This window comes from Pirellulales bacterium, assembly GCA_035533075.1.
Lineage (GTDB): Bacteria > Planctomycetota > Planctomycetia > Pirellulales > JAICIG01 > DASSFG01.
Window position 1 is genome coordinate 1 of the sequence record DATLUO010000063.1, and the last position, 57,671, is coordinate 57,671.

General features: G+C 63.3%; 50 protein-coding genes and 1 tRNA gene. 28 read left to right on the forward strand and 23 right to left on the reverse strand.

Going from position 1 to position 57,671, the window contains the following annotated elements; translation table 11 throughout:
* Positions 1-196 precede the first annotated feature (196 nt).
* Together VNH11_07905 and VNH11_07910 are read left to right on the forward strand one after the other, a co-directional pair.
* On the forward strand, positions 197-1,048 hold the full coding sequence (locus VNH11_07905; GenBank protein ID HVA46282.1) for an NAD(P)H-hydrate dehydratase: 852 nt from the start codon (positions 197-199) through the stop codon (positions 1,046-1,048).
* Between the two features lie 304 nt (positions 1,049-1,352).
* On the forward strand, positions 1,353-2,531 hold the full coding sequence (locus VNH11_07910; protein HVA46283.1) for an LptF/LptG family permease: 1,179 nt from the start codon (positions 1,353-1,355) through the stop codon (positions 2,529-2,531).
* A 77-nt stretch (positions 2,532-2,608) separates the two neighbouring features.
* Here VNH11_07910 and VNH11_07915 read toward each other — a convergent pair whose 3' ends face one another.
* The 8 genes from VNH11_07915 to VNH11_07950 form a co-directional block, all read right to left on the reverse strand.
* Positions 2,609-3,259, reverse strand: a complete 651-nt coding sequence (locus VNH11_07915; protein ID HVA46284.1) for a Swt1 family HEPN domain-containing protein — start codon at positions 3,257-3,259, stop codon at positions 2,609-2,611.
* Between the two features lie 9 nt (positions 3,260-3,268).
* Positions 3,269-3,757, reverse strand: a complete 489-nt coding sequence (locus VNH11_07920; GenBank protein HVA46285.1) for a hypothetical protein — start codon at positions 3,755-3,757, stop codon at positions 3,269-3,271.
* Complete coding sequence (locus tag VNH11_07925) at positions 3,757-5,121, reverse strand: DUF3696 domain-containing protein (protein ID HVA46286.1); 1,365 nt, start codon at positions 5,119-5,121, stop codon at positions 3,757-3,759. The genes VNH11_07920 and VNH11_07925 overlap by 1 nt, the downstream gene beginning before the upstream one ends.
* A 14-nt stretch (positions 5,122-5,135) precedes the next feature.
* The gene (locus tag VNH11_07930) at positions 5,136-5,537 is read right to left on the reverse strand and encodes a PIN domain-containing protein (GenBank protein ID HVA46287.1); all 402 of its coding nucleotides are present in this window, start codon (positions 5,535-5,537) and stop codon (positions 5,136-5,138) included.
* Positions 5,534-5,887 (reverse strand): hypothetical protein, encoded by a 354-nt coding sequence (locus tag VNH11_07935; protein ID HVA46288.1) that lies wholly within the window; start codon positions 5,885-5,887, stop codon positions 5,534-5,536. Before VNH11_07935 ends, VNH11_07930 begins: the two co-directional genes overlap by 4 nt.
* Positions 5,888-5,903: 16 nt before the next feature.
* Positions 5,904-6,851 carry a hypothetical protein gene (locus VNH11_07940; protein HVA46289.1) on the reverse strand — a complete coding sequence of 316 codons (948 nt, stop codon included), beginning with the start codon at positions 6,849-6,851 and terminating at the stop codon, positions 5,904-5,906.
* A 178-nt stretch (positions 6,852-7,029) separates the two neighbouring features.
* Positions 7,030-7,221: a hypothetical protein gene (locus VNH11_07945; protein HVA46290.1), complete on the reverse strand. Its 192-nt coding sequence runs from the start codon at positions 7,219-7,221 to the stop codon at positions 7,030-7,032.
* A 71-nt stretch (positions 7,222-7,292) separates the two neighbouring features.
* Positions 7,293-7,730, reverse strand: coding sequence for a hypothetical protein (locus VNH11_07950; protein ID HVA46291.1), 438 nt, complete (start codon positions 7,728-7,730; stop codon positions 7,293-7,295).
* Positions 7,731-8,270: 540 nt separating this feature from the next.
* On the opposite strand from VNH11_07950, the gene VNH11_07955 reads away from it, so the two are divergent.
* The 3 genes from VNH11_07955 (at position 8,271) to VNH11_07965 (ending at position 15,471) form a co-directional block, all read left to right on the forward strand.
* Positions 8,271-12,734, forward strand: a complete 4,464-nt coding sequence (locus VNH11_07955) for an SUMF1/EgtB/PvdO family nonheme iron enzyme (GenBank protein ID HVA46292.1) — start codon at positions 8,271-8,273, stop codon at positions 12,732-12,734.
* 465 nt (positions 12,735-13,199) lie between these two features.
* Positions 13,200-13,469: a hypothetical protein gene (locus VNH11_07960; protein ID HVA46293.1), complete on the forward strand. Its 270-nt coding sequence runs from the start codon at positions 13,200-13,202 to the stop codon at positions 13,467-13,469.
* 7 nt (positions 13,470-13,476) lie between these two features.
* Positions 13,477-15,471: a hypothetical protein gene (locus tag VNH11_07965; protein HVA46294.1), complete on the forward strand. Its 1,995-nt coding sequence runs from the start codon at positions 13,477-13,479 to the stop codon at positions 15,469-15,471.
* A 337-nt stretch (positions 15,472-15,808) separates the two neighbouring features.
* On the opposite strand, the gene VNH11_07970 is transcribed toward VNH11_07965, so the two are convergent.
* Positions 15,809-16,570 carry a hypothetical protein gene (locus VNH11_07970; protein ID HVA46295.1) on the reverse strand — a complete coding sequence of 254 codons (762 nt, stop codon included), beginning with the start codon at positions 16,568-16,570 and terminating at the stop codon, positions 15,809-15,811.
* Between the two features lie 66 nt (positions 16,571-16,636).
* On the opposite strand from VNH11_07970, the gene VNH11_07975 reads away from it, so the two are divergent.
* The 4 genes from VNH11_07975 (at position 16,637) to VNH11_07990 (ending at position 21,479) form a co-directional block, all read left to right on the forward strand.
* Entirely contained in the window at positions 16,637-18,529 is a 1,893-nt protein-coding gene (locus VNH11_07975; GenBank protein HVA46296.1) for a prenyltransferase/squalene oxidase repeat-containing protein, read from the forward strand.
* A gap of 112 nt (positions 18,530-18,641) precedes the next feature.
* The gene (locus tag VNH11_07980; protein HVA46297.1) at positions 18,642-20,381 is read left to right on the forward strand and encodes a polyprenyl synthetase family protein; all 1,740 of its coding nucleotides are present in this window, start codon (positions 18,642-18,644) and stop codon (positions 20,379-20,381) included.
* Positions 20,378-20,932, forward strand: coding sequence for a hypothetical protein (locus VNH11_07985; GenBank protein ID HVA46298.1), 555 nt, complete (start codon positions 20,378-20,380; stop codon positions 20,930-20,932). Before VNH11_07980 ends, VNH11_07985 begins: the two co-directional genes overlap by 4 nt.
* A 145-nt stretch (positions 20,933-21,077) precedes the next feature.
* Positions 21,078-21,479: a thioesterase family protein gene (locus tag VNH11_07990; protein HVA46299.1), complete on the forward strand. Its 402-nt coding sequence runs from the start codon at positions 21,078-21,080 to the stop codon at positions 21,477-21,479.
* A gap of 21 nt (positions 21,480-21,500) precedes the next feature.
* On the opposite strand, the gene VNH11_07995 is transcribed toward VNH11_07990, so the two are convergent.
* Together VNH11_07995 and VNH11_08000 are read right to left on the reverse strand one after the other, a co-directional pair.
* On the reverse strand, positions 21,501-21,929 hold the full coding sequence (locus tag VNH11_07995) for a DUF1801 domain-containing protein (protein ID HVA46300.1): 429 nt from the start codon (positions 21,927-21,929) through the stop codon (positions 21,501-21,503).
* Between the two features lie 216 nt (positions 21,930-22,145).
* Entirely contained in the window at positions 22,146-22,421 is a 276-nt protein-coding gene (locus VNH11_08000) for a DUF1778 domain-containing protein (GenBank protein HVA46301.1), read from the reverse strand.
* Positions 22,422-22,708: 287 nt separating this feature from the next.
* On the opposite strand from VNH11_08000, the gene VNH11_08005 reads away from it, so the two are divergent.
* Together VNH11_08005 and VNH11_08010 are read left to right on the forward strand one after the other, a co-directional pair.
* Positions 22,709-23,035 carry a YciI family protein gene (locus tag VNH11_08005; protein ID HVA46302.1) on the forward strand — a complete coding sequence of 109 codons (327 nt, stop codon included), beginning with the start codon at positions 22,709-22,711 and terminating at the stop codon, positions 23,033-23,035.
* A complete protein-coding gene (locus tag VNH11_08010) occupies positions 23,032-24,291 on the forward strand; it encodes a sigma-70 family RNA polymerase sigma factor (GenBank protein HVA46303.1) in 1,260 nt (419 codons plus the stop codon). Before VNH11_08005 ends, VNH11_08010 begins: the two co-directional genes overlap by 4 nt.
* Positions 24,292-24,345: 54 nt before the next feature.
* Here the strand turns inward: VNH11_08010 and VNH11_08015 are convergent, their stop codons facing one another.
* From VNH11_08015 to VNH11_08030, 4 genes are all read right to left on the reverse strand, one after another.
* Positions 24,346-25,212, reverse strand: coding sequence for a tetratricopeptide repeat protein (locus VNH11_08015; GenBank protein ID HVA46304.1), 867 nt, complete (start codon positions 25,210-25,212; stop codon positions 24,346-24,348).
* A 144-nt stretch (positions 25,213-25,356) separates the two neighbouring features.
* Positions 25,357-25,427: transfer RNA gene (locus tag VNH11_08020), tRNA-Gln, on the reverse strand.
* Positions 25,428-25,500: 73 nt separating this feature from the next.
* On the reverse strand, positions 25,501-26,379 hold the full coding sequence (hemQ, locus tag VNH11_08025; GenBank protein HVA46305.1) for a hydrogen peroxide-dependent heme synthase: 879 nt from the start codon (positions 26,377-26,379) through the stop codon (positions 25,501-25,503).
* A 290-nt stretch (positions 26,380-26,669) separates the two neighbouring features.
* Positions 26,670-28,058: a hypothetical protein gene (locus VNH11_08030; protein HVA46306.1), complete on the reverse strand. Its 1,389-nt coding sequence runs from the start codon at positions 28,056-28,058 to the stop codon at positions 26,670-26,672.
* A gap of 362 nt (positions 28,059-28,420) precedes the next feature.
* Here VNH11_08030 and VNH11_08035 point away from each other — a divergent pair, with 362 nt between their 5' ends.
* From VNH11_08035 to VNH11_08045, 3 genes are all read left to right on the forward strand, one after another.
* On the forward strand, positions 28,421-28,591 hold the full coding sequence (locus VNH11_08035; protein ID HVA46307.1) for a hypothetical protein: 171 nt from the start codon (positions 28,421-28,423) through the stop codon (positions 28,589-28,591).
* Positions 28,592-28,782: 191 nt separating this feature from the next.
* Positions 28,783-31,986, forward strand: a complete 3,204-nt coding sequence (locus tag VNH11_08040; protein ID HVA46308.1) for an efflux RND transporter permease subunit — start codon at positions 28,783-28,785, stop codon at positions 31,984-31,986.
* 181 nt (positions 31,987-32,167) lie between these two features.
* On the forward strand, positions 32,168-33,970 hold the full coding sequence (locus tag VNH11_08045) for a PQQ-binding-like beta-propeller repeat protein (GenBank protein HVA46309.1): 1,803 nt from the start codon (positions 32,168-32,170) through the stop codon (positions 33,968-33,970).
* 33 nt (positions 33,971-34,003) lie between these two features.
* Here VNH11_08045 and VNH11_08050 read toward each other — a convergent pair whose 3' ends face one another.
* From VNH11_08050 to VNH11_08065, 4 genes are all read right to left on the reverse strand, one after another.
* Positions 34,004-34,210, reverse strand: coding sequence for a hypothetical protein (locus VNH11_08050; protein HVA46310.1), 207 nt, complete (start codon positions 34,208-34,210; stop codon positions 34,004-34,006).
* 68 nt (positions 34,211-34,278) lie between these two features.
* Entirely contained in the window at positions 34,279-34,809 is a 531-nt protein-coding gene (locus tag VNH11_08055) for a hypothetical protein (protein ID HVA46311.1), read from the reverse strand.
* Between the two features lie 232 nt (positions 34,810-35,041).
* Positions 35,042-36,046 carry a M28 family peptidase gene (locus VNH11_08060; GenBank protein ID HVA46312.1) on the reverse strand — a complete coding sequence of 335 codons (1,005 nt, stop codon included), beginning with the start codon at positions 36,044-36,046 and terminating at the stop codon, positions 35,042-35,044.
* A 28-nt stretch (positions 36,047-36,074) separates the two neighbouring features.
* The gene (locus tag VNH11_08065; protein ID HVA46313.1) at positions 36,075-36,986 is read right to left on the reverse strand and encodes an endonuclease/exonuclease/phosphatase family protein; all 912 of its coding nucleotides are present in this window, start codon (positions 36,984-36,986) and stop codon (positions 36,075-36,077) included.
* 270 nt (positions 36,987-37,256) lie between these two features.
* On the opposite strand from VNH11_08065, the gene VNH11_08070 reads away from it, so the two are divergent.
* Together VNH11_08070 and VNH11_08075 are read left to right on the forward strand one after the other, a co-directional pair.
* Entirely contained in the window at positions 37,257-38,237 is a 981-nt protein-coding gene (locus VNH11_08070; GenBank protein ID HVA46314.1) for an alpha/beta hydrolase family protein, read from the forward strand.
* Positions 38,234-39,223, forward strand: coding sequence for an outer membrane beta-barrel protein (locus VNH11_08075; protein ID HVA46315.1), 990 nt, complete (start codon positions 38,234-38,236; stop codon positions 39,221-39,223). Before VNH11_08070 ends, VNH11_08075 begins: the two co-directional genes overlap by 4 nt.
* 104 nt (positions 39,224-39,327) lie before the next feature.
* Here the strand turns inward: VNH11_08075 and sthA are convergent, their stop codons facing one another.
* Positions 39,328-40,755, reverse strand: coding sequence for a Si-specific NAD(P)(+) transhydrogenase (sthA, locus tag VNH11_08080; GenBank protein ID HVA46316.1), 1,428 nt, complete (start codon positions 40,753-40,755; stop codon positions 39,328-39,330).
* A gap of 121 nt (positions 40,756-40,876) precedes the next feature.
* On the opposite strand from sthA, the gene VNH11_08085 reads away from it, so the two are divergent.
* The gene (locus tag VNH11_08085) at positions 40,877-42,487 is read left to right on the forward strand and encodes a sodium:proton antiporter (GenBank protein HVA46317.1); all 1,611 of its coding nucleotides are present in this window, start codon (positions 40,877-40,879) and stop codon (positions 42,485-42,487) included.
* A 188-nt stretch (positions 42,488-42,675) separates the two neighbouring features.
* Here the strand turns inward: VNH11_08085 and VNH11_08090 are convergent, their stop codons facing one another.
* Positions 42,676-43,020: a hypothetical protein gene (locus VNH11_08090; GenBank protein ID HVA46318.1), complete on the reverse strand. Its 345-nt coding sequence runs from the start codon at positions 43,018-43,020 to the stop codon at positions 42,676-42,678.
* A 43-nt stretch (positions 43,021-43,063) separates the two neighbouring features.
* Between VNH11_08090 and VNH11_08095 the strand changes: the two genes are divergently transcribed.
* The 3 genes from VNH11_08095 to VNH11_08105 all read left to right on the forward strand — a co-directional run bounded on the left by VNH11_08095 (position 43,064) and on the right by VNH11_08105 (position 45,579).
* On the forward strand, positions 43,064-43,645 hold the full coding sequence (locus tag VNH11_08095) for a PD-(D/E)XK nuclease family transposase (GenBank protein ID HVA46319.1): 582 nt from the start codon (positions 43,064-43,066) through the stop codon (positions 43,643-43,645).
* A 58-nt stretch (positions 43,646-43,703) separates the two neighbouring features.
* Positions 43,704-43,862, forward strand: coding sequence for a hypothetical protein (locus VNH11_08100; GenBank protein ID HVA46320.1), 159 nt, complete (start codon positions 43,704-43,706; stop codon positions 43,860-43,862).
* Between the two features lie 538 nt (positions 43,863-44,400).
* Positions 44,401-45,579: an HRDC domain-containing protein gene (locus VNH11_08105; GenBank protein HVA46321.1), complete on the forward strand. Its 1,179-nt coding sequence runs from the start codon at positions 44,401-44,403 to the stop codon at positions 45,577-45,579.
* Between the two features lie 2 nt (positions 45,580-45,581).
* Here the strand turns inward: VNH11_08105 and VNH11_08110 are convergent, their stop codons facing one another.
* Positions 45,582-46,778 (reverse strand): enolase C-terminal domain-like protein, encoded by a 1,197-nt coding sequence (locus VNH11_08110; GenBank protein ID HVA46322.1) that lies wholly within the window; start codon positions 46,776-46,778, stop codon positions 45,582-45,584.
* A gap of 98 nt (positions 46,779-46,876) precedes the next feature.
* Positions 46,877-47,065 carry a hypothetical protein gene (locus VNH11_08115; GenBank protein ID HVA46323.1) on the reverse strand — a complete coding sequence of 63 codons (189 nt, stop codon included), beginning with the start codon at positions 47,063-47,065 and terminating at the stop codon, positions 46,877-46,879.
* Between the two features lie 186 nt (positions 47,066-47,251).
* Here VNH11_08115 and VNH11_08120 point away from each other — a divergent pair, with 186 nt between their 5' ends.
* From VNH11_08120 to VNH11_08155, 8 genes are all read left to right on the forward strand, one after another.
* Positions 47,252-47,647 carry a twin-arginine translocation signal domain-containing protein gene (locus tag VNH11_08120; protein ID HVA46324.1) on the forward strand — a complete coding sequence of 132 codons (396 nt, stop codon included), beginning with the start codon at positions 47,252-47,254 and terminating at the stop codon, positions 47,645-47,647.
* An 18-nt stretch (positions 47,648-47,665) separates the two neighbouring features.
* On the forward strand, positions 47,666-48,154 hold the full coding sequence (locus VNH11_08125) for an SRPBCC family protein (GenBank protein HVA46325.1): 489 nt from the start codon (positions 47,666-47,668) through the stop codon (positions 48,152-48,154).
* A gap of 130 nt (positions 48,155-48,284) precedes the next feature.
* Entirely contained in the window at positions 48,285-50,645 is a 2,361-nt protein-coding gene (locus VNH11_08130; protein HVA46326.1) for a beta-L-arabinofuranosidase domain-containing protein, read from the forward strand.
* A 12-nt stretch (positions 50,646-50,657) separates the two neighbouring features.
* Positions 50,658-51,902, forward strand: a complete 1,245-nt coding sequence (locus VNH11_08135) for a hypothetical protein (protein HVA46327.1) — start codon at positions 50,658-50,660, stop codon at positions 51,900-51,902.
* A 583-nt stretch (positions 51,903-52,485) separates the two neighbouring features.
* On the forward strand, positions 52,486-54,087 hold the full coding sequence (locus VNH11_08140) for a DUF1549 domain-containing protein (protein HVA46328.1): 1,602 nt from the start codon (positions 52,486-52,488) through the stop codon (positions 54,085-54,087).
* 111 nt (positions 54,088-54,198) lie between these two features.
* A complete protein-coding gene (locus VNH11_08145) occupies positions 54,199-55,434 on the forward strand; it encodes a DUF1501 domain-containing protein (GenBank protein HVA46329.1) in 1,236 nt (411 codons plus the stop codon).
* The gene (locus VNH11_08150; protein ID HVA46330.1) at positions 55,431-56,456 is read left to right on the forward strand and encodes a hypothetical protein; all 1,026 of its coding nucleotides are present in this window, start codon (positions 55,431-55,433) and stop codon (positions 56,454-56,456) included. Before VNH11_08145 ends, VNH11_08150 begins: the two co-directional genes overlap by 4 nt.
* Positions 56,457-56,801: 345 nt before the next feature.
* On the forward strand, positions 56,802-57,272 hold the full coding sequence (locus VNH11_08155; protein ID HVA46331.1) for a hypothetical protein: 471 nt from the start codon (positions 56,802-56,804) through the stop codon (positions 57,270-57,272).
* Positions 57,273-57,671: the final 399 nt, after the last annotated feature.

Consider the following 57,671-nt stretch of genomic DNA (forward strand, 5'->3'; position numbering starts at 1 on the left):
CCTAACCCGGATGATTCACCGGCCCCCGAACTTGGCGCGCAGACTGCGCGAACACCAACCCGAAGCGCAAGCGAGCTAAGTCCTTTGCTGATCCTCGCTTGCGCTTCGGGTTGGTGTGGGCCGGTGAATAATCCGGGCTAAGACCTAAGACCCAAGACCTACAAATTCCTGAACCCCGAACCCCGAACCCCTCCCAGTGTCCGACCTCCCTACACTCCCTGCTCGCGAACCCGACAGCCACAAAGGCGACTTCGGCAGCGCCTTGCTGGTCGGTGGAGCACGGGGCATGACCGGCGCCATTTCTCTGTCGGGCATGGCCGCGCTCCGCGGCGGAGCCGGGTTGGTGAAGCTGGCCGTGCCGTTAAGCTCGCAGGAGGTGGTGGCCGGTTTCGAGCCATCGTACATGACCATCGGTCTGCCTTGCGACGATGCGGGCAGAATCGGTCTTCCGGCCCGAGAAGGGATTGCCGAGTTGGCGCAGAAAGCGACGGCGCTCGGCTGCGGCCCCGGTCTGGCGAGGTCGGCGGAACTGGACGAATTAGTGGCCTGGATGTACACCGAGCTAACGCAGCCGGCGGTGTTCGATGCCGACGCGCTGAACGCCCTGGCTGCGCAGCCCGACCTGCTTGGCAAGCCGGGCGGGCCGCGGATCCTCACGCCGCATCCGGGCGAGTTTCAACGGCTGATCGGAGCGACCGCCCGTCTGCCGCGGCACGAATTGGAGCAGCAGGCAGTCGCCTTGGCCGCCCGCTGCGGAATCGTCGTGCTGCTCAAGGGGCATCGTACCCTGATCGCCGACGGGCGACAGCAGGCCCACAATACAAGCGGCAATCCGGGCATGGCCACCGGCGGTACTGGAGACGTGTTGACCGGACTGGCGACCGCGATGCTCTGCCAGCATCTCTCGCCGTTCGATGCCGCCCGGCTTGCCGCCCACGTTCACGGACTGGCCGGCGACCTGGCTGCCCAGGAGTTGGGCCAGGTGTCCCTGATCGCCAGCGATCTTGTGCGTTGGCTGCCGGCGGCCTTTCGGCGCCTCGCTGGTTGAGTCGCGGACTCTCTGTAGGGAACGGACTCCGTGCCGTTCCGCATCTCTGTAGGTAGCGAACGGACTCCGTGCCGTTCCGCATCTCTGTAGGTAGGGAACGGACTCCGTGCCGTTCCGCCGAACGCCGACAGATCGTCCGCTGCGCGCGGAACGGCACGGAGTCCGTTCCCTACAGACGCCGGGCTGGAGTTGCTCAAAGGCCCGCTGAGGCGCGCGCGGAACGGCACGGAGTCCGTTCCCTACAGAGCCTGACGCCGCAACTGACCTTGACGCCGGTTGGCGCCCTCCACACACTAGCCCAGCCATGCGCCTCTTTACCCGCTACGTCACGGCCGAACTGCTGAAGACCTTCCTGGTCACGCTCACCGTGCTGACCAGCTTTCTGATTGTCTATGGCCTGGTCAAGCAGGCCCGCGACCAAGGGCTGGGGCCGCAGCAGGTGGTGCGGATCATCCCCTATATTCTGCCCGAAATGTTGCGCTACACGATTCCCGCGACGCTGCTGTTCGCGGCCTGCACCGTCTACGGGCGCATGGCCGGTTCGAACGAAGTGGTGGCCATCAAGTCGCTGGGCATCCACCCCATGACCGTGCTTTGGCCCTGTTACATTCTGGCCTTCGTTCTCAGTCTGTTCACGGTGCTGCTGAACGACATGGCCATCACGTGGGGTCAGGCTGGCATCGAGCGGGTCGTGATCGAAGGGGTGGAAGAGATCGTCTATGGCATGCTTCGCACGCAGCGAAACTACACGAACAAGAACATCACCATCCTGGTGAAGGCGGTCGAGGGGCGGCGGCTGATTCAGCCGACCTTCACTTTTTCGGCCACCGAAGGGCAGCCGCCGAAGACCGTCACGGCGCGCGAAGCCCAAATCCGCTGCGACGGCAAAATGCTGACGATTGTGTTCCAGCACGCGACGATCGAAGCGCAGGGTCTCCAGTCGTACCTCGACCACTTCGAGTATGAGATTCCCATCCTCGACGCCAGCCGCAAGACCGACGATTCGCACATACCGACCCGCGTGCCGATGCGGCTGATCGAAACCGAAGTGGCCCAGGTCGAGTTGGAGATGTCGAACTACGAGCGGCGGCAGGCCGGCCAGCTTGGCCTGGCCCTGGCCACCGGCGATTTCGACTCGCTGGTGCAAAAAGACTGGGCCCACGAAGCCATCATCTTGCAGGACTTTCGCAACCATCTCTATCGGTTGTTCACCGAGCCGCCCCGCCGCTGGTCGGCCGGGTTTAGCTGTCTCTGTTTCGTGATGGTCGGAGCGCCGATGGCGATCTGGCTTCGCTCCGCCGATTACCTCACCAGTTTCTTCCTTTGCTTCGGGCCGATCTTGCTGATCTACTATCCGCTCCTGGTGTTCGGCGTAGAACAAGCGAAGAGCGGAACGCTCAGCCCGCAAATCGTCTGGCTCGGCAACGGGGTGCTGGCGGCCTGCGGCGTGTGGCTGCTGCGCAGCAAAGTGCTGCGGTACTGAAGTGCATTTACGTGGGCCACTCCAAGTCGAAGTAATCGCTGTCGTAGCGCGGGGCGCTGCTGCGCCCGTGAGCGGGGCTACTCGGTGTATGGAAGGTTGAGGCTGTTTCCGCCGTTAGCTCTGCTCAAAGCCGTGGCTGGTGAACAAAGGTCGGCGGCGAACTCGGCTTGCTGATACCGGCCACTGGAGACGTCCGGATGGGGCGTCACGACTTCGCGCCACGGGTTAAGGCCACCTTGGGGTTTGCCTTCGGTCGGCTGAAACGACGCCTTGCGCATTTCGCTGCGGCGCTGCTCGTCGAACTGCCCCCGCAGCAGGTCCATTCGCATCTGCTCGACCTCGGCCGCCTCAGGGGCCGAGATCGCGGTCAATAGTCGGCCTGTGCTGTCGAGCGCGCGATAAGCGTCGTTGCCGCTGAAGGCTTCGTTGTGCGCCCAGCGGTTCCGCACCTCGCGCAGCTCGCTGACCAGGCTCCGCTCCGCGTGGCCCAGCGTGCGGGCAAACACATTGTTCCACTGGTTCCAAACCGCGTTCAGCAACAACTGCGGATCGGCCAGATTTGGCTTCGTTGCCTTCTTACCGCGAGCCGCCCTGGGCGCGCCATCCGCCAGCACCTCTTCCCACTTCTCGCCCAGCGCCGCTTTCAATTCACGCTCGTCGAACGGCTGCAAGCCCGCCGCCAAAAGGTCGATCGCCTTGCCGACCCGTTCTCGATTCGTTACCGCCATAGTTGGCCCTCAATCGCTCATGAGTTTGGGACAGAGAAAGTTGACTTCTATACCGTGACGAACGAGTGCCTCACGGTCGTTCCACCAATCGGTGTCGGTGGCATTGTCAATGTTGGCAATCGGGTCACAGCCAAGAGCGACGGCCACCCATTTGCGGTCGGCCGGGTCGAAGCCCGCGAGGTCGGGATCGTCGGAGAATTCGACGAAGTTTGTAGGGTCGTCTTCCCTTGGCGTGATCTCGACTTGAACGCAATGACCTGGATTCGCCTGATTGCTCCAGAGCCATTTGAGAAAAAAGTCGCCCGGCCCCGGTTGGCCCTTCAGTGACGCGTAGGTCCTATATTCGCGTAAAATGCGCATGCCAGTGTCGATGGCGACCACATCCGCATCGTGAATTCGTCGCAATTCTTTGATACAACTCTCGACGCACTCTGGATCTACATGGTCCGCGAACTTGTTGGCCGTTGCCAGCACGTTCGTGTCGACGACTACGGGCATCAGGCGCCCTCCTGCCGCCGTTCGGAAATAGCTTCCGCCATCGCCGCCATCTCGCCAAACTGGTCGCCAAAAAAGTCGTCGGGCCAATTGCTGATGTTCCCGAACGCATCCACTTCGAGCAGGTCGAGCTGCGAAACGCCTTTTTCGAGCCTGCAAAAGTACAGGGCCACGTCGCTGCTGCTGAGCGATTCTTCGGCAATCCGCCGTTGCATGCGCCTGAGCAAGTGTTCGCTGTGGCTTTCCACGATCAGCTGCAGGTTCCTTGCTTTAGCGACCTCGATCAACAGGTCAGCAAGTGCCGCTTGCACGCGAGGATGCAGGTGCGCCTCAGGCTGCTCCAGGAGAATCGTCGATCCGTCCGGCACATAATAGCAGAGGACAAGAACCGGCAAGAGTTGCGAGACGCCAAAGCCAACATCGGTGATGAGCACTTCGGGCGACTCGGCCGTGCGGCGTACCCGAACGCGGTAGAGCCCGCTTCCCCCAGCAATTTCCTGGACCGCGAAGTCATGGATTAATCCAAGCTCCTGGAGCCAATAGGCCACGGATTCTTCGACAGAACGTTCAACGCCCGTGGCTCGATCGCGGATTTGGTGGCCGTTATGACGGCTGGCGAGCAAGGCATCGACGACTCGTTCGCCATGCGGGCCAACGTCGTCCGGCTTTCCTCCCGCCCAGGTGTAATGGCGGGCCGGCACCGCGCGCAGCGGACCGAGGTAAAACAGGCGGCCGAAGAGTTCCTCGACTTGGAGGCTAAGGTCGGAAAGGAAGCCGGCCTTTTGGAAATAGATCTTCACCTGATAGGGAAACCCGTAACATTTCACGGGCGCCGGGAGATCCCAACGGTGTCGTTCCGTTCGCTTTAATCCGGGCGCGGCGGGCCCTTGAGCCCAAAGCGAGTAGTCACCCCGGCCCGGGTCGCGGTTGTAACCGAACGTCGATCCGCCGAAATCGTAAGCCATGCGCTCGACGCGGACCTCGCCCGTTTCTGCGCCGCTTACGGTGCATCGGTACGCGATCTTGTCGTCCTCAATGACAACCGCGTCCGGTCCTTCTTCCAGGTCGACAATCTGCCTCGTGTGGCCAAGCAACCAGCGTAGCTCCCAGCCAATCCGCCCTGGCAGTTCGTGACCATGCACGACATCGCCAAACGAACCAAGTTCAACGAGGCTTCGGCTGTCCCCGAGGTCCAGTGCTTGCGTTCGGTCGGAGGAATCGACGGTTTGCTTGAGCATCAGCAGCCATTGCAGGATGCTCGTTTTGCCCGAGCTATTTGTGCCAAACAAACCCGTGATCGGGGCGAGCCGCATTCGCTCGATCTTCCGCCATGACTTGAAGCTGTCGAGAGAAATCTCAGTAATCATATCGGTCTCGCCTCTTACTTCAGTAATGCCGTAAATCCTGCCTGCTCGTAATGATGGTCACCCGTGAGCGCTTCTCGAATGCCCCGGTCGTGCATAACCACGAACGAAATGCAGTCCGTCAATGACCACTTTTTATCCGGACGGGAGTCGTAAAGCTCCGTGCCACGAACCATCAGTTCTTCGCTGGGCGGTACGATCTCGGTGTCAGGATCCGCCTGAAGGCGGCCGACGAGCTGCGCGAACACATGCCGCTTGTCGGTCGTGGCGAGGCCGTCCGCGAGTTCGGTCAGGACCCATGCGGTCGTGACCACATTCTCATTATGTTGGGTCGCGTAGGCGAGCGCGCGTTGGTGGGCCGCGTCATTCGGATTGAGGACCGCGAAAAAGTAAAAAGCGTCGGCGAACACTTGGTTCATTCCTTTGGCGCTCCGTGCAAGTAGTGGTCATGATGCTCGGCCATGTCTGCCGGCAGATCGGGGACCGAGCCAATAAGGTCTCCGAACTGCTCGGCCAGCGTCATTCTCCGCCCCGAAGGAGCCGACGTTTCCTTAAGACCCATTGCACGGTTCCATATTTTCTCTAGCACGTCACGAGCTTCGCCCGGATCGTTGACCGGCTGGCCCGGCATGCGGGCCTTTCCGTTCTCGTCCTCTACCAAAAAGTTGCCGTGACCGTCCGGGTAGATGTAAAGACGCAGGTCGAGCCGCGCGCCGCTCGGCGTTGGCTGAATTGGGATGCTTGTAAGCCATTTGTCGAATTTCATCATCTTTTCCTTCGCTTCGTTAGCGCCATAATTCGGTTTCGATGGTTTCTATTGCCTCTTCTTCTGATTTTGCGTCGAGAAGAAGGTATGTCTCGCGCGAGCCTCCGCCCACTTGGCGTATCGACTGCTTTCGTAGTCTGGCTAGACAGCGCTTGTTGGTCAGGGCATCAATGCGGTCTAAATCATCTTCGGTTAGATCGTCGGCGACGGTGCCAGTCGTTACGTTACCGTCATCGCCTAACAAGTCAAACACGAGAGACTCTCTGGTTAGTCCGCGGAAGACCCCCTTTGCCAGAAGATCCTCCTCCTCTAGTTCACGTTCCAAGCGATCTGACGCGGACTGGATCCGTTCACTCGTGATCGACTGGGACGGAGCGGCGGAAAATGCGACACGAAGCTCAGCTCCGTGCTGAGCGAGGATGTTGAAGAATTTCTTCATGGAGCGCAGCACGCCGGGCGGGATCTCACCGACGAGTTCGTCAAGCGAGCGATCACTGCTGCTAACCTGCACCAAGGCGTTGGCCACATTTTGGAGCGACCGCGCGTGGAGATTCAGTAAGCCCTCGTCTTCCGCATGCCGCGGCACAAATTCGAGCCCAAATGAGCCACGCGGCGTGCCTGTGAACAATAAACCAGGGAATGGCGAGCCACGCGGCCGACGCTGGCGCCCCGCAATGCGAGCGGCATCTCTCTCGTCGCGCAAAGCCTGCTCAATAAACATCCGCTCATACTGAATGAGCGCTTCTCCGGCCAAGCCGGGGCGAATACCGTGACCCTCCTGGACGCCGCCGCCTTTCAAGAATAGCGCAACCCGAGGTGGGGTTGCGCGTTCCTCACGGAACAGCGTGCCGCTAGGACGCTCGACTTCACGGAGCTGGTAGACGAGCCGACGGGGTGAGGCGCCGAGCGGGACCAAAAAGTGATCGACGCCGAAAACCGATTTCAAGCGGCGCGTGTCGAGAAGCATCGGCTTGCTCATGGATACGGGGAGAGCTGGTTCGGATCTCGTGGGTCACCTAAGTGGGGCGGCAACACGTTCAAAATGCTGTCAAATGCTGGGATCGGCATAGGGGTCGCTTTCCTGCCATTTTAACACGTCTGGGGCCGCGCCGAAGCGCCCGCTACGAGTGGCCGACTGGCTCGGATTAGAACATTTCTTCTTGGTTTTGCCGCCCTTCTGTTCGCCGGGCGTGTGCCAGCTTGCTCAACTCCGGCCAGGCGATGAGCAGGCCGTTGTAGGCCAACGCTTCGTCGGCCCACTTCTTGCGCTCGCAGAGCGTGTAGAGCCGATAGGCCAGCTCTCGGGCAGTCTCGCCGATGCCGCCCAGCCGGGCCAAGAGCGCGGCCGCGCCGGATTCGCCTTGCGTTTCCAGGGCGCGAATCAGGTGCTGGGTGGTTTCCCAGACGGTCAGGCGACCGTCGGCGGCGGGTCCCAGTCGTCGGGCAAGTCGTCGCGGCCGACGAGCTTGACTTTGCCGCCGCGGGCCTTGACGACGCCGGCTTCGACCAGCCCGGCGACGGCGGTGTTCTTGGCTTTGGAGAGCGTTTCGGCGACGCCGTAGGGGCCTTCGTGCATGCCGTATTCGGCGAACCAGGCCAGCGCCCAGCGGGTGTCGGGGTCGAAGTCGCCTTCCTGTTCGGCGAGCACTTCGTCGAGCACCTGGTTGATGATGCCCAGGGCGGTGCGCACGCTCATGGCCGAGCCGTCGGCCTCGACCACTTTGGCATAGCGTGTGAAGACCGCCATGCCCGGCCCAATCGCCGCCTGCGCCAGATCGACCGGCGCGATATTGCAGTGCTGCAAGTTCTTCAGCGCCTCAGGCAACTCCGCCCGCAGGGCGTTCATGAAATCTTTCCGCGTGGCAAGCGGGGCGTTCGGTAGGCCAGCCGAATGCGGTGGGCCTCGGATACTAGCCGGAAGAGCGCGCCGTCGCCGTCGAAGCTCCACGGCTGGCCGGCGACGGCGATTCCGCCAGAGTCGCGATACGTGAGGTTGATGGCAACGCTGCCGATTCAATCGACGGCCACCACCGTGACCAGGCCATCAGGCAAAACGCCTTTGACCGATGTTCCGACGGTGATTTCTTCCAAGCGGGCCATGGTTTCGGCTCAGGGCGTTGGGTGCGCTCAGAGCGCGGATTGGCAATTCGATGCCCAAATTGCGATCCGGTTGCCTGAAGCACGAGCCGGAATTCTACTGCCGCCACGGAGCGAATGCTAGCAGCGGCTGATTCTTAGGCCAGAATCCCACGCACTACCTCCCCGGCCACTTCGGTCAGCCGGTGATAGCGGCCTCTGTTCTGGATGGCCTCCCCGCGGGTTACAATGCGCCGGATACCGCAGGGCTTCACCATGACCGTTGACCCAAAGCCGAAAGCGGCCTTCCGTGATCGATCGTCTGCAAAAAACCGTTGCCGAGACTGGACAGGGCGAAACGCCGCGCGATGTTGGTGTCTCGGCGCCCGTGCCGGAGCGGATCGGTCGCTACCGCGTCGAGGGGCTGCTGGGCAAGGGTGGGTTCGGTCTGGTCTACTTGGCTTACGACGACCAATTGCAGCGGCTCGTCGCCATCAAGGTGCCGCACGCCAAGCTCGTCGCACAGATCGCGGACGCCGAAGCCTATCTTGTTGAAGCTCGCACCGTCGCCAAACTCGACCACCCCAATATCGTGCCGGCGCATGATGTGGGCAGCACCGGGCAGTTCCCCTGTTTTTTTGTCTCGAAGTACGTCGACGGCACCAACCTCTTCACGAGGCTCAAACAGTCCCGACCGTCGCTGCATGAAGCCGTGGAACTGGCGGCGGCCGTGGCCGAAGCATTGCACCACGCCCACAAGCAAGGCGTCGTGCATCGGGACATCAAGCCCGGCAACATCCTGCTCGACAAGACCGGCAAGCCGTTCGTCGGAGATTTTGGCTTGGCGCTTCGCGAGCAGGATGTCGGCAGCGGGCCGCGCTACGCCGGGACCCCGGCCTACATGAGTCCCGAGCAGGCCCGCGGAGAGGGGCACCGGGTTGACGGCCGCAGCGATATTTTCAGCCTGGGTGCGGTCTTGTACGAAATGCTCACGGGCAGGCGTCCCTTTTCCGCGGATGTGGAAGAGGAACTGCTGGAACAAGTTGTTTCGCTCGAGCCGCGACCGCCCCGCCAGATTGACGACGCCATTCCAAAAGAACTCGAACGAATATGTTTGAAAGCGTTGTCGAAGCGTGCCTCGGAGCGATACACCACGGCGAAGGACATGGCTGACGATTTGCGCCATTTCTTGACCGAGCACGGTGGCGACTCTCTGGCGGCGACGATCGACATGCCGGTCGCCGCCGCGGCGGCGGCAATGGACCGGTCTGGCACTCCCTCGACGAAGCCCCAAACTCTGACCTCCGACGCGGCGCCTCTGAGAATTGTCCCGAAAGGATTGCGGTCTTTCGACGCGCACGATGCCGATTTCTTCCTCGACCTGCTTCCCGGCCCTCGCGACCGAAACGGTCTGCCCGATAGCATCCGTTTTTGGAAGACCGCCATTGAAGAATTTGACGCCGACAAGACCTTCCCGGTGGGCTTGATCTATGGGCCAAGCGGCTGCGGCAAGTCGTCGCTCGTGAAAGCCGGCTTGCTGCCGCGCTTGTCCCCCGATGTGATTGCGGTGTACGTCGAGGCCACGGCCGATCGGACGATGACGCGCCTGCTGAACGGCTTGCATAAACGCTTTCCTGGCCTGCCGGGAACTCCGGGTCTGAAGGATACGCTGACGGCACTGCGCCGGGGGATGGGTCTTCCGGCTTGCAAGAAGGCGCTGATCGTCCTCGACCAATTCGAGCAGTGGTTGCACGCCAACAACGAAGACCACAACAACGAGCTGGTGCAGGCCTTGCGGCAGTGCGACGGCGAGCGGGTGCAGTGCATCGTCATGGTCCGCGATGATTTCTGGCTTGCGGTCAGCCGCTTTCTGCGGGATTTGGAAGTCCGACTCGTCGAAGGGCAGAACAGCGCCTTGGTGGATCTTTTTGACTTGGATCATGCCAGGAAGGTGCTGGCCGCACTGGGGCGTGCTTTTGGCAAGCTTCCAGAGCGCCCCAGCGAAATGAGCAAAGAGCAGAAGGAGTTTTTGAAGCAAGCGGTTTCGGGCCTGGCCCAGGACGACAAGGTCATCTCCGTCCGCCTGGCGTTGTTCGCCGAGATGACCAAGGGCAAGTCCTGGACGGCAGCCACCTTGAGGGAAATGGGCGGCACGGCGGGCGTCGGCGTCGCCTTCCTGGAGGAGACTTTCAGCGCGAGCACGGCCCCGCCCGAACATCGTTATCACCAGCAAGCGGCCAGAGCCGTTCTAAAAACGCTCCTGCCGAATGCGGGGACCGATATCAAAGGACACATGCGGTCGCGCCGGAACTTGCTCGAAGCATCGGGCTATGCCAACCGCCCAAGGGACTTCGATAATCTCCTTCGTGTTCTGGACGACGAAGTACGCCTCATCACGCCGACCGAGCAGGAAACCAAAGAGGAAACCGCTCAAAACGCCGTCGAGCGCGGTGCAAGATACTACCAGTTGACCCACGACTACCTTGTTCCTTCCCTGCGCGACTGGTTGACGCGCAAACAGAAAGAAACCAGACGGGGCCGAGCGGAGTTGCTGCTGGCCGATCGCGCCGCGGTATGGAGTTCCCGGCCCGAAAACCGGCAATTGCCGTCGCTGCTGAACTGGCTGCAAATCCGCTGGCTGACGAGAAAGAAGAACTGGACGGCTGCCGAGCGGAAGATGATGGCAAAGGCCACGCGCTGCCATGCGTCGAAGAGCCTGGTGGTCGCGGTGATTCTGGTCCTGATCGGAGGGGGCACGCACGAAACGCTCGGCAGGCTGAAAGCCCAAGCGTTGAAGGACCGTCTTCTCGACGCCCACACCAATGAAGTCCCAACCATCGTCCACGACATGGTTTCTTATCGTCGGTGGCTCGACCCTCTTCTCTACGACGCTTATGCACAGGCCGAAGCGAACAAGGATCCACGGAAGCAACTGCATGCGGGCCTGGCCCTGTTGCCGGTCGATACCGCGTTCGTCGATTACCTTTTTGATCGCCTGCTCGACTCGAACCCGGAAGAAACTCCGGCGATTCGCGACGCGCTCGCGCCGCACAAGGCCGCCCTGCGGGACCGGCTGTGGGCCGTCATGGAATCGTCCGGAAAGGCCCTGGAAAAGCAACGCTTGCCGGCGGCTTCGGCGCTGGCGAGTTATGGCCCGCCCGACGAGGATGACGATGCGGGACGCTGGCAAAGGGCATCGGGCGTCATTGCCGACGAATTGCTGGCCGCGGTGCGGGAAAATCCCAGCCATTTCGCCACGCTCGTCGACCAATTGCGACCTGTCCGGTTCGTCTTGCTGCCTCCACTGAGCGAGATTTTCCGCGAGCGCCGGCGACCGGAGTCTGAGCGGTCGTTTGCGACGATCATTCTGGCCGATTACGCCGCCGACAAGCCGCACTTGCTGGCCGATCTGCTCATGGATGCCGACGCGAAGCAGTTCTCCTTGCTCTATCCCAAGCTGACGGAACACCGTGCCTCCGCGATCGGCATTTTGCGAAATGAATTAGCCAAGCGACGTGAACCGGTCGCCGGCACAGCAGAACGAGACGAGCTGGCGAGTCGACAGGCCAATGCGGCGGTGGCCATTTGGCGGCTCGACGGCCCCGTCTCGGTGCGACAACTGCTCGAACACAGCCGCAATCCGACGATTCGCAGTTACCTGGTTCGTCGGCTCGGACCCTGCGGCGCCGTCGATCCGCAGGACCTGATGAGGCTGGTGACGGCCGAGCCGAACGTCACCATACGCCGAGCGCTGATCTTGAGCATCGGCGAATTCGCGGGCACGCCGTTGCCAGACCGCGGCGAATTGGTTGACTGGTTGCTGAGCATTTTCGAGCGCGATTCGGATGCGGGCATGCACGCGGCGACGGCATACTTGCTGACATGCCTCGGAGAAGACGACAAGATCGAAGCAGCCCTCGAACGACTGCGCCTGAGCGAAGCAGAGATTCAGGAGCGTAACTGGGATGGACCGGCTGGCGGTCCTCTTTGGTTCGTCAATGGCCAGGGCCAGACGATGAGCGTTATTCCTGGCCCGGCGCAGTTTGTCATGGGATCGCCCCCCGGCGAACTCGGCAGGGAGGCAAGTGAGTCGCAGCATACGGTCCGGATCAGCCGAACGTTCGCCATCGCCGCCCACGCGGTGACCGTCGGCGAATTTCGCCGGCTCGGTTTTGGGGCCATCGATCGCCCCCCGCACTATCCGGTGACCTACGTGTCGTGGCATGGGGCGGCGGCCTATTGCAATCGTCTCAGCGAGCAAGAGGGCATTCCGCCGGACCAATGGTGCTACGAGATCGATGAGCAACAGCGCGTGGTGAAGCTGCGGCCGAAGTATCTGAGCCTGACGGGTTATCGCCTGCCGACGGAAGCGGAGATGGAGTTTGCCAGCAGGGCCAATGCCTCGACAAGCCGTTACTTTGGCGATACCGACGAGCTTTTGGCCGGCTATGGCTGGTACGTGCCGAACTCGAACGGCATGGTCCAGCCCGGAGGCCGCTTGCGGCCCAACGACTTTGGACTCTTTGACGCGCTTGGCAACGTCTGGACCTGGTGCCAGGAGAAGAAACGTGATTACCCCCAGACAGGCAGTGACCAGATCGTCGAAGATGTCGAATCCGACCTGGAGATCGGTTCTTGGCCACGCATGCTGCGCGGCGGGTGCTACACAGATCATGCAGCCGGGTTACGCACCGCACATCGCTGGTCGGAACTGCCGACGGCAACGAGCAACATCGTTGGCTTCCGCGTCGCTCGGACCCTCACCGCCCAATAGCCAGCCGCGGGCTACGAGACACAAACCCGAAGCGTAAGCGAGGCAATATCCGGTTGCTGCCTCGCTTACGCTTCGGGTTCGTGCGAGCAACCAGCCGACCTAATAGAATACGGACCGCAGAGGGCCTTTTCCCTTGTTATCAGCCGTTCTTAATCTATAATCCGCAGTTGCCGCCGATGTCTTGCGGGATCGACGTGCGATTCGTCGCTGGTTATTCGCTCGTGCTCCGATTCGAGAGAGATTGTCATGGCCAAAAAGCCCACTCGCCAGGCGCGCCCGCCATCGCGCGCCAAACCGCGCCCCCTCCATTTCCAATTTTGGGGATCGGGTTCAGGAGGAGGGCCGTGGCCCCCTTGCACCTTCTTTCCCGAGGGGTGCCCTGTTCCGGTCGGACTTACTTTGCAGCTCGATGGTCCTCTTGGGGGCGACAACGGATTCGGTCGCGAGCAACTGAGTCGCCCCACTTTGTTGATTTACGCCCAAGACCCCGCCTTCGCGTGTTGCTGGTTCAGCCGGGCCATCGACCTTGGCGACGAAAGCGGGAATCCCGCCTTTTGGATGCTGCAGAAGACCGCCAAGGACAAATGGTCTTTATGTTTGCGGCGTGTCAGCGGTCAATTGGCGGCTTACGAGGTCAAAGCGAAGAGCAATGGTTTTCCCATCAAGCTGAAAAAGGGCAAGACGACGAAGGACTTCAAATGGCCCGCGACGATCACGATCGGCCCGCAGGGATGAAGCTCTCATGATTTCGTTGCCCGTCTGCCGTTGGCGCTGCAATCTCGTCGACGGTCAATACATCTGTACGTCGGCGAAGTACTGCGGGTCGCCGAATGTTATCGCGGCCCGGTTCTGCGCCGATTGCGGTTGCGCCGACCATGAGCCGCCTGCTCCTCTTCCGCATGCCATGCCGTGCGTTCACCTGGGCGTGCTGCTGCGCGAAAATGGCCGGCGGCGCCAGGCGAATGCCGAAAGTGCGCAGCAACACTTTGCTTGCGCGCTATTTGGAAGTTGCCGGACCGAAGCTCCTGACCAGCGCCTTCCGGCGGAGGACCGCAGTTGCCAAACGTGCGCCGATTACCTGGCGCGCGACCCCTTCGGGCCCGACTCGGCCACAATGCGGAATCGGGCCGAGGAGTTTTTAGCGGCCATTCCGGAGTATCCGGCGGAGCGTTACCGCGGCCGGGGCATTGTCATCGCCGCTGGGGGCGACCGCTTTTTTCCCTCGCTTTATGTCACCGTTCGCGCGTTGCGTCATGTGGGCTGCAGGCTGCCGGTCCAGGTCTGGTATCTGGGTCGCCACGACGAGATGCCGGAGAAGCGCCAAAAGCTGCTGGCGACGTATGGAGTTGAGTGCATCGATGCCGATCGGGTGCGCCGCCGCCACCCGGCCCGCCGCCTGGACGGTTGGGAGCTGAAGGTTTTCGCGACACTGCACTCTCCTTTCGAGGAAATCCTTTTTCTCGATGCCGACAGCTATCCGTGTCGCAACCCCGAGTTCCTGTTTGAGCAGAAGGACTACCAAGCGCGCGGAGCGATATTTTGGCCCGATGTGCTGACCATCGATGACCGTCTCAAGTGGCCTGCCTTTGGCGTCGCCGATCCCCGTCGCCTGGGCTCGATCGAGAGCGGGCAGTTCGTGATCGATAAGCGGCTTAGTTGGCGGCCGCTCAACTTGGCATGGTTTTACAACGATCACTCCGATTACTACTACCGCTATTGCCATGGCGACAAGCACACCTTCGAAGTCGCCTGGACCCGCTGCGGCCGGCCGTTTGTCATGTGGCATCCTCAGGCGCCTTGGATCGACGTGGCCATCGTGCAGTCGGGCCCCGACCGCATTCCTTTATTCGTGCATCGCTGCCGCGACAAGTTTCGTCTCGACGACCACGACTACACCACCCCGCAATACAGGGCCCTGCCGACTTATCACTCCTCGTTGCCGATGGAAGAGGAGTGCTGGGGCTGGTTGACCGAACTGGCCCGTCTGATGCGCCGCAAGCCTCCCAGCCGGGGCGCCGTCGAGCACGTAAAGCCGCGGAAAACCCGGGCACGCAAGGCGCAATTCGCTATCGCCACCTTGTATACTCCGGAAATCGCCGACCTAGGAGCACGCACCTCCCAAGTTATCGCTCGTTATGCCGCGCGACATGGTTATCAGGCCCTCATCGCCGAGGAATCTCTCGACGCTGCACGGCACCCTGCCTGGAGCAAACTCCTCTTGACCGAGCAGTTCCTCGTCAATCATCCAAGCTGCACCTGGCTGATGTGGATCGACGCCGACGCGGTGATTATGAACCCGACGCAACGTTTGGAACACCTGGTCGATGAGAACGCCGACTTTGTGGTTGCTCAAGACCGCTCTGCTTGTTCAATCAACACAGGCGTTTTCTTCCTTCGCAACTGCGCGGCGGCGTTGAATATGTTGCGACTCGCCTACTCCAAGGTGCAATACCTGCACCACGCCTGCTGGGAACAGCCTGCTGTGGCGGACGCGATGAGCGAGTGTTCCGACACCTTACGCACCCGCATCGTTTCGCGGCGATTGTTCAATTCCTTTTTCGACGAATACGAACCAGGCGACTTTGTGCTTCATTTCGCGGGTTGCAACCATGAAATGAAGTTGGCCAGCGTGAGAAGCATCGTCGACTCGGCGGGGCCGGTTACGAAACGATCGCCCGGCGGCGCTGCACGTAATCCCACACCACGTAGCGGTCGAGATCGCGCCCGGCGGTGTTAAACACCCGGCCCTTCGCCCTCGCTGGGCTTGCCGGCGGGACGGGGAACAACCGATCAATTGTCGGAATCCGACAGTTGGCCAAGGGTGGGGGTTGTCCGCGACGGCGCCTTAACAAAAGCGACACACGCGTGTCGCTTTTGTTAAGGCACGCGCCGACCGCGGAGTGCGCCACGCGCCGGAGGCGCTCCAGGGCCTCAACGCGCGGCTGACGGACGTGCAACCGAAGTCGCACCAGCTCTTGAACGTTGGACGCGACAAACGTGTCGCCTGCCGCGCAGGCCGGAGACCCTGCGTATACTCCGTCGGAACCTGTTCGGACCCTGCCGCCGCGCGGTTTCTAAACCTCCGCGCTGTCGGGCACGACAAACGGCTTGCGGTAATCGCGCGTCAGCATGCCGTCGGCGGTCGCGTCGTTCACAAACCGCTCTTGGGCCGAATCGAACTCCAACGGCGCCCCGAATTGGACCAGCGCCGTGTCGGACACATGGTTCTCGCCCAAATGCTTGGCGAAACGGTCAAAGTCTTCGGCCGCGTACACGCAGGCGGTCAACTGCTCACGCACTTCGCCCAAGGGCACCGGCTTGCCCAGCCGGTACGAGATGTTGCCCAGATGGCACAGCGCGCTTGAGAGATGCCCCTGCTCGATGTCCGCGTGCAGGTCTTCGCGGCGGCGGCTGCGCACCGCGCCCAAGAAGTTGCCAAAGTGGTCGCCGCCGGCTTTGAAGGTGCTGACGAGCTTGCCGGCGCGATCGAAGGAGGCGCCGGCGTCGTAGCTGGTGAGCACGACGTAGCCCTCGCTTCCCTCGAAGATCACGCCCACATTGGCGCCCTTGAGCGGCCCGGTCTTCAAGCCGCGGACCTCGAACATCAGCGATTTGTCGCCGTAATTGTGGATAATCATCTGCGTGTTGGCCGTCTCGCCGGCGTCTTCATAGCCGAAGCGGCCGCCGTAGCTCAGCACGCTCTTCGACAAGCCGGGCGCGCCCAGGCCCCAGCGGGCAATGTCCATCTGGTGAATGCCCTGATTGCCCAGATCGCCGTTGCCGTAGTCCCAGAACCAGTGCCAGTCGTAATGGAATTGCCTGCACCCGCTCGACACCGGCCGGCCCGCTGCTTACACTTGGAACCTGTGTTTCCGTTCCCGTGGAGAACGCTTCGCGACCCTATGGTCGATTACGAAAGGTTATCAGGTGCCTATCGGGCCGCTCGCCGTGAGCTGCTCGAACGGCGAAATTCGGCGGGGCATTGGGAGGGGCGGCTCTCCAGTTCCGCATTGTCTACGGCCACCGCGGTCAGCGCGCTGGCCATCGTGCGGCGGCAGCTCGAACGAGACGACTCGCCCAGTTCTTTTGAACTGCAGGAACGACTGGAGCGGCTGATCTTCGGCGGCCTCGACTGGCTGGTGCCTGCGCAAAACCGCGACGGCGGCTGGGGCGACACCGACCGCAGCGTATCGAACATTGCCACCACGATGCTGGTCCGGGCGGCGTTTCAGCTCACCTGCCTGCCCGCCGCCGACCCCGAACTGCTCCAGCGGGCCGACCAGTACGTTCGCACTCAGGGCGGCATCGCCGGACTGCGGCGGCGCTACGGCCGCGATAAAACGTTCGCCGTGCCGATCCTCACCAACTGCGCGCTGGCCGGGCTGGTGTCGTGGAAAGAAGTGTCGCCGTTGCCCTTTGAGCTGGCGTGTTTTCCGCAGGCATGGTTTCGCTTCTTGCGGCTGCCGGTGGTGAGCTATGCCATTCCGGCGCTGGTGGCCATCGGCCAGGCGAGGTTTTTTCATCGCCCGCCGTGGAACCCGTTGGTGCGCTGGTGGCGGCGAGCGGCCGTCGAGAAGAGCCTGCGCGTGCTGGAGAAGCTGCAGCCGGCCGGCGGGGGCTTTTTGGAAGCCACGCCGTTGACCAGCTTCGTGGTGATGAGTCTGGCCAGCATCGGGCAAGCGCGGCATCCGGTCGCGCGTCGCGGCCTGGACTTCCTTTTGAACTCGGTCCGCGAAGATGGCTCGTGGCCCATCGACACGAACCTGGCCACGTGGGTCACCACGCTTTCACTCAACGCGCTCGCCACTGGCGACACGGAAACGGCCGTCGAAGCAAGCGAGCGATGCGCCGATTGGTTGCTCGACTGTCAATGCCGTGACGTCCATCCTTATACAGGCGCGACAGCGGGCGGCTGGGGCTGGAGCGACCTGAGCGGCTCCGTGCCCGACGCGGATGATACGTCGGGCGCTCTGTTGGCGTTGGCGTCGTACGATCAGGACGCGCGCGTTGCCGACGCCGCCCGGTTGGGAATTACCTGGCTTCTCGATCTGCAGAACTCCGACGGTGGCTGGCCGACCTTCTGCCGCGGTTGGGGCAAGCTTCCCTTCGACCGCAGTGGCAGCGATCTCACGGCGCACGCCCTGCGGGCCCTGCACGCCTGGCGGGAGGATGGGCTTCCTAGCCCGTCCAGTGGCGGACGGGACGGCCTAGGAAGGCCATCCTCCGCGTCCATCGACCGGGCCATCGATGCCGGTTTCCAATATCTGGCGCGCCAGCAGCAGCCCGACGGAAGTTGGATACCGCTGTGGTTCGGCAACCAGCACCATGCGCGCGAAGAAAACCCGCTCTACGGCACGGCCCGCGTGCTGCTGGCCTATGCCGATTTTGGCAAGCTCGACCATCCGGCTGCGCGCCGGGCCGCCGCCTGGCTTGCCAAGCAGCAACGCTCCGACGGCGGTTGGGGCGCCGAGCCGAGCGTCGAAGAAACCGCTCTGGCGGTCGAGGCGCTGCTGGCCCTCGACGGCGATTCCGCGTATCATCAGCACGTCGAGCGCGGGCTGAGCTGGCTGATCGAGTCAGTCGAAAGCGGCCGGTTTCGCCAATGCTCGCCGATCGGTTTCTACTTTGCCAAGTTGTGGTATTATGAGGCCCTGTACCCTATAGTGTTTAGCGTGTCGGCCTTGGGTCGGGCAGTGCGGCGATGTGAGCCGGCCCCGGCCCGCCGCCGCGTCGACCTGCTGCCCCGCCTGCCCGAGCCGACCTTACTGCGTCCCTCGCCCGCCCCCTTAAGCTAGACACGATCTTTGAGGTTTCAACTTGGCGACCGCACCCGTCGAACCACTGCCTGTTTCGCTCTCCGCACCGCGGGGCAAATCGCGCCGCCGCAACACCAGCCACCTGAAGCTCGTGCCGGAAACGCGCGAGTTGCGCGAAACCATTCGGGCACGTTGCGGCGAAGTGGCCGCCCGGCTCGACAAATCACGCCCGCTCGGCAAAGACGAACTGGAGGCCCTGGCCCGCGGCCTGCTGGACGACGCCGGCTGGCCCGAAGGCTTTTTGGGTTGGACGATGGTCGGCCTGGCCACGCAATTCTGGTCGGCCCAGGTGGCCGCGGTCCCCTTCGAGCGGCGATTGTTCTTGCTGCCGCATTGCTTGAAACACGCCGAAGGTTGTCCGGCCGACTACGACGAGTTCGGCCTCGATTGCCGCAAGTGCGGCGCCTGCCGCATCGCCGACTTCCGCACGCGGGCTGAAGAGCTGGGTTATAAGGTGCTGGTCGCCGAAGGCTCGCCGATCGTGCTCAAGATCATCGTCAGCGGCTACGTCGACGCCATCGTGGGCGTGGCCTGCTTGAACGTGCTGGAAAAGGCGATCGACAAAATCCTGCTGGCCGGAATTCCCTGCCTGGCCGTGCCGCTGCTGTCCAGCGATTGCCGCAATACGTCGGTCGACGAAGATTGGGTCATGGAGATGATCAATCTGCGGCAAGAGCCGCCGCCGGTGCTGACGCGCTCCTACGTGCATCTCATGCGGGCGGCCTCCGGACTGTTCGAGCCGGCCGAACTGGAGCGGCTGTCGCCGCGGCTGCGCGGCGGCCCGACGCTGGCCCAAATGAACGGTCAGGGCGTGAGCGGCCTCGACCCGGTGGCCGGCACCGAGGCCATCGCCTACGACTTTCTGGCCAAAGGCGGCAAGCATTCCCGACCGTTCATCACGCTGGCCGTCTACGACGCTCTCACCGGCGGCAAGGGCACGACGTCTCAGGGCGCAGCGCATCTGGCCACCGTGTCCGACTGGGTGAAGCGGGCCGCCGTGTCGATCGAGACGTTCCACAAAGCGTCGCTGGTGCATGACGACATCGAAGACGACGATCCCTATCGTTACGGCGAAGCCACGCTCCATCGCCGCTTCGGCATTCCCACGGCGATCAACGTGGGCGATTATCTGATCGGCATGGGCTACCGGCTGATCAGCCGCGACGCGGCCCACACCGGCCCTGACGTTGCCGCCGACATCGTCGATCGATTGGCCGACGCGCATTTGAAACTGAGCGAGGGCCAAGGCGCCGAGCTGCTGTGGCGCGATTCGCTGCAGAAGCGCCTGACGCCTCTCGACGCGTTGAAGATCTATGCCTTGAAGACCGCGCCCGCCTTCGAGGCGGCCCTGTTTTCGGGACTGCGCCTGGCCGGACCCGGCGATGCCGCGGCCTGGGTGGGGCAGTTTGCCCGAAATTTGGGTGTCGCCTTTCAAATCCTCAACGACCTGAACGACTGGCGCGGTGACGATCACAACAAGCTGCTGGCCGCGGGCGACATTTTGGGCGGCCGGCCCACGGTGCTTTGGGCATTGGCGCTGGAGGGGCTCGACGACGCGGGCCGGGCCGAACTCGAAGCGTTGGTCGGCACGCAGGACGCCGGGCAAGCGGCGGTCCAGCGCGTCCGCCAGCTTTACACGTCGGCGGGCGTATTCGAAAAGGCCGAGCGATTGGTCGACAAGTATCAGCAGCGGGCCGAGGCGATCGCCGACGAGGTTGGCAACGACGAACTGCGGCGGCTGCTGTACTACTTGGTCGATACGGTGCTGGAGCGTCCGAGCACCGCGGAACCTGATGTGATGATGCCTACTCTGTCGATCGCCGTATCGTGAGCTCTTCGTACCCGCTCATTCCCGACCTGCAAACGCTCACCGAGCTGTTCCACGCCGATCGCGAATCGCTGGGCCGGTTCAGCGAGGTAAGCGTGGAGCAGATGCCGGAAGTATATCGGCGGCTGCTGGCCCACAACGATCACATGACCGTGGCCGTGGAGGCGTTTCACGGCGGGCCGGTCGATGTGCGCGTGCTCAAGCGGCGGGTGAGCGACACGCATTACGCTCGCGAGATTCTGCTGTCGAGGCAATCGGACGGCGAGGTGGTGCAATACGGCATCATGCGCGTGAACTTCGCCTATTTGCCGCCGGAGGTGCAGGGAAAAATTCGCGGCGAGCAAACGCCGCTGGGCCGCATCTTGATCGAGCACAATATATTGCGGCGCGTGCAGTTGTTCTCCCTGCGGCGTGTGGAGCTGGGCGAGGTGCTGGCCGCGCATTTCCAGCGCCCGCCGGGAACCATCACCTACGGCCGCACCGCGCTGATCGAGTGCAACCAGGTGCCCGCGATTGAACTGTTGGAAATCGTCGTGCCGATTGACGAACCGTAGGGTGGGACCAGCGAGCTTGCGAGCGCCGGCCCGCCAATGTTAGGCGTCAGGCAAACATATTTCTGAACCCTGAACCCCGAACCCTGTGATGGTGGGCCGGCGCTCGCAAGCTCGCTGGTCCCACCCTACACGTTCAATCCCGCCCATGCCAACCTACCATAGCCAGCGCCGTGTGGAGTTCCGCGACACCGATGCGGCGGGCATCGCGCATTTCACGGCTTTTTTCAACTACATGGAAGAGGTGGAACACGAGTTTCTGCGCTCGGTGGGCTTGAGCGTCCTCGCGCGCGACGGCGACGGCGTGCTGAGTTGGCCGCGTGTTTCAGCGCAATGCGACTACCGGGGCGCGGTCCGCTTCGAAGACCTGCTCGACATCGAGTTAACGGTCGATCGCGTGGGCGAAAAGAGCGTCACCTACCGTTTCTTATTCCAGCACGACGCTCGGCAGGTGGCTGAAGGTCGTCTGACGGCCGTCTGCTGCCGCATGAACGAGGGCGCCCCGCGATCGGTGCCCATTCCTGCCGAGATCGCCGCCAAGCTGCGATGAGGCCACCGGTTTACTCCGTCCTCAGCTCACCGCTTTCTTCACGAGCGCGGCGATCCTGGCCTCTTCGGCGGCGGTCAACTCCTTCAGGGCGAAGGCGGTCGGCCACATGGCGCCTTCGTCGAGGTTCGCCTTGTGCATGAAGCCGAAGGTCGCGTACCTCGTTTTGAACTTCTGCGCGCTTTGGAAGAAGCAGACGACCTTGCCGTCCTTGGCATACGCGGGCATCCCGTACCAGAGCCTCGGCGTGAGGGCCGGCGCGCTGGCTTTGATGATCGCATGGAGCCGCTCGCCCAGGACGCGGTCCGGTCCCGGCATCGCGGCGACCTGCGCGAGCACGGAGCTTTCCCCGTCCGCCTTGTCCGCGCGCGGCGCGGGGCGCGCGGCCGCCTTCTTCGCGGCTTTCTTGTTGCTGCTCTTGGCGGACTTCTGCATGTCCTTCTTTGCTGTCATGATTCACTTCCTTTCGCTGTCGCTCCAATCTGCCGCGCAAGACTTGCTCCGTCAATTCGCGAGTTCCAAATTCGTCCCAACCACTGGAAAGATTGGGGATCTCGTCAATTTGACACGCCGTTTTCGGCGGCTTATTGGCAGCCTGACGTAGCGAGACCGCTTATGACAATGGACGAATTTCGGAGGCAGCTCGCCACAACCCACTGGCCGGTTTCTCTACGCAGGCTCACGACCGCTCGCAGCTTTTCGCAACTTCGCGTTGGGGGAGGGTGGCTTTTCAAGAAGCTCCAGCACAAGAAGGCTGTCGCGGCGAGTGAGCTTGACTCGTTCGTGTTCTTGGATGACCGACCGGGCTTCCCGCAGCGCGGCGCGAAGAATGAAGTCGGTCATATCCGTCTGTGCCATGGCGACGGCGCGCATGATGACGGCCTTGTCGTCCGCTCGGATGCGTAGCCCAAATCGGGTATTGTCTTTGACGATGGGTCGGGGCATGACTGATCTCCTCTTCCGTACACATTCAAAGCGTACAGCCCACCACGTCGAACTCAAGCCGTCTTCGCCCGACGGAATTCGCCGTATGTTGCTGAGAAACCGGAAGTTCCGTCATTAACGAGCCGATGCCGGCCCTGTATCCTATACGCGAGCTGCGCGAGTCGCATCGGGCGGGTCGATGTTTTTTCCCGCTCAGGTGTCCGAACGGCTGCAGCTTGTTCGTTGTATTCACAGAAGGCGGGGGACAGGCCTCCGCCCGCGTAGGCGAAACCATAAGGAGTGCCAAAATGGCGAAGTTTTTGTTCATCTATCGCGAATCCACGGAGAGCCGCGCCAAGCCGTCTCCTGAGGAAATGCAGGCTTTGCAGGCGGGCTGGTATGCCTGGATGCAGAAGTTCAGCGCGGCGATTGTGCCCGGCGGCGACGGATTGAAGCATACCGGCCGCGTCGTGAAGACCGGACTCGTGACCGACGGTCCCTATGTCGAAGCTAAGGAAATCATCGTCAGCTTCGCGATCATCCAGGCCGACGACTATGACGCGGCCGTGGCCATCGCCCGTGCGTGTCCGCCCGGCCACACGATCGAGATCCGCGAGTTCGCCGGCTACGCATGAGCGAACCGCGGGCGCTGGTGGAGCACTTTTTTCGCCACGAGTTCGGCCGGCTTGTCGCCGTGCTGACCCGGTCGCTCGGCGTGCGCCGGCTCGAGCTCGCGGAGGACGTCGTGCAAGCCGCGCTCGCGCAGGCCCTGGAAACCTGGTCTCGCCGCGGCGTGCCTGAAGACCCGGCTGGCTGGCTCTACCGCACCGCCCGCAACCTGGCGATCGACGCGCTGCGGCGGGAGCGGACCCACGCCCAGGCATTGCCGCGCCTGGCCGAAGATGGCGAGAGGGAATCGGCGCCGCTCGAAGCGCATTTCGCCGACGAGATCGGCGACGAACCGCTGCGCCTGCTCTTCGTCTGCTGCCACGAAGCGGTGCCGGCCGAAAGCCGCGTCGCCCTCGCGCTCAAGACGCTGTGCGGTTTCAGCACCGCGGAGATCGCCCGTGCGTTGCTCACCAGCGAGGCCAACGTCCAGAAGCGGATCGAGCGGGCAAGGGACCGGCTGCGCGAGTTGGGCGTCGATTTCGACACGCCGCCGGCGGCCCAGCTTTGCGCTCGGCTGGAAGCGGTCCTCGCGGTCATTTATCTCCTTTTCAGTCAGGGCTGCCACGTCACGCATGGCGACATGCCGATCCGCCGCGACCTGTGCGATGAGGCCCGCCGGCTGGCGCGGATGCTCGCCGCCCACACGATCGGCGAGGTCCCGGCGGTCCATGCCTTGCTCGCGCTGATGTGCTTCCACGCGGCCCGCTTCGACGCGCGCGTCGCTCTCGACGGCGCCATCGTTCTGCTTGACGAACAGGACCGCTCGGCCTGGAACTTCAGCGACGTGCGTGAAGGCATGGCGTGGCTTGCCAGGTCGGCCGCCGGCGACGAGCTGACGCGCTATCACGTGGAAGCCGGCATCGCCTGGGAGCACTGCCGCGCGCCGACCTTCGCCGACACCGATTGGCGACGGATTGCCGAATTGTACGACACGCTCGATCGCATCGCGCCGTCGCCGCTGTACGCCCTCAACCGCGCGGTCGCCGAAGCCTACTTGCACGGCCCGCAAGCCGGCCTCGATCGCTTGGCCGCCGTTCCTCCGAAAAACGTTCCCGCCCGTTATCCCAGTTGGCACGCGGTGATCGGCGAGCTCCATTTCCGCCTCGGCCGACACTCCGCCGCCGAGCGCGCCTGGCGGGAAGCCCTACGCTTGACCACGGCCCGCGCCGATCGAGAATTCTTGCGTCGCCGCCTCGCCGTCTGCCGGCCCGATCCGGGGTAATTGCCGCGGGTGGTTCCCTCCACCGGCGGTTGCAATCATTCGCGCTTGGCGATGCTACTTCGTGGTTGCTCGCGCGATGCGGAGACGGTCGCGATGGGAGTTGGCGCTGGCGTTGGAGGGATCGAGCTCGATCGCTTTGTCAAAATCCTTGAGGGCGTCGTCGAGCTGGCCGAGCTCCATCTTGCACGCCCCGCGAACGTCGTATGCGGCCGCTCGCCCCGGCTTCGCCCGCAAGGCATAGTTCAGATCGGCCAAGGCGCCGCGGTACTGCTGCAAGTGGAACCGCGTGATGCCGCGCACATAGTGGGCGTCGGTCTCGCGCGGCGAGAGACGCAAGGCGGCGTTGACGTCGGTCAGCGAACGCGGATAATCGCCCAGCTTGAGCCGCGCTCGGCCGCGGTCGAGATAGGCTCCCACCAAGCGCGGGTTCAGCCGCAGCGCGGCATCGTAATCGCGAATCGCGTCCGTAAACCGGCCCTGCTCGGCCCGTGCGGCGGCCCGGTGATAATAGGCCGTGGAGAGACGTGGGTTGATGCGCAGCGCCGCGGCACAGTCCGTAGCGGCGCCTTCGCAATCACCTTGAGCGCAACGCGCCGCGCCGCGACTCAAATAGGCAAAGGCGCTGGGTCGCTGCTCGATTTGAGCGGTAAACCAGGCAACCGCTTCGTCAACCGGCACGACCTCGTTTTCGCGCAACCAACCGTCGCCGACCGACAGCCAATCACCCTTGACCCGCTCGACGGTACGGACGCAGACGATCGACCTAGGTGCGACGCGGCCGCCGACGCGCGGCCGGCAGGTAGCCGACCTAGGCATCACCGCACGGCCGACCCAATGCTGCCGGTCCTCACCGTCAACGCGGCCAGCGGACGCCGCCAGCAACACGAGCCACAATAGCCGAAACACGACCGATCGACGCATGGCCTTCGTCTCCCCGCATATTCTTGCACGCTGCGCTTGACATCGGCAGGCGGGATGCCGCCACCGCAATTTCCAATAAGGCGCCGGCCGGCTCGCAGCCAGCAGCAAAGAATTGCGCAGAATCCCCAGCCTGTGAGGAGAGAGCTGGGGAACTAGGATTTGAACCTAGACTAAATGGTCCAGAGCCATTCGTGCTACCGTTACACTATTCCCCATCACGCGCGTGCTCTCAATCGGCTGCTTTCGCACCGGCCGAGAAGAGACTGCATTATAGTCAGCGTAGGACGGTCACCGGCCGCGGTCAAGGCCAGGGCCCGTGCCCACGCGGCAGTGCCGCAGCATGGCGTCCGGCGACATCACATAACTCACGTAGAACGGGCCGAACTCGGCGTACCGGGCACTCGCTTCGTCGAACCGCATCGTGTAAACGATCTCCTTCAAAAACTCCGGGTTCCGCGCCCAGAGCGTCACGCCCCACTCCCAGTCGTCGAAACCGGTCGAGGCCGTGATGAGCTGCGTCACTTTGCCGCCGAACTTCATGCCCGTGCGGCCGTGCTCGGTCATCAAACGATGGCGCTCCTCCGACGGCAGCAGAAACCAGTTCTCGCCCACCTTGCGCTTTTTGTTCATGGGATAAAAGCAGGTGGTGGGCCATTCTGGCAGTTCGGGCGTGAGCCGCTGCCGCCGCATCATCGCCTCCCGCGCCTCGTAAGCCTTGATCTTCGCCTGATAGGCCGGACTGATCGGGTCTTCGCCTTCCGACACCAACCGCTGGCCATATTGCTCCACCGTCGGTACATATTCCGAGACCTCCGTCAACGAAACGAAGGAATACGTCGGCACCAGCGCCGGGCCGAGCGGACCGGCCATCAACCGCTGATGTACGGCGTCGATTTTGAGCGGGTCGGGGTCGAGCATCATCAGTCCGAAATCGGCCCTGTGGCCGCTGACCACCGAAGTTTGCAACCGGGCGGTCGCGGCCTCTCCGGCCGGGTCGAGGGCGGCGACCAACTCGGCCGTGCCCGACTCCAGGTCGGCCGGCGCCGTCTTTCTCAAGCGGCTGCGGTCAAAGCGATAGTAGAGGTGGCTGCAATGCCAGCCTTGGCTGGGCCGCAACGAAACTTCGCCGGCGTGTTCGGGCTGTGCGGATCGACTGGCGTAACTCATAAGCGCGGGGCTTCCCCTGGGGTTGGAGCGGGTGGCATGCGAAACCGCCATCATAGCAGGCCGGGCCAAGCGAGCGGGAGGCGTAAGCCTCCCGGGTAGTGTCTTAACAGTGAGTTGGTCACGAGGTGTAGGGTGGGACCAGCGAGCTTGCGAGCGCCGGCCCACCACGATTGCCGAAAATGGTGGGCCGGCGCTCGCAAGCTCGCTGGTCCCACCCTACGGCTATTGCCACACCCAACTACGGCTATTGCCACACCCAACTCACTATTAAAACACTACCGCCTCCCGGCTCAATCGGGCCGGGCCAGCGGCAGCGGCACATCGCGAAAGACGATCTCCAGGTCGCGCTGCGAACGGATGCGCGGATAGCGAAGCCGCAGCTTCTTCGGCCCGGTGTGCAGGTCGTCGCCGGAGAAGCTCACTTTCATGACCGCGGCGTGTTCCACAATGGTGTTGGTTTGCCCCTGCTTGCGATAGGCCCGTCCCTCCCCGTCGAACAACTCCATCTCGTTCTCGCAAAAGACCAACTCCGCCGGTTCGGAAACGACCGCATCCGACGCCAGCCGCACCGTTACCTCACAGCGCGGTCCTGGAAACATTTCCACCGCTTGCACGGTCAACTCGACGCCATCCTGATAATAAGGAGCCTCCGAGGGACGCGCGTCGGCATCGAGTTGGGCCAGATCGCCCACGGCGATCAAGCCCCATTTCAACCGCAGCGTCTTCAGCGACGACGCGCTCGTCGAGGGCGGCTGAATTCGCAGGTTCATCGAAACCTGGCGGGTTGAAGGCCCGGCCAGGTTCCAGCCGCTGGTCGTCGAGTGGCCGCTCAGCCGCACCCCGTTGTTCGTCACGGCCTCGGCCAGTTCCGGCTGCAAGCGATAGGCCACCAGCCGAAAGCGGTCTTCCCAGAGGGCCTGCAGGTCGAACTGAAACGAGTGGGCCGCCTCGGAAGAGTGCTGTTCATAATCCAACTCTTCGCTGAACAGCCGCCGGGCACGATTGATCTGTACCTTTACCGGCCCGGCGTAGGCCAGAGGATGCTTGCCGGCCACGCCCGCCACGACGACCAGGCCGGGGCTGCGGGTGTCGAAGTGCGGTCGTACGCGGTTGCCCGCCTGGCGGCAAAGCTGATCGACGACCTGCCAGAAGGGCGCCCCGCTGTGATCGAGGTCGACGGGCCGGTCTTTAAACGCGCCGTACTCGTCACCGACGAGCAGCCGGTTGCCCGATTGTGCCGAGATGGCGGCCAGACACTGCGAGGCGGCCGCTTGCTGGAAGTGGCAGTCGATGCGCGAGGCGAGCCACAACTCATCCTCGTTCAGCTTGCGGAGCAACTGCTTGGCTCGCAGCCGCACTTCCGGATCGTCGCTGTGCGTGGCGACGGCAAGCTGGTCGCGCGCCGCGGGTGCGACGACGGCTAGTTCCTCGCTGGCCGACACGCGGTCTGCGTAAGAGCTGCTGCCCAGCCGCTCGATCAGCCGGGCCACGCGGATTCTGCTCTGGTCCGGTTGCGCCCCCGACCGGTCGCCGCAGGTCAACACCTCCAGCCAAGTCAAGGCAAGAACAAACAGCCAGCGCCGTTGCGAGACCATCGAGGGCCCCCGACAGGATCCGTCCTTGGCCGCTTGGGGGGCGGCCGTAAATAGGGTTTGTCTCTCGTCGTCGACGAACGACATCGAGAAACGGTCCGCCGCTCAGGCTGCAAACTCAAGGACGCATTGGCAGAGGGGCCCGTCCTGGGCCCGATATTTTCGGTGCGGAGGCTAGCGGAACGCCTTCGCGGCGTCAACTGCAGTTTGAATTTGCCCTAGGCCCATTTGACACAGTTCTTTACAATATACTAACCTTAGTCTCATCATTCGCTAATAATTGAGGTGAGCGATGGCCCAATCGATCCGTGTCGCACGCCGTAAAGCGTGGTTGCTGGCTGTCTTAACGCCGTTGCTGGCGTCGGGGTCTTATTTTGGCTGGCGGGGCCAACTCTCGCGGCAAGCCGACGAGCAGGAAGCACTCACGTGGTCTGGTCCACCTCAAGCAGATGGCGAAGCTGGAATTGTTGTGCGTGGTGGGCGATCAGTTCAGCGGCCCCGCCAAGGACGATCTTCAACAATCGCTGCCCGACACCACGGTTGTGTTTGTGCCGTTACCCAAGGTCGCCGGAGGCGGCAACCGCGGCCGGATCGGCCATCCGGCCCAGCCGCCGATCTAAGTGCAACCGTCGCACCCGGATGTTCGTGATCTCGATGGGTGCGACGTACCTGGGCTGACTAACGAGCAAGCAACAGGTATGATAGCTCTTGTCACGCCTGAGCCGATCAGTGTGCGCACTTTGGTCGCCCAGACGTGACGCCTTCATTATCGCCGCTTCTGGCTTGGCGTACCCCCTAACCACTACCACATATGACTTGGCTCATCAGCACCTCACTGCGCTTGCGGGCCGTCGTGCTCGCGCTGGCCGTCGTCTTGATGATCTACGGCCTGCGAACGCTGGAGCACGCGCCGCTCGACGTCTTTCCCGAATTCGCGCCGCCGCTGGTCGAAATCCAGACCGAAGCGCCGGGACTCTCGACCGAAGAAGTCGAAAGCCTCGTTACCATGCCGCTCGAAAACGCGCTCAACGGCATCCCCTTCCTTTCGGCCATGCGGTCGAAATCGGTGCTGGGCCTGTCGTCGATCAAGCTCATCTTTCAGGCGGGCAGCGACCTGATCCGCTCGCGGCAACTTGTGCAAGAACGCCTGGCCGTCGAGGCGGCGCGGCTGCCGGCCGTGGCCCGGCCGCCCGTCATGCTCTCGCCGCTGTCGTCGACCAGCCGCGTGATGAAGATCGGCCTCAGTTCGAAAAAGCTCTCGCAGATGGAACTGACCGACTTGGCCCGCTGGACCATGCGACCGCGGTTGATGGCCGTGTCGGGCGTGGCCAACGTGGCCATCTGGGGACAACGCGACCGCCAGTTCCAGGTGCTGGTCGATCCCGAACGGCTGCAAGCCCACGGCGTCAGTCTCTCCTCGGTCGAACGGGCGGCCGCCGAGGCCGTCACGCCGGCAGGCGGCGGGTTCGTCGATACGCCCAATCAGCGGCTCGCCGTGCGGCAGTTGACCAGCGTCGATAACGCCGACGATCTGGCCGACGCAGTGGTCGATTTTCGCAACGGGGCGCCGATGCGCCTGGGCGACGTTTCCGAGATCGTCGAGAGCTTTCCCGCTCCGATCGGCGACGCCGTCATCAACGACGGGCCGGGGCTGCTGTTGATCGTCGAGAAGCAGCCTTGGGGCAACACGCTGGACCTCACGCGCAAGGTCGAGAAGGCGCTCGACGCGCTGCGGCCCGGCCTGGCCGACATCGAGATCGACCCGGCCATCTTTCGCCCCGCGACGTTCATCGAGCGATCGCTCGACAACTTGTCGCGGGCCATGCTGGTGGGCTGCCTGCTGGTGATCGCGATTCTGGTGGCCTTCTTGTTCGATTGGCGCACGTCGCTCATCAGCCTGACGGCCATCCCGCTGTCGTTGGTGTCGGCGGCCGTGGTGCTGGCCTTGAGCGGCGCGACCTTGAACACGATGGTCATCGCCGGGCTGGTGATCGCGCTGGGCGAGGTAGTGGACGACGCCATCATCGACGTCGAAAACATCCTGCGGCGGCTGAAGCTGAACCGGCAGTTGCCGCAGCCGCGGCCCGTGCTGCAAGTGGTGCTCGACGCTTCGCTCGAAGTGCGCAGCGCGGTTGTCTATGCCAGCCTGATCGTGACGTTGGTGTTTGTGCCCGTCTTGTTCCTGGAAGGACTGTCGGGTTCGTTTTTCCGGCCGCTGGCCTGGGCCTATATTCTGGCGATCCTGGCGTCGCTCATCACGGCGCTGACGGTGACGCCGGCCATGTCGTTGATGCTGCTGCCGGGTGCGCCCTCGCAACGGGCCGAGGCGCCGTTGGCCCGCTGGCTGAAGGCGATTTACCTCAAGCTGCTGCCGCCTTTTCTGGGCCGGCCCAAAATGGCCCTGGCGGTGCTCGTCGGCATGTTCGCCGCCAGCGGAGTGGCGGTGACCAGGCTGGGCGAAGAGTTCCTGCCGAACTTCAAAGAAACCGATTTCTTGATGCACTGGGTGGAGAAGCCGGGCACGTCGTTGGAGGCCATGACACGGCTCACCGTCCGCGTGAGCAAAGAGCTGCGGCAGGTGCCCGGCGTGAAGAATTTCGGCTCGCACATCGGCCGGGCGGAAGTGGCCGACGAGGTGGTGGGGCCGAACTTCACCGAGCTGTGGATCAGCGTCGATCCAGAGCACGACGTCGAAGAGACCATGCACCGCGTGCAAAGCGTGGTCGATGGCTATCCGGGCCTCTATCGCGACGTGCTGACGTATCTCAAGGAACGCATTAAAGAAGTGCTGACCGGGGCCAAGGCGACCATCGTGGTGCGCATCTTCGGGCCGGAACTCGACACGCTGCGTGCGACGGCCCAACAGGTCTACGACGTGATGGCCGAGATCGAGGGAGTGCATACGCCGCACATCGAGCAGCAGACGCTGGTGCCGCAGATCCAGGTGCGGCTGCGGCAGGATGCGGCCGGCCGCTTCGGCGTCACCGCCGGGCAGGTCCGCCACGCGGTGCAGACATTCGTGCGCGGCACGATCGTGGGGGAAGTTTACTACGGCCAAAAGAGCATCCCGGTGATGGTCTGGGGAGTGCCGCGGGTGCGTGCCGATCTCGACGCCTTGCGCCGCCTGCCCATCGACCTGCCCCGCGGCACGGCCAGTCCGGCACCGACGGCGACGGCAAGCCGGCCGATCGGCGCTCCGGGCGTGATGGCGTTGCCCGCACCGCCGAGCAGTGCCAGTGCGGCCGGCAGCGGTTATGTGTTGTTGGGCGACGTGGCCGACGTGGAGATCGTGCCGGCCCCCAACGAAGTGCTGCATGAGAACACGTCACGGCGGATCGACGTGACCTGCAACGTGCAGGGCCGCGACCTGGGGTCGGTACATCGCGAAATCCAGGAGCGGGTGAAGAAGCTGCAATTCGAGCGCGGCTATCGGCCGGAGTTCATCGGCGAGTATGCCGCGCGCGAGGAGTCGCGTCGGCGGCTGTTCTTGCTCTCCGCCCTCTCGTTGGTCGGCATTCTGCTTCTGCTGTATGTCGACTTCGCGTCGTGGCGGCTGACGCTGATGGTGTTCTTGACGTTGCCGTTTGCCCTGGTGGGCGGCGTGGTGGGGGCCTGGCTCGACACGGGCGTGCTCTCGCTCGGTTCGCTGGTGGGCTTCGTGACCGTGTTGGGCATCGCCGCGCGCAACGGCATCATGCTGGTCAGTCATTACCGGCACTTGGAGCAGGTCGAAGGCGAGCCGTTCGGAATGGGGCTGGTGCTGCGCGGCAGCGCCGAGCGGCTGGCGCCGATTTTGATGACCGCTCTCTCGACGGGCCTGGCGTTGGTGCCGTTGATCGTCAGCGGGAATCTGCCGGGGCACGAAATCGAGTATCCGATGGCGGTGGTGATTCTGGGAGGCCTGGTGACTTCGACGCTCTTGAATCTTTTCCTGCTTCCCCCGCTTTACGCCGCCTGGGGCCGCGTCGGGGAGGATGGGCTTCCCAGCCCGTCACCCATCGACACGACGGCCTAAGATCGGCGCCGCCGCGGCGAAGTAATCTCGTAAACAAGGCGATAGGCGTTAGGCATGATTTTCTAATGGTGCCCGAATGCCTATCGCCTAACGCCCATCGCCTTTGAATGGTGGGCCGGCGCTCGCAAGCTCGCTGGTCCCACCTTACACCTACCCCGTTGCGCGTATAATCGCCTTGACTATGACCACCGAGCACCCGACAGCCGACCCCGCACAGCCGCCCGCGAAGCAGCCTCGCTATTGGTTCCCGGTGCTGCTCTTAGGCAGCTATTGGCTGTACCACCTACTCTGCCGGCCGTTCGATCTGGACATGTTCAGCCTGTTCGTCTCGCGAATGGCGGTGTTGGCCGTGGTGCTCGTGACTTTTCCGATCTGGTGGCTGACCAGCCGGCAGCTTCGCCCCTTCGACCGCACGTTCGGCGTGGGCGTGGTGATTGTCGCCGTGCTGGCGGCCAGCTTTATCGTCGTCAATGGAGCGAGCGTGCCTGGCCTGATCATGGTCGGCCTGCCGCTGAGCTACACGGCGGCGACCATCTGGCTGCTCGTCGCGCGGCAGGCCAGCAAACGAGTGTGGCGTATCGGGCTGGCCGTGGCGATTTGTCTGCCGCTCGGATGGCTCACGCTGTTCCGCTGGGAAGGCCTGACCGGCGATCAACAGAACGAATTGCGCTGGCGGTGGGAGTCGACGGCCGAAGAAAGGTTTCTGGCCGTGCATGAACCAGTCGAACCGGCGACCGCACCCGCCGACGTAGTGCCGCTGTCGGCCGAAGCAGGTGACTGGACCGGCTTTCGCGGGCCGCAGCGCGACGGCGTGGTGCATGGCGCGACCATCGCCACCGACTGGCGGCAGCATCCGCCGCGATTGGTCTGGCGACAGCGGGTCGGCCCGGCCTGGTCGAGCATGACCGTGGTCGCCGGACGATTGTTTACCCAGGAGCAGCGCGGCGAGCGCGAAGCCGTGGTGTGCTACGATGCGGCGACGGGCCGCGAACTCTGGTCGCACGAAGACACTGCCCGATTCAGCGAGGGCGTTTCCGGCATCGGTCCGCGGGCCACGCCTACGTTCGATCACGGGCGGCTTTATACGTCGGGCGGCACCGGCCTCGTCAACTGCCTCGACGCGGCGACGGGCCGCAAAACCTGGTCGCGCGACTTGGTGGCCGAGTCGGGCGCGGCCGCTCCCAAGTTTGGCTTCTGGGGCTTCTCCTGCTCGCCGCTGGTCGTCGATGGCGTGGTCATCGTCTATGCCGGCGGCGAAGGGCACGAAAAGCTGTGGGGACTCGACGCCGAGAGCGGCAAGACGGCGTGGTCGCTCGACGCCGGAAGAAACAACTACAGTTCGCCGCAGGTCGCGACCTGGAAGGATCAACAGCAGGTTCTCTTTTCCGGCGAGCTCGGCTTGATGGCCGTCGAGCCGGCCAGCGGCGAGCTGCTGTGGAAAGCTCCGGACACGCTCAAGTCGAGCAATGCGATGGTTCAGCCGCACGTGCTCGGTTCGAATGAGCTGGTGGTTGCGGCCGACGGCGGGCTGGTGCGAATGGCGGTTGATCGCGACGGCGGCGGCTTTCGCCTGACGCCGCGTTGGTCTGCGCAGGCCAAGGGACTGCGTCCGACGTTCAACGACTTCGTCGTTCACAACGGCGCGATCTACGGCTTCGACGAAGGCATTTTTGGCTGCCTCGATCTTGACTCCGGCAAGCGAACTTGGAAACGCGGCCGCTACGGTCACGGGCAAGTGTTGCTCTTGGCCGACCAGGATGTGCTGCTGGTCACGGCCGAATCGGGCGAGCTTGTGTTGCTCGCCGCCGACTCCGCGAAGTTTCGCGAACTGGCGAAGTTTCAGGCCCTCGAGGGCAAAACCTGGAACCACCCCGCGCTGGCCCACGGCCGTCTCTATTTGCGCAATGGCGAAGAGATGGCATGCTACGAACTCTCCAGTATGCCGAGCGGAGAAGAGCAACGCCGGCGACACGAACAAGATTGACGGTCTGCCAGCAGCGGCAATAGTTGTTGAAAGCTAGGACTCATCTTCGCCGCCACGGCCGCGCGACAGACCGGCTTTCCGCATTTCGGCGACGAATTCCATGAAGGCCGCGAACTTTTCAAGTCGCTGCTGCACAGTGAGCTTCAAGTTCTCCCGCAGCAGAGTGCGGTCGACGTCCCTTTTGTAGACGTCGATCACGGGATCGACGAAATCGGCCGGCGCTAACGGTGGCCTCGGCATGTTTTTCACTCCCAGTCGACAGACATCGGACGTTCGATGAGCTATTTGACGCGGTGCTGGCGTAGGCGTCAGGCAACCTTGCCGTGACGCGCCGTAGCCTCCATCTGCGACAATTCATCTGGGCCTACAGACTTAATCCACTTTTGAATCGTTCTTAGCGTCGAAAGCCCTTCGATAATTGACCGTCGCACCACGATGGTAAAAAGGATGTCACAAACTACTAGAAGTCCAAACGCACTGCGGTACATAACGTATTTCACAACTGCTTCGGCACTTTCCTGATAGGCAGCGTCGATGGCTGCTTGAAGCGCCGCGTCGTTGGCCTTGAGCCTAACCGATGGGCAAGACCGACCAGCCGTCGCCTTCGCGGCAGCTTTTATCGACGGCAGGCTGAACAAGGCCGCTGTTCGGATGAGCGCATTCAAATGCGCCCTGGCTTGCTTGTAGGCCGGGTCGCTAAATGCGTTGCCCTGAAGTGCAACGTCCCAAAGCCTGTTTCTGATGATGAACAAATCTTCGCGCAGGAACAACGGCTTGAGTTTGGCCCACCACGCATAAGCGACGCCCCGAAAACCATCAGGGAGCCGGCAAAAATCCATAGCAAATCAATCATGCAATGAGGTTCCGTCTGGTTTTTACGCCACCGGCCAGCGGAGTCAATTAGAATACCTGCAATTTGGCTTGTCGATGGGCAGCCGCCCCCCTCCCTGATTTCCCCCGTCCTGATCTGCTGAAATCGGCATGACGTGGCCGGCAACGCAAGATGATCGCGGCGCCCTTTCAGATCGACGCGGCCTTTTTTCATGCCTTAGGCCATTCCCTGTTTCCTTTCTACCGCCCTCCGCCGCCCGTATCTGCCGGAGCCTGGGGCACCGCCGTGCGTTCCAACCATTCTTGCAACACCCAGCCGACTTTGGCCAGGCTCAGGGCCGAGCAATGTTCGGGCGAATCTTGCTGCGTATGCCAGAAGGGATAGTCGAAGTCGATGATGTCGCACACCGAGAGCTTGGCGATTTCGTGCAGCGGCAGGTGGTCGTCGCGCACATTGGGACCCGTGCGGTCGATGAAATCATGCACGCCCAGCCGCCGGGCCAGGCCCCAAATTTCTTGCACCAGCGGCCTTGTGTCGGTCCAGGTGACGCTGTTCTCTTCCTGGTAAAGGCGCAGGTTGGAGTCGCCGACCATGTCCAAGAGCACGCCCCACTCATAAGGAACGGCCGGCGGTTCAGCCACATATTCACGGGCGAAGTGCGTCGAACCCAAAAAGTATTCGCCCCGCTCCTCGAACATGAATTCCTCGCCGTCGAACAGCACCACGTCGACGCCCATCTCGCCTTTCAACGCCGAAAACCGCTTGGCCAGCTCCATCAGCACTGCCACGCCGCTGGCGCCGTCGTTGGCCCCCACAAACTTTCCGCGCCGGTTGTGCGGGTCGCGGTCGGGAAAAGGCCGCGTGTCGTAGTGCGCGCAGAAGAACACCCGTCGCGGGCGGTCGGGATGCCAGCGGGCAACGACGTTCGCCATCGGCACGGCCGAGCCGTCGAGCGGATGCCGTACCGTGAACGACTGCAGCGAGACCTCGGCCCCCAGCGATTTGAAGTGCTCCGCCAGCCACTGACGCTGAAGCGACATCGCCTTCGAGCCGCTGGGCCGCGGGCCAAAGCCGCACGCCTGGCGGAGGTAGCTGTAGGCCCGCGTGCCGTTGAACGGGATGTCGCGCAACGTCAGGCGGCGCGGGCCGGCATGTGCCTCCGGCCAGATTGCGTAGCTCAACACCGCCACGCTCACCAGCAGCACGACCGCCACATAAACAGCCTGACCCGAGATCTTTCGCATCGTTGAATCCAGAGTCGCCCACAGTATTCTACCACACCGTGAAAGACTTGTACTTCACGCCCAGTTCGGCCCAAATCAGCGGATGGTCGGATGCGCCGTTGTCGATGGTGCCCGCATCGATCGTCGTCAGGCCGCGCGTCAGGATCCAGTCGATATGCCGGCCCGCGGCGTCGCCGAGCACTTCGCCCAGCGGGTCATGGACTCCGCCGCGCGCCAGCAGCTCCCGGATCGAACCTTCGTCGGCGGTCATGTTGAGATCGCCTAGCAGGATTGCCGGTTCGGCCAAGGCCAGAAACAACCGCGTCACGGCCTGAAACTGCTGCGCTCGATCGGCGGCGGAATTGCGGTCGAAATGGGTGCCCAGCAGGTGGAGCGTGCGGCCCGCAAACGGAATACTCAACAACACGGCGTTTCGATACCCGCGGCCGCTACCCGGCAACACGATGCGCTGCCATTGCGTCACGTCGGCGGCAGACAAGACGGCGTTGCCGAACTGGTGATGCCACCAGCGTTGTTCGGTCGGTGCAAACAGCCAGCGCTGGTCCGTCAGGCCCGCCAGCGTCTCGACCTGGCCCTCCGTCTGCCAGAAATAGGGACCGTGTACTTCGTTCAATAAGGCCAGGTCGAACCCGTTCAGGGCCGCGGCGGTACGCGCTAGGTCGTAGCGGCGGTCCCTGCCCGTGCCGCCGTGAATGTTGAAGCTCGCCACACGAAGGGTGGCGATGCTGGTTGTGGACCGCGTGCCCTTGCCCGACAACGAAGCACCGACGGCGGCCGGCACCGGGCGGCGCTGATCGCCGGCCAGATAAACCAGGCCGCACACGAGCAGGAGCGCGAAGGCCGTCGCCCAGCGGCGGAGGGAACGAGGCGGAGCGGAGGGGAGGGCGAGTTGGGAAGCGGGGGAGAGTGCGGGCGTGGCCGACGTTCGACGGTCGCTCAAGGGTTCCTCCGCGAGTGGCTCGGGACCGGGACATTTCATGGGGCTGACCGGCATCGCTGGTAGTAATCTTAAAGTTGAGTCACACTCGGTGGGCCGGCGCTCGCAAGCTCGCTCGCTCCCACCCTACGTGACTCCCCCTCGTTCCCTCGCCCCTTCCTCCCAAAACGCCGGCCCATCATACTTTTTGCCTCGGCAACTCCCAATAGATCCCGCCGCCGCACTCACGAGTTGGCTTTGGCCCCGCACGGTAGGATCGCTATACTCGTTGCCATGCTGCGATCGTGTTGTCTACGCGCCGCTTTCGTTGCCGCCGCCTGCGGTGGGGGCGTCTTGTCGCCCGCCGCTGAAAGAGAAGGCGAGGTCCGCTTCGAGCCGACGGCGGACGAAGCCCAAGTGCCAGAACTGTTCCGCCTGGAAGCAGCCCGCTTTTCCTTCCAACAACGTCGGATCAAGACTATTGCCACGGGTTACGAAGTCTGGGAGGTGACCTTTCCGTCGCCGGTCGAGACGGCCTTCGTGGAGAACAACACGGTCCACTGCGAGTATTTCCGGCCCCTGAAATCGGGCAAGCAGCCGGCAGTGATCGTGTTGCACATTCTAGGCGGCGACTTTGACCTTTCGCGGCTTTTCGCTCGGCAGCTCGCGCAAAACGGCGTCGCCGCGCTGTTTCTGAAGCTTCCCTATTACGGCCCCCGTCGTCCGCAGGGGCCGCGAGTACGGATGGTGTCGGAGAACCCTCGCGAAACTGTGGCGGGCATGCGGCAAGGCATTCTCGACATTCGCCGCGGCGTGGCGTGGTTGGCCGCTCAAAAAGAGGTCGATGCTCAGCGGCTGGGCATCTTCGGCATCAGCCTGGGCGGAATTACCAGCGCCTTGGCGCTGGCGGCCGAACCGCGGCTCACGAGCGGCTGCCTGATGTTGGCCGGAGGCGACGTGGCACAGGTGGCGTGGGACAATCCCGAATTGGCCAAGCTCCGCGACCGCTGGCTGGCGCAGGGGGGCACGAAGGACGAGTTTCTGGCCCTCTGGAAGAGCATCGATCCGGCGACCTACGCCGAGCTTGCCCGACGAAAGAGAATTCTGATGCTCAATGCACGGCACGACGAAGTCATACCGCCCAAGTGTACGGAATCGTTGTGGCATGCGTTGGGCGAGCCGGAGATCGTCTGGTACGAGGCCGGGCACTTCAGCTCTCTTCGCTTCTTGTTCGATGGACTGGGTCGCGTCACGCAGTTTTTCCGTTCGCCATGACCAAGGCAATTCAAATTGTCGCCGTCGGCATGGCGTATCTGCTGACGGCGCCATGGGTGTGCGGCCAGACCCCTCCGGCGGAGCGTCCGTCGCGCCCGGTCGGTCTTGACGCCGAGGGGCCGGCCACGAACGGGCCGCTGTTGGCCGGCCTGCCGATGGAACGGCTGGCGGCGCGGTTTGGACGCGCCACCGACGACCAGCCCTTCTATCACGTCACGGCTCCCGAGTGGACGCACGAGCAGCCCAATTGGATCGAGCCGCAGCACCTGCTTTCCGCAACCGCCTTCGAAGACGTTCCGCACGAGGTGCTGGCCGCGCCCCCGCCGCAACCGGCGTCGTTGTGGGAGCGCTGGCGGCAGCAGCGTCTGCTGCGTCGCCGCCGCCCGGCAAGCTGGTTTCGCTATCCTTTCTATTTCGAGAAATTCACCAGCCTGATTCGCACCGATGAGCCGATTCACGACCAGATTCACAACGGGCGCGGGAATCTCTTTGGCGGGCGCCTGGGATGGGATTTTTCGCCCCGCTGGGGCATCGAGAGCCGCTTCGGATACTTGCGTACGACGATGACGGACGCGGTCCATCCCTTGCTGCCGCCGCACGAAAATTTTTACTTCTTGGACACAAGCGCGCTGCTTTACTTGAGGGGCGATGTCCGCTGGCGGCCCTTCATGCTGCTGGGCCTGGGACTGGTCAACGTCGGTTTCATCGACGATCAGGGGGCGCTCTGGAACCAGACGCTGATGACCATGCCTTTTGGCGCGGGTTTCAAGTTTCGCATCACCGAGCACAACGCTTTTCGGTTCGAGGTGCTCGACAATGTGGTGTTCGGCAACGGCCAGGGGGGCAATAGCCGGGCCATGCACGACGTGGGCGTCTCGTTCGCCTACGAGCGTCGCTTTGGCGCCCCGCACAAATCGTATTTTCCGCGACCCGACGGCGGCCGCTGGACCCGTTGTCGCGAGTGGCTGGAGTCGATGTCGCATTAGCGCTTTGTCCGCGATCGCTGGATGTATGGCGCGAAAACGTCGTAGGGTGGGCCGGCGCTCGCAAGCTCGCTGGTCCCACCCTACAGTCGCGCCGGATCGTCCAACTAAAACAGCCGGTTGTACCCGTTCAACGCCGCCACGCGGTATGCCTCGGCCATGGTCGGATAGTTGAACGTGGTGTTGATGAAATAGAGCAGCGTGTTCTGCTTGCCCGGCTGCGACATGATCGCCTGGCCGATGTGGATGATCTCCGAGGCGTTGGCACCGAAACAATGGATGCCCAGCAGCTCCAGCGTTTCTCGGTGAAACAGCAGCTTCAGCATGCCCACGGTCTGGCCGGTGATCTGGGCGCGGGCCAGGCTCTTGAACATCGCCTGGCCGACTTCGTAGGGCACTCCGGCCGCCGTCAGCTCGCGCTCGGTCTTGCCCAGCGAGCTGATTTCGGGCGTGGTATAAATGCCGGTGGGAATGTCGCGCACGAGGGCCCGGTCGCCGTGCCCGCAGATCAGGTGCTGGGCGGCGTAGCGTCCCTGCACGTAGGCCGCGCTGGCCAGCGCCGGCGGTCCGGCGACGTCGCCCACGGCGTAAATGTGCGGCAGCGCGGTCTGGAAGTGCTCGTTCACGTCGAGCTGGCCGCGCTGGTTGGGCTGAATGCCGATCGCTTCCAGGCCCATGTCGTCGGAGTTGCCGGTGCGGCCCGCGGCCCACAACAAAATGTCGGTCTTGAGCTGCTTGCCGCTCTTCAAGTGCAGCACGGTGCCGTCGTCGAGCAGCTCCACGTGCGTGTACGTCTCGCGGTGACGAAGAATGACGCCCCGGTCGCGCAGATGATAGCTGAGGGCGTCGATGATCTCGTCGTCCAGGAACTCCAGCAGCTTGTCGCGCGTGTTGACCAGGTTCACCTTGACTTCGAGGTTGCGGAACATCGAGGCATATTCGCACCCCACGATGCCCGCGCCGTAGATGGTGATCGACCGCGGCGTATCGCCGAGGCTCAAGATCGTATCGCTGTCGAACACGCGCGGGTGCTTGAAGTCGATGTCGGGCGGGCGATAGGGCCGCGTGCCGGTGGCGATCACCACGGCGCCGGCCTCCAGCTCGCGGCACCCACCGAATTGGTCGAGCACTTCGACCGTGTGCGGCCCGCGAAATCGGGCGTGACCGTGGAACACCGGCACGCTGTTCCGCTCGTAGAATCCCAGCCGCATCTCGACCTGCCGCTCGATCACCGAGCCGGCTGTCCGCTGTAGTTCGGGAAACGAGAAGGAGACGGAGATGCCGGCGTCGCGGAAGAGCTTGTTGTTGACGATGCTCGTCATCTGAAAGATGGCGTGCCGCAGGGCCTTGCTGGGAATGGTGGCCCAGTGCGTGCAGCCGCCGCCGATTTTGGCGTAGCGCTCCACGACGGCCACCTTTTTCCCCTGTTTGGCGGCCTGCATGGCGGCGCCCTCGCCGCCCGGCCCCGTGCCGATCACAACCACGTCGAAATGTTGGCTCTCCATGACTTCCTGTTTTGACCGATTGCGGCCGATTGCTCAATCCCCACCGATCGTGTTTCAAAAGGCCCGAGCGCGATATAAAACTACATTAGCACCATTCGATTTCACCAAACGTGCGGTTGAAGCTTCGAGCATATTAAGGTCGAATTCCTCCATGTCGGAACATGCAATTGAAGGCGCCGCTTCGCAACGGGGCGTGCTGGCGGCGATTGTGGCCGTCGTGCTGGTGTATCTGCTGACCGCGCGGGCCGGCTGGCCGCAGCACGGCACCGAACTGATCCTCGAGGCCGAGCATGCCGAGGCGTCGGACGAATTCGTCGCAGGAGACCATCACAAGGGCGGCCAAGTCGCCCAGCGGGCCAGCCTGCCCACAGCCGTGCCGATGTGCCCGCCGCCCGCCTATTGGATGGTCGCGCCGTTCGCGTTGCTGCTGGGTGCGATTGCCTTGCTGCCGCTGATCCGCGCTTCCGAACACTGGTGGGAGAGCAATCGCAACAAATTCATCGTGGCGGGCGGCCTGGGGCTGGTCACGCTGCTTTATTACGGATTCGTTCACGCCGACGCAATCGAGTGTCATTTTCTGGGGCAAGGCCTGATCGAGCGGGCCGACGGGCCGTTTTCGTTCAAGCTTCCGGCGGCGGTGGTCGCCAATGCCATCTTTCAGGATTTCCTGCCGTTCATCGTGCTGCTGTTCAGTCTCTACACGATCGCCGGCGGCATCCGCATCGAGGGCAACCTGCCGGCTCATCCCATCACTAACACCGCCTTTATATGCGTGGGCGGCTTGTTGGCCAGTTTCATCGGCACGACCGGCGCGGCGATGCTGCTGGTGCGTCCCTTGCTGGAGACCAACCGCGAGCGGACTTACGTCAGCCATACCGTGGTGTTTTTCATCTTCGTGGTTTGCAATTGCGGCGGCTGCCTGCTTCCGTTGGGCGATCCGCCGCTCTTTCTGGGCTACTTGCAAGGCGTGCCGTTCCTGTGGACGGCGTCGCTCTGGAAAGAATGGCTGTTCATCAACGGCGCCTTGCTGGCCGTCTATTTCACCTGGGACCGTTGGCGCTGCTATCCGCGCGAAACTCCTCCCGACGTTGTGCGCGACGAGACCCGCGTCCACCGTCTGCACTTCGGCGGGCTGTGGCCGAACCTTCCGTTGTTGGGCCTGGTTGTGTTGGCGGTGGCCTTGCTCGATCCGACGAAATCGCTGCTCGGCACCGACTGGCATCCTTGGCTCTACCTGCGCGAGATCATGCTGCTGTCGCTGGTCGGCCTGTCGCTGGCGTTCGGTCCGGCGTCGGTGCGGCACGGCAACAAATTCAACTACGGCGCGATCGTGGAAGTGGCGGCCCTGTTCGTGGGCATTTTTATCTGCATGCAGCCCGCCTTGCAGATTCTGCACGTGAAGGGGCCGGAACTGGGCGTCAACACGGCCCCCAAGTTTTTCTGGACGACCGGCGCGCTGTCGTCGGTGCTCGACAATGCGCCGACGTACCTCGTGTTTTTCGAGACGGCCCGAGCGCTGCACGCCGACGGCATCCAGACGGCCGGCGGCGTGGGCATTCCCGACGCCTTGCTGGCCGCCATCAGCCTGGGCGCCGTGTTCATGGGCGCCAACACGTATATCGGCAACGGTCCGAACTTCATGGTCAAGACGATTGCCGAGAAGTCGGGCGTGCGGATGCCGAGTTTTTTTGGTTATATGATTTACAGCGCCTTGGTGCTGATTCCGTTGTTTGTCGTGACGACGTTGTTGTTCTTCCGATAAAAGGAAGCCGAGCTTCATGCGGGCTCCTCGGCGAGTTCCCGCAAAACCCGGTGCATTCAGGCCGGTGTAAGCCGCAGATCCTTGAGCAGTTCCCGCCGCTCGTTGGCTGGAAGCGTCCGCTTCAAGTGATCTCGCCGCTCCCGTGTCACATGCTCGCCGCGTCCGTCGCTAAGCTGGGTCCGACTTCGTCAACGAACCGCGATCCACATCTTTCCATGAAAACGCAGACGGATCCCAAGGTCGATTACGCATTCAAGCACGTCTTTGGCCGCGAAGAGAGCAAGCCGGCGCTCGTCAGCCTGCTGAATGCCGTGTTGGAGCCGGCCGCCGGCGAAGGCATTGTCGGCCTGGAGTTGCTCAACCCCTTCAATGCAAAGGCCTTCGAAAGCGCCAAAACTTGCATCGTCGATATCAAGGCCCGTGACGAAAGTGGTCGCCAGTTCTTGGTCGAGATGCAAATGCTGGCCGCCGATGCGTTCCGGCAGCGGGCGCTCTTCTATTGGGCGGCACTTTATCAGGAACAATTGCACCAAGGCGAAAACTGGCGGGAGCTGCGGCCGACGATCGCGGTTTGCTTTGTCGATACCCCGCTTTTCCGAGCTGCCGGACTATCACTCGACCTTCGAGCTGCGCGAGCGCCGCCGTCAGACGCTCTTTACGGATCAACTGGCCCTGCATATCCTGGAATTACCGAAGTTCAAGAAAGGAATTGATGAGCTGGCGACGCCGCTCGACCGCTGGCTCTATTTCTTGCGGAATGGCGAATACCTCGATGCGGAGACCGTGCCCGTTACCTTGGACGTGCCGGAGCTCCGCTGGGCATTAGGAGACCTGTTTATGATTTCGCGTATCGATCCGGAACGTGAGCTCTATGAAGCCCGGCTGCAAGAGCGGCGCGACAAGGCGTGGTTTGAACAAACCGTTGAACGAGCCGCTCAACAAGTTGCCGAAACTGCCGCAGCGAAGGGGCGCGAGCAGGGACGCGCGGAGGGACGCGCGGAGGGACGCACGGAGGCACTGCGAACAGTCATTCCAGCACTGCAAAAGTCGCTGGGGCAGCATGTTCTGCCACTGGAAGAATTGCAGACCCTCTCTTGCGACGAGTTAGAAACCATCTGGACGCGGCTGCAAAACGATCTGCTGGACAACCACGATTAAATCACGCTTGCCGGTCTATCCGCGTTTGGCGCAGCCGTAGCGCATCAGGCGGTCGTGCATGGCGGCCTGGTCGGTGTCGGGCGAGGCCCTGGTCAAGGCCCGCGAGCTCTGCAATTGGGGACGATGGTCGGATGCCATCGAGGCAACCCTAAGCAGTAAAAGCACTTACGTCGATCACGCGGGGCGACGCCGCACCCGCGTCCGCTACGGCGCCTAAACAAAAGCGACACGCGCGTGTCGCTTTTGTTAAGGCACGCACCGCCCGGCGTGCGGCACGCGCTCAAGGTGCTGCAGGATCTCCACGCCCTACTGACGGACGTGCAACCGAAGTCGCACCAGCTCTTGAACGTTGGACGCGACAAACGTGTCGCCTGCCGCGCAGGCCGAGGCCCTGCGGACGCTCCGTCGGACCCTGTTCGGACCCTGCCGCCGCGCGGCCTGGAGCGAGGGCGAGACGGCCGCCTCAAACCTGACGCCTTAAACCAGTGGGCCGGCGCCCGCAAGCGCGCCGCCCGCCTGGCTTAGCGGAGGCTCCTCCGCGTCGAGCGGATCGGCAGGTTTTGGTTTCGGCGAGAGATGAACAGCGGTGGCTGGGGCAGAGTCTGGCCGGTAAGATCCAGAAACGCGCGTCAGCGTTGCGGCCAGGCGATGACCCGGTGCGCTCAACCGGGGCACCGCTTGGCCGCATCGCCTTCCGCGCAGCTCGAAGCTGCCTACGGCCAAGCTTTGCCCCCAGCCACCACCCGTAAACCTGAATGACACCCCTCATCACGACAGAAAGCCAATTGGCCTCGCTCTGCGAGCGGCTGGCCCGGTGCCCGTCGATCGCCTTCGACACGGAGTTCGTGTCGGAGCACACGTATCGGCCGAACCTGTGCCTGATTCAGGTGGCGGCCGGCGGCGAATTGGCGGTCATCGACGCGCTGGCCATCGACGACCTCAAGCCCTTCTGGGAAGTGCTGGCCGCGGCCGGGCATGAGACGATCGTTCACGCGGGTCGGGAAGAGATTTCCTTCAGCCTGGCGGCGGTGGGGCGTCCGCCCGCCGCACCGTTCGACGTGCAGTTGGCCGCCGGCTTCATCGGCATGGAATATCCGGCGGGTTACGGCAACCTGATCTCGAAGCTGCTGGGCGGCACGCCGCGCAAGGGTGAAACGCGCACGGATTGGCGGCGGCGACCGCTCTCGGAGCGGCAGATCGACTATGCCTTGGAAGACGTTCGCCACCTGGCCCCGTTACGCGACAAGCTTCACGCGCGGCTTACGGAGCTGGGCCGCGTACCCTGGTTCGAGACCGAGATGGCCGCGTTCCTGCAGGAAGTCGATGACTCGCGCCGCCGCGATCGCTGGCGGAAAGTTTCGGGCAGCTCGGGCCTGTCGGGCCGCAGCCAGGCGATCGTCCGCGAGCTTTGGCTGTGGCGCGATCGCGAGGCCGCCCGGCGCGATTGCCCGGTGCGGCGCGTGTTGCGCGACGATCTGATCGTCGAGTTGGCCAAGCGCCGCAGTGCCGACCCCAAGCAAGTTCGGGCGGTGCGCGGCATGGAGCGCGGCGACTTGCAGCGGTTGTTGCCCAGCCTGTGCCAGGCGATCGACAAGGCCCTGCAGGCGCCCGACGAGTCGCTGCGTGTACCCCCGCGCCGCGAGTCAAGCTCGCAGCTTACGATGCTGGGGCAGTTCTTGTCGTCGGCCTTGAGCAGCATCTGCCGGGCGGCCGAGGTGGCGCCGAGCCTGGTCGGCGGCGCCAACGACGTGCGCGACCTGGTGGCCTATCAACTTGGCGAATACGAGGGGACGGACGGGGAGCCGCCGGTCTTGATGCGCGGTTGGCGGGCGGAAGTGGTGGGCAAGCTCTTGGACGACCTGATTGCCGGCAAAGTATCAATTCGCATTCGCGATCCGCGCGCCGAGCAGCCGCTGGCCTTCGAGCGGGAGTAGCCTCACACCCTCACGTCAAATCGGATTTCGGCTGCGCTGGCGAAGGCGGCCTCGTCGATAGTCAGCCCGAAGCCGGCCGAATCGGGAACGCCGACCATGCCGTCCTTGATCTGGTAGCCGTCCGCAACAATCACGTCGCTGGCGAGCGGATCGTGCTCGGCACGATAAAAGTTGCTCACGGCCCGGCCGACGTGCAACTCCATGTAGAAGCCGACCAGCGAGCCCCAATTGTGCGGAGCGATGCGACCGCCGTGCGGTTTACCCATCGCGGCTTCCGCCAAAATGCCATCCACGCCGAAATGGTTCATGTCGCCCTGGAAGACGTCGACGGCGCCGGCTTCCATGAACGGCTCGTAGGCGGCCAACTCGTGCTGCGTTTCCCCATCGGCGACGAGCGTGTCCCAGCCTCGCTGGCGGATAAACGATTTAAGCTCCAGGCATTGCTCTACGATTTCGGGGAACAGTTCTTCGACGAAGGCCAGCTTCTCGTCGCCCAGTTCGTCGAGCAGCCGCTTGGCGCCGGCCAGGTCATAGCCGTTATTGGCGTCAACGCCGAGCAGCACGTCGGGACCGGCGTGCTTGCGAATGAGCTTGACGACCTCCAGGTCGCGGCGGTCTCCCTCAACCCGCGGCATCCACTTGAAGCCGCGGCCGATTTTGATCTTGAAGGCCCGGTGGCCGAGCGTCAGCCCCATGTCGATCTCTTCACGAAACCGGTCGGCCCAGCGATCGCCGTACTGAGGTAGCAGATCGGCAAAATAGATCGAGCCATCGTAGGCGGGGACTTTTTGCGCACCGTCGCCGCCGAGCAATTCGTAGGCCGGCTTTTTCAAGAGCTTACCGGCAAGATCCCAAAGCGGCATGGTGCCGGCGCCGAACGGCCCCACGACGCGCCGCACAGCCGGCTGGTAGAAATCGAACGGATTCTTGCCCAGCAATCCCGCTGCCGCCTCTTTCGAGATCGCACAGTTGCCGATGCCTTCCAGGCCGAGGTTGGTGTAAATCCGCAGCATGCGATCGTGGCCGCGGTCGCCGTGAACATCGAGCCGGGCGTTCTTGCCCGCCAGCTTATTGCGACGGCTGATCACGTTGAAGCCGACAACCCGCGTGACTCTGGTGTCGCTGGGAGGTTCAGCGCCTTGAAGCGTTCCCGCAAACAATGCCGCAGAGATCGCGGAGAGAAAGTTACGTCGATACATGGCTGGTTTCCTGCAGCGCCAGTCTATCGTCTTTGCGGCAATATCGCAAAAGAGTGTCCGGGAACGTCGGCCCTGGGGCGGGCGGCTCACATAAGACGCTACGCGGCCTGCTCCAGCTTCAGCAACGCCGCGAGTGCTTGGCGCGCGTTATCGACACCGCCAACCTGTTCGACGAATTCTTTAATGGCGGACATCTGTTCTTTCGAGAGCTGGCCAGGATGGCAAAAGTGAAGCGGTGTGGAAGACGGGGCCTGGGCGACGGTTTGGGAGTTCTGCTGGGTCATCATTTGCTCCTGCTTGGCAAGTGCTCATTCGCAAATTACAGCATCGGCAAATTGAAGCACTCGCCTTTTGGGCAGAACTGCACGACGGTAACGCGGGCGGTCCAGGCAAGCATTACGGGCACTAACCGCGACGGCGAGAACGCCCTACAATGGACGACTGACAAAGCACTAACGATCCAGGAGAAAGCCATGAACGACGATCTCACTCGACGAAACTTCATCGCGGCCAGCGCGACGGGGGCGGCCGCGACGCTGCTTGCCCGGCCCAAGTCGGCCAGCGCCAACGACGCAAATGCCCGGCTGCGCATCGGCGTGATCGGCGCCGGCAACCGAGGCTTCAACACGCTCACCAAGACGCTGGCCAAACTCCGCGAGCGGGGCCGCAACCTCGATCTCGTCTCGGTGGCCGACGTCTACTCCGTCCATCGCGACCGCTTCGTCGAGTTCATCAAGGAAAAGACCGGCGTCGTTCCGACCTCGCACGTTGACTACCGCGACTTGCTGGCGGAAAAAGACCTCGACGCCGACTGCATCGCCACGCCCGATCACTGGATCGACGGCAAACCGCCGGAAAGCCGGTCGTAGGCGATGCTCGTGACCGCAATGAATCAGAACGCCATTCAAATCGTGCCTTCGCCGCAGGGCCAAGGATTCCGCCTGGAAGCCCGCCAACTGCTGCGCGTCAATCGCGAGGAGCTGTTTGTTTTCTTCTCCGACGCGAATCAGCTCGAGACCATCACGCCTCCCTGGCTACGATTCTCCGTGCATGCTCCGGCGCCAATCCAAATTCGCGCCGGCACGCTCATCGATTATCGGCTGCGGGTTCACGGCTTGCCGCTTCGTTGGCAAAGCCGCATCACCGTATGGGATCCGCCGCTGCGTTTTGTCGACGAGCAAATCCGCGGCCCATATCGTCGCTGGCATCACGAGCATCTGTTCGAAGAAGCCGACGGCGCTACGCTCTGCCGCGACATTGTGGACTACGCCGTCCCGGGAGGATGGCTTATTCACTCGCTGTTGGTCCGTCGCGACGTCCTGCGGATCTTCGAGTTTCGCCAGCAGCAGCTCCAACGGCAGTTTGGCGGCGGTTGATGGTCGAGCGGCAGGCGCCGCGGTGGCCAATGCCTTTACCTGGCATTCGCGGCAGCCAGGCCTTGCGGAAGGCGGAAACCTCTCTTTCAATGGATGTTCCAGATCCGCTTGCTGAATGGACCGCGAAACCATGAAAAATCGAGCCATCGCCCTGTTGCTCGTTCTGCTCGCTCAACGCGTTGTCGCCTGCGCGGCAGCCGAGCCGCTCGCCCCGGTTGCGTTTGAGCAGGTGCGGATCGACGACTCGTTTTGGTCGCCCAAAGTCGAAACGAACCGCACGGCTACGATCGAGGCCAACCTCCGGCAGTGCGAGATCACCGGCCGCATCAAGAACTTCGCCGTCGCGGGCAAGCTCGCGCCAGGCAAGCACGAAGGAGCGCTCTTCAACGATTCCGATGTCTACAAGATGATCGAGGGAATCGCCTACTCGCTTTCGACAACGCGCGATGCCCAACTCGAAGAGCGGACCGACGCCATTATCGAACAGATTGCCGCCGCCCAGCAGCCCGACGGTTATCTGAACACGTATTACACGCTGGTCGAGCCGCAAGCGCGGTGGCAGAACATCCAGTATGGGCACGAGCTTTACTGTGCCGGGCACTTGATCGAAGCCGCCGTCGCCTACAAGCAGGCCACCGGCAAGAGCAAGCTGCTCGAAGTTGCCCTAAAGTTCGCCGATGAGATTTGCCGCACGTTCGGCGACGGGCGAAAGTGCGATACATCGGGGCACGAAGAAGTCGAGCTGGCGCTGGTCAAGCTGTGGCGCGCCGCCGGCGAGCGGAAATACCTGCGGCAGGCGCGATACTTTCTCGACGTGCGGGGCCGCGGCGACTTGCGCCGGTTGTTCGGCCAGTACGCCCAGGACGACAAGCCGCTGCGCCAACAAACCGAAGTGGCCGGCCATGCGGTGCGGGCCATGTACCTCTATGCCGCCATGGCCGACGTGGCCGCCGCTACCGGCGACCGCGAACTGCTCGCCAGCCTCGAAAGCATCTGGCAAGATGTCGTCGAACGCAAGATGTACGTCACCGGCGGCATCGGCCCCTCGGCCCACAACGAAGGGTTTACGGTCCCCTATGACCTGCCCAACGATTCCGCCTACGCCGAGACGTGCGCGGCGATCGGCATGGCCCTCTGGAACCATCGTCTGTTCTTGATGACCGGCGACGGCAAATACGCCGACGTGCTGGAGCGAGAAGTCTACAACGGGCTGCTGTCGGGCGTGTCGCTGTCCGGCGATCGCTTCTTTTACGTCAACCCGCTGGGAAGCACAGGAAACCATCACCGCGTGCCGTGGTTCGATTGCTCGTGCTGCCCGACGAACGTCGTGCGCTACATTCCGGGCATGGGCGAACGGGCGTTTGCCACTCGCGGCGACGAGCTGTGGACCGTGCTCTATTTCGGCAACGAGGCCGTGGTGGAGTTGGCCGCTGGCACGGTAAAGGTGCGCGAGGAGACCCGGTATCCGTGGGACGGCGAGGTGAAGCTCACGCTGGCGCCTGAAAAAGCGGCGGCCTTCGACTTCAAGCTGCGCGTGCCCGGCTGGTGCCATCGGGCCACGGTCGACGTCAACGCGAGGGCGGTCGACGTCCAGGCCGAGCGCGGCTACGTGACATTGAGCCGAACCTGGCAGCCGGGCGACGTGGTGACGCTTTCGCTGGAGATGCCGGTCGAACGCGTCTACGCCGCTCCGCTCGTCAAGGCCGACGTGGGGCGCGTCGCCATCCAACGCGGGCCGGTCGTCTACTGTCTGGAGGGCGTCGACAACGACGGCCAGGTGCGCAACTTCGTTTTGCCCCGCCAAGCGAAGCTGGACGCCACCTTCGAGCGCGACTTGCTCGGCGGAGTCGTGGTCGTCCGCGGCGAAGGTCTGCGAGCGGTTGCCGACGACGGGGAGGATTCGGCCCCAGCGGCCGCCGACGCGCGGCCGTTGCGCACGCAAGAAGTCAAGTTTCAGGCGGTGCCTTACTACGCTTGGGACAACCGGGCGCCGGGCCAAATGTTGGTTTGGCTGCCCGAGTCGCCCGGACTGGCGGAGATTCCAGGCGAGAGCGGCGAGCTGGTGCGCGGCATTCGCGTGTCGGCCTCGCACTGCTGGCCGAACGATACGCTGGCGGCGTTGGCCGACGGCACGCTGCCCGGCTCATCGGGCGACCACGGTTTGCCGCGCATGACGTGGTGGAATCATCGAGGCACGACGGAATGGGTCGCCTACCGGTTCGATCGGCCGCGCACTCTCGACACGGTGGCCGTCTACTGGTTCGACGACACCGGCCGCGGCGAATGTCGCGTGCCCGAAAGTTGGCGGCTGCTGTGGCTCGACGGCCACGACTGGAAGCCGGTCGAGCTGCGCGCGGGGCGGGCATACTCGACGGCGCTCGACGAATTCAATCGCGTCGAGTTCCTGCCCGTCACGACGCGGACGATCAAGCTCGAAGCCAAACTGCGGCCCGGCTTTTCGGGCGGGATATTGGAGTGGCAGGTGCCGTGACGAATGCCTACTATGAGACCACGTATCGGGCTACTTACGCCGCTGGCAGTTTTCGGATGGCTGGCGCTTGGACTGACCGGTCAAAGCGTCGCGGTCGAGGCGCTCCAGCTCGAAGTAGGCGAGACGGCCGGCATTCGACGATTTGGCTATCCGATTGCCCTGACCCTGCCGGAGCTTCCCTTGGACCCAGCCAGCGCGCGTTTTCGCTTGTGCGACGGCGATAAACGGGTGCCGGCCCAATTCCGGCGGGAACAAACGCCCGGCGGCGCCGCCCTGTGGTGGCTCGACTTCAACGTGAGCCTGATGCCCAACGAAGTCCGCACCCTGACCCTTGAATATGGCCCGGACGTGGCGGCCGATGCGGAACCGCGCGGTCTGGAACTCAAACAAACACCGGACGGCTTCGTCATTCGCAACGGTGCGCATCTCACCTGGACCGTCGGGCGCGATCTGCTCGGCCTGCTGAAATCGGTCGATGCCGGCGAGTTGCGGCACCTGCGCCCGGAAGGAGTTCGCCTGGAGATCGAAGGCGCGAACGGCGTGCTTTGTGAAATGCGCGACGAAACGGTTTCGCAGCGGGTCATTCGCTCCGGCCCGTTGGCGGTCGCGGTTCGGTACGAATTCACACCGAACGCCGGGCCCTTTGCTGAAATGAAGTCGACGGTGGACCTCACCTTTCCCGTGTCGAAGAGCTGGGTGCAAGTCGATTGGCAAATCGACGACCCGCGGCACGCCGTGCGGTCGGCACGCGCCGAGATAGCACAAAACCTCGGTCCGCCGACGGACCAGGAGCCGACCCTGATCGATTTCGGCGCTTCTTCGCTGGTTTACCTGTCGCTGGAAAAAACAACGGCAGGCAAGCTGCACGCGCGCATGGCGGCGCCGGATTCAAAGGCGCCCCGGCGGCAGTCTTGGGAAGTCCTTCGAGGCGCACCAGACCGGCTGGAACCATTCGTTACCCGGTCCCCCATGCCCCAAAGCGGCGATGCGGAAGGTTGGGCGCACATCATGGACCGCCATCGTTGCCTCGCCTTGGCGGTCGACCAATTCGGCAGGGACGGCGATGATTCGATCGAGATCGCCGCCGAGGGCCACACGAGCCTCGTGCGTCGGTTCGCCACCGGCGGAGCCGGTCTTCCTACGAGCCAGCGATTCCGGTTCTGGCTGCACTTCGTCGGCTTTCCGCCCCATTTGACTGCGGCGACCAGTCCCCAGTCGATGTTGTCGCCTTTGGTCGTGCGGATTAGCAAGCCATGAACGGGGCAAATTCGACGTAGTCTCGCCGCCTGGACGAGCCGAATTCGGCCTACGCGTGGCGATGGCCCCAATAAGGAATCCACGGCGCGTTTGCCATCTTCGACGTGGGAAACCCGGGCCGCGGATCGTGCCACCGGCCAGACTTTATATGTCTTGTCGCTCGCCGGGTATACGGCCGAACGGCCTGAAATCAAGCGCGGGATCGACTTCCTGGTCGCCACGCAAACGCCGGATGGCAGTTGGCCGATGATTTCTTGATCGAATTCGGCGGAGCTTTTGATCGCAGCACCTCACCAACGGCCAGCCGGCGCGCGTGGTGGAGCAGATTGTTGCTTGATCGCACGCGGTTGCCTCGACGAACTCAATTTGGCACAATTACGGCAGTTCCCGCCTGAAGCTGGCTCGCCTGCGAGATCCCACCTTGCTCGAAAGGGGCCGAACAGCAATGAAGTCCTGCCTGTTTGCAAAATCTGGTGTTCGATGGTTGACGGCGCTCGTGGCGCCGTCACTCCTGTTGATCTCTGCGCCGGCTTGCTCGGCCGACGAGGTTGTCATCGCGTCGGCCACCACCCCATCAGCATCAGTGCCGACAGTGCTTTCGCCGGCAGCACCTCCATCCACCGCCCCGTTGCACGAGGTCATCGATGAGCGGATCGGCGTCGCCTTGCAGGCCAAGGGAATCGCGCCGGCTGCGCGAGCGAGCGACGCCGAGTTTTTGCGACGCATCTATTTGGACCTGACCGGCAGCATCCCCACGTTGGGACAGGCCCAAGCCTTTCTTGACGACAAGTCGCCGGTCAAGCGGCAGCAACTCGTCGACCGTTTGTTGAACAGCCCGGAATACGCGCGGCAGACGCAGCGCGTGTTTGACGTGACGCTGATGGAACGACGCCCGGCCAAGCACGTTCCGCAGGCACAGTGGGAAGAATACTTGCGCACTTCGTTTGCCGCCAACAAGCCGTGGGACGTTTTAGTGCGAGAAATCGTGGCGGCCGACGGGGCCGACGCGAATTTGCGTCCGGCGGCCCGTTTTTACCTCGATCGCGACGGCGAGCCGAATCTGCTCGCGCGCGATGTAGGCCGCCTGTTTCTGGGCCGCGATATGCAATGTGCCCAGTGCCACGATCATCCGCTGGTCGAGAACTACCTGCAGGCCGACTATTACGGACTGCTGGCGTTTTTCAATCGCAGCTTCGTCTTCACGCCCAAAACCGAACCCAAAGCGGTCGTCTTTGCCGAGAAGGCCGAGGGCGACGTGGCGTTCAAGTCGGTGTTTGTGGACGGCGCCGCCGATCAGCCGGCGCGGCCGCACTTGCCAGGCGAAAAGGAAATCGACGAGCCGCAATTCGAGAAAGGCCAGGAGTATGCCGTAGCGCCTGCCGACGGTGTGCGTCCCGTGCCCCAATACAGCCGGCGTTCGCAGTTGCCCGTGCTCTTGCCGCGCGGCGACAACGTCGCCTTTCGCCGCAACATCGCCAACCGGCTGTGGGCGCTGATGATCGGCCGCGGCCTGGTCCATCCGCTCGATATGCACCATGCCGGCAATCCGCCCTCGCACCCGGCCCTGCTCGACTTGTTGGGCGAGCGAATTGCGGCGATGGGCTTCGATATCAAAGCGTTCTTGCGCGAGCTGGCATTAAGCGAAACCTACCAGCGGTCGAGCGAGTTGCCGCCGGGGGTGGAAGCACTGCCGCCCGACAGCTTCGCCGTGGCGCCACTCAAGCCGCTCACGGCCGAGCAACTCGCCCTGGCCGCTCTGCAAGCCACGGGCATCACCGATGTTCAGCGAGCGGCGCTAGGCCCGGCCCTGAACGAAGCCGCGCTCGACGAAAAGCTGGCCGGCAACATTGCCCCGTTCGTAAGCATCTTTGCCGGACCGGCGGCCCAGCCAGAACAAGACTTTCAAGCCACTCTGGAGCAGACGCTCTTCCTTTCCAACGGAAGCGTGCTGCGATCGTGGATTGCACCGCAAGCCGGCAACCTGGCCGACCGGCTGAATCGCATCAACGAAGCGCCCGCCGTCGCCGAGCATATCTACTTGTGCGTGCTCTCTCGGCGGCCGGCGGCCGAAGAGGTGGTTGAGTTGACCACCTTTTTGCAGGCCAGGGCGCACGACCGCCCCGCGGCCATTCAGGGATGGATCTGGGGACTGTTGGCTTCAGATGAGTTCCGGTTCAACCATTGATTCCGCGTGTTTCGAACATGGCAGCCAAGAAGGAAAGGAAGTCGTATGCAACGTGGTGCAACTTGTGGAGCCCTTGAACATCGCCTATCGCGGCGGAGCTTGTTGGCCGGAATGATGGGCGCCACGGTCGGCGGCGGCCTGGCCCACGTATCGGGACTGAGCAACTTGATTCAGCCTGCCGTCGCCGAAGAGTTAGCCGCACGGCAGAAGCGTGTGCTCATTTTCTTTCTGGCCGGCGGCGTAAGCCAATTGGAATCTTGGGATCCCAAGCCGAACACCGATACGGGAGGGCCGTTTCGCGCAATCCCGACCAGTGTGCCCGGCATTCACATCAGCGAGTTGCTGCCCTTAACCGCCCAACAGATGCACCGCCTCAACCTGGTGCGCGGTGTGAACACGGCCGAAGACGACCACGGCAAAGGCGCCGTGTTCATGGAGACGGGCCGACGCGATAGCCCGGCACAGCGTTATCCGGCGCTCGGCTCGGTGGTTTCGCGGCTCGTCGCGCCGCCCACCATGGCGCTACCGGGTTACGTCCACATTCAGCCGGGCGGCGGCGGCGTGAACAAGGCCGACGCCGCGTTTCTGGGGCCGAAGTTCGCGTCGATCACGATCGGCAACGGACAGCCGCCGGCCTATCTGCTGCGGCCGGGCGATCTCACGCCCGCGGCGGACCAGCAGCGCAACGACGTGCGGCTCAAGGCCAACCAGCGTTTCACCGCTCGTCGCCGTACCGCCGAGACGGAAGCCTACAGCGCTTCCTACGAACAGGCGCGGCAGCTCGTAGAGCGGGCAGACGTCTTCGACGTTACCAAGGAGCCGCCGCAAGACCAGGAGCGTTACGGCAGCCACGATTTCGGCCGACATTGCCTTTTGGCCCGCCGACTCCTGGAGCAAGGGCTGACCTGCGTCAAGGTGACGCACACCAACTACGATTCGCACTCCGAGAACTTCGATTTTCACATCGAGCAGCTTGGTGAGTTCGATCGCCCATTTGCGACACTGATCGACGATCTGGCACAGCGGGGCATGCTCGACAGCACGCTGGTGGTGGTGATGTCGGAGTTTGGCCGCACGCCAAACATCAACCATCTCTTCGGCCGCGACCACTGGTCGAAGGCCTGGTCGGTGGCGCTGGCCGGCTGCGGCATGCAAAAGGGGGCGGTCATCGGCAAGACGAACGACAACGGCACGGCGGTGGTCGATCGCGAAGTCGATGCCCGGAATTTGTTTCACACTTACCTGCGCGCGCTGGGCGTCGATTCAACGGCGAATTATCCGGGACTGAACCGGCCGATTCCGATCGGCGATCCGGCGGGCGACGCGATTCAGGAGCTATTGGCATGACCGACGAACAACCCGCTCCGCCCGTGCCCGACCCGGCGCAGGTCAGGCAGATCAAGGAATTCAAGCACAACCGGCCGCTCTTCGCCTGCCGTATCGATCGGACAGGACGCTTTGCTTTCACCGGCGCGCAAGACAATCTCGTGGTGCGCTGGGAACTCGACGGCGATAAGAAGCTGGAATTTGCCGGACAGGAGAGCTGGGTGCGCGGCATGGCGTTCCAGCCCGCCGGCGATTTGTTGGCCAGCGGCGATTACGCGGGGCGGCTCTGCGCCTGGCGGTGGGCCGCAGACGCCGCAGCCCCGCCCGTTTATAGCGTGGCCGCGCATCAAGGCTGGCTGCGCGCCGTGGCGGCGAGTCCTGACGGCGCGACGTTCGCCACCTGCGGCAACGACCGCTTCGTGCGGCTGTGGAACGCGGCCGACGGCAAGTTGCTCCGCGAGCTGGCGGGCCATGAAAGCCACGTGTACAACGTCGCGTTTCACCCCGGCGGCGGACAGCTCGCAAGCTGCGACCTGAAGGGCGTCGTCAAGCATTGGGATCTCTCGTCGGGCGCGGCGGTGCGGCAGCTCGACGGTTCTGTCCTCTGGAAATACGACGCGGGCTTTCACGCCGATATTGGAGGGGCGCGCGGCATGGCCTTCAGCGGCGACGGCGCCTGGCTGGCCTGCGCCGGCGTGACGGAAGTCACCAACGCCTTTGCCGGCGTCGGCAATGCGGCCGTGGCGCTCTTCGATTGGGTCACCGGTGAGCGCAAGCAGGTATTGCGGCCGAAAGACAACTTCCAAGGCGTGGCCTGGTCGGTGGCCTTTCACCCGGCCGGCTTCATCGCGGTGGTGGCCGGGGGCCAGCATGGCGGGGCACTGTGGTTCTTCAGGCTCGACCAGCCGAACCCCTTCTTTGCCTTCAAACTTCCCGCCGACGCGCGCGACCTGGCGTTGCACCCCGACGGCCTTCGACTGGCGATTGCTCATTCCGATGGTGCGTTGCGGCTCTACGATATTTCACCCAAGCCAGCGGCCTAATCCCTTCCAGCGAAGTGCTCGAATTGGCCCGGAGGTCCAGATGTTGCAAGTCTTTGGAAAGGCGGTGGCGGCACGATGGCAACGAAGTCGGTCGTGGTATAGAATCGGGGCTGCCGCCGCCGATCAAGGTTTCTTGTCGTGGGTCGATGCATGGTTCGCAGCTTCTCGTTCGCGTTGTTCATTTCGGCGTTTTGCCTTGTGCATCTGGCCCTGGCCAACGAACCGGCTTCGGTTGCCTCGGCAACGCGGCAGCAGGTCCAGCAGTCGGTCGAGCACGCCATTGGATATCTGCAAACCGAAAGTGCGGCGTGGCTGAACACGCGCAAATGCGCCGCCTGTCATCACGTGCCGCTGCCGCTTTGGGCGCTGAGCGAAGCCGAACGGCAGGGGTACGCCATCGACAAGAAATTCGTGGCGGATACGGTCGAGTCGCTGCTGGGCAGCAGAGACAAGTTGATGGCCTCAAAGATCTTTCCCGATCCGGCCGGTCCGCCCGACCCGCGCCCCCAGGGTCGAGGGCTGAATATGGGGCTGCCGTTCCTGGCCGTGGCTGCACGGTCGTTGCCCTCGCTGGAAGAGGGACAGAAACAAAGCCTGAAGCTGATCGCGGAGCAAATCGTCAAGAAGCAGCAACCAGATGGTTCGTGGGAATTCTTTGCCACTCTCAGGCGGCCGCCGATCAACGAAAGCCAGACCACCGACGCCGCCTGGATCATCATGGCGCTCGAGGGGGAAACGGGCCCAAGCGCGCCGGAAGCGCAGCGCGCGGCGCTGTCGAGAGCGATCGCCTGGCTCGAGCTTGCAGTTGGCCAATGATTTCTCGATCGACCCCTGACGGTTCGCCCGGCAGCTCGAAACTATTGACGCCGATCACCTGCGCTGCAAGCTCCTGGGCCACGCTCGGCCTGGCGAGACTTGCGCCGAAGGAGAAATAGATCGAGGTTGCGCGCTCTGTCCGTGCCGGCGCCGGCCTCATTGTTGCGCTATGAGCAGCCTTCGTCCAACTGACCGCGGCCGGAAGCTTCTTTGCTTGGGGCCATCAGCCACCGGCCCAATAATGACGCCATGAGCCGACAGTTTCAGTTCAGCGTTAAGGGATTGCTAGCCCACCTAGCGCTAGTCGCTGTTGGCTGCACCTGCCTTCAGTCGAGCGCCAACCAACGATGGGCTTGGCAGAGTGCTTGCCTCATCGTGGGCACGGCCGCCGCCTGGGGC

What these genes read in the sequence shown, in the direction of transcription:
- VNH11_07910 (HVA46283.1), top strand. Translation starts at nt 1,353, where the DNA reads ATGCGCCTCTTTACCCGCTACGTCACGGCCGAACTGCTGAAGACCTTC.
- VNH11_07915 (HVA46284.1), bottom strand. Translation starts at nt 3,259, where the DNA reads ATGGCGGTAACGAATCGAGAACGGGTCGGCAAGGCGATCGACCTTTTG.
- VNH11_07920 (HVA46285.1), bottom strand. Translation starts at nt 3,757, where the DNA reads ATGCCCGTAGTCGTCGACACGAACGTGCTGGCAACGGCCAACAAGTTC.
- VNH11_07925 (HVA46286.1), bottom strand. Translation starts at nt 5,121, where the DNA reads ATGATTACTGAGATTTCTCTCGACAGCTTCAAGTCATGGCGGAAGATC.
- VNH11_07930 (HVA46287.1), bottom strand. Translation starts at nt 5,537, where the DNA reads ATGAACCAAGTGTTCGCCGACGCTTTTTACTTTTTCGCGGTCCTCAAT.
- VNH11_07935 (HVA46288.1), bottom strand. Translation starts at nt 5,887, where the DNA reads ATGATGAAATTCGACAAATGGCTTACAAGCATCCCAATTCAGCCAACG.
- VNH11_07940 (HVA46289.1), bottom strand. Translation starts at nt 6,851, where the DNA reads ATGCTTCTCGACACGCGCCGCTTGAAATCGGTTTTCGGCGTCGATCAC.
- VNH11_07950 (HVA46291.1), bottom strand. Translation starts at nt 7,730, where the DNA reads ATGAACGCCCTGCGGGCGGAGTTGCCTGAGGCGCTGAAGAACTTGCAG.
- VNH11_07965 (HVA46294.1), top strand. Translation starts at nt 13,477, where the DNA reads ATGATTTCGTTGCCCGTCTGCCGTTGGCGCTGCAATCTCGTCGACGGT.
- VNH11_07975 (HVA46296.1), top strand. Translation starts at nt 16,637, where the DNA reads ATGGTCGATTACGAAAGGTTATCAGGTGCCTATCGGGCCGCTCGCCGT.
- VNH11_07990 (HVA46299.1), top strand. Translation starts at nt 21,078, where the DNA reads ATGCCAACCTACCATAGCCAGCGCCGTGTGGAGTTCCGCGACACCGAT.
- VNH11_07995 (HVA46300.1), bottom strand. Translation starts at nt 21,929, where the DNA reads ATGACAGCAAAGAAGGACATGCAGAAGTCCGCCAAGAGCAGCAACAAG.
- VNH11_08000 (HVA46301.1), bottom strand. Translation starts at nt 22,421, where the DNA reads ATGCCCCGACCCATCGTCAAAGACAATACCCGATTTGGGCTACGCATC.
- VNH11_08005 (HVA46302.1), top strand. Translation starts at nt 22,709, where the DNA reads ATGGCGAAGTTTTTGTTCATCTATCGCGAATCCACGGAGAGCCGCGCC.
- VNH11_08010 (HVA46303.1), top strand. Translation starts at nt 23,032, where the DNA reads ATGAGCGAACCGCGGGCGCTGGTGGAGCACTTTTTTCGCCACGAGTTC.
- VNH11_08015 (HVA46304.1), bottom strand. Translation starts at nt 25,212, where the DNA reads ATGCGTCGATCGGTCGTGTTTCGGCTATTGTGGCTCGTGTTGCTGGCG.
- hemQ (HVA46305.1), bottom strand. Translation starts at nt 26,379, where the DNA reads ATGAGTTACGCCAGTCGATCCGCACAGCCCGAACACGCCGGCGAAGTT.
- VNH11_08030 (HVA46306.1), bottom strand. Translation starts at nt 28,058, where the DNA reads ATGTCGTTCGTCGACGACGAGAGACAAACCCTATTTACGGCCGCCCCC.
- VNH11_08035 (HVA46307.1), top strand. Translation starts at nt 28,421, where the DNA reads ATGGCGAAGCTGGAATTGTTGTGCGTGGTGGGCGATCAGTTCAGCGGC.
- VNH11_08040 (HVA46308.1), top strand. Translation starts at nt 28,783, where the DNA reads ATGACTTGGCTCATCAGCACCTCACTGCGCTTGCGGGCCGTCGTGCTC.
- VNH11_08045 (HVA46309.1), top strand. Translation starts at nt 32,168, where the DNA reads ATGACCACCGAGCACCCGACAGCCGACCCCGCACAGCCGCCCGCGAAG.
- VNH11_08050 (HVA46310.1), bottom strand. Translation starts at nt 34,210, where the DNA reads ATGCCGAGGCCACCGTTAGCGCCGGCCGATTTCGTCGATCCCGTGATC.
- VNH11_08055 (HVA46311.1), bottom strand. Translation starts at nt 34,809, where the DNA reads ATGGATTTTTGCCGGCTCCCTGATGGTTTTCGGGGCGTCGCTTATGCG.
- VNH11_08060 (HVA46312.1), bottom strand. Translation starts at nt 36,046, where the DNA reads ATGCGAAAGATCTCGGGTCAGGCTGTTTATGTGGCGGTCGTGCTGCTG.
- VNH11_08070 (HVA46314.1), top strand. Translation starts at nt 37,257, where the DNA reads ATGCTGCGATCGTGTTGTCTACGCGCCGCTTTCGTTGCCGCCGCCTGC.
- VNH11_08075 (HVA46315.1), top strand. Translation starts at nt 38,234, where the DNA reads ATGACCAAGGCAATTCAAATTGTCGCCGTCGGCATGGCGTATCTGCTG.
- VNH11_08085 (HVA46317.1), top strand. Translation starts at nt 40,877, where the DNA reads ATGTCGGAACATGCAATTGAAGGCGCCGCTTCGCAACGGGGCGTGCTG.
- VNH11_08100 (HVA46320.1), top strand. Translation starts at nt 43,704, where the DNA reads ATGGCGGCCTGGTCGGTGTCGGGCGAGGCCCTGGTCAAGGCCCGCGAG.
- VNH11_08105 (HVA46321.1), top strand. Translation starts at nt 44,401, where the DNA reads ATGACACCCCTCATCACGACAGAAAGCCAATTGGCCTCGCTCTGCGAG.
- VNH11_08110 (HVA46322.1), bottom strand. Translation starts at nt 46,778, where the DNA reads ATGTATCGACGTAACTTTCTCTCCGCGATCTCTGCGGCATTGTTTGCG.
- VNH11_08115 (HVA46323.1), bottom strand. Translation starts at nt 47,065, where the DNA reads ATGATGACCCAGCAGAACTCCCAAACCGTCGCCCAGGCCCCGTCTTCC.
- VNH11_08120 (HVA46324.1), top strand. Translation starts at nt 47,252, where the DNA reads ATGAACGACGATCTCACTCGACGAAACTTCATCGCGGCCAGCGCGACG.
- VNH11_08125 (HVA46325.1), top strand. Translation starts at nt 47,666, where the DNA reads ATGAATCAGAACGCCATTCAAATCGTGCCTTCGCCGCAGGGCCAAGGA.
- VNH11_08130 (HVA46326.1), top strand. Translation starts at nt 48,285, where the DNA reads ATGAAAAATCGAGCCATCGCCCTGTTGCTCGTTCTGCTCGCTCAACGC.
- VNH11_08135 (HVA46327.1), top strand. Translation starts at nt 50,658, where the DNA reads ATGAGACCACGTATCGGGCTACTTACGCCGCTGGCAGTTTTCGGATGG.
- VNH11_08145 (HVA46329.1), top strand. Translation starts at nt 54,199, where the DNA reads ATGATGGGCGCCACGGTCGGCGGCGGCCTGGCCCACGTATCGGGACTG.
- VNH11_08150 (HVA46330.1), top strand. Translation starts at nt 55,431, where the DNA reads ATGACCGACGAACAACCCGCTCCGCCCGTGCCCGACCCGGCGCAGGTC.